Origin of the sequence: Planosporangium flavigriseum (assembly GCF_011947225.1) — a bacterium.
Lineage (GTDB): Bacteria > Actinomycetota > Actinomycetes > Mycobacteriales > Micromonosporaceae > Planosporangium > Planosporangium flavigriseum.
This window is the reverse complement of the sequence record NZ_JAATVW010000016.1, coordinates 56898-114568: the sequence shown is the minus strand read 5'-3', so window position 1 is coordinate 114568 and position 57671 is coordinate 56898. Positions and strand designations below refer to the sequence as shown.

Here is a 57671-nt window from a genome sequence, read left to right as displayed (position 1 = left end):
GAATGGCGGTTGGACCCCTTGAGCGACGCGCGGATTCCCGAGGCGACAGACCACGACCTGGAGGTTGTGGTCGTCTGCCGGCAGGGGTACAGCTCAAGCCTTGCCGCGGCGAGCCTGCGCGCCATCGGGCTGTGGCGCGCGACCGACATGATCGGCGGCATAGAGGCCTGGCAGGAGGCCGGGCTGCCGCTGAACTCAGGCCCGGCCGACGTGCGTCGCTGAGCCCGGTGTCCCCACCTCACCCCGCGAGCTGCGTCGGACGCCTGGGCGGGCCGCCCGGCAGCGCCCGGTACGCCGGAACTCCAATTGCGACGGCGAGCATGCAGGCCGCCTTGGTGCCGAACACCGCCGACACCTCCTCGTCGGAGAAGGTCAGCCCGGTGCCGCCATGGTCGAGGGCGAACGCCGCCAACTGCAGGCGCTCCGCGGCCACGCCGGCCTCGAACTGGGCGACGCGGTACCCGCGGTCGCCGTAGCCGCCGACCACCAGATCCAGGTCCGCGCAGGCGAAATCGGTGTACGCGGAGTCCGCCGCGAGCTCCTGGTCCAGGCACATCCGCTGGCTCAGCTGCCGTACGACGTCCTCCGATCCAGACCGGTACGGCGCCGGCACGCCGTTCACCCAGTGGTACAGCCCGGGTGCCAGGCCTCGCACGCAGTGCACCGCGAGTTCGTGGGCGAGCAGGGACGTCCCGGCCGCAATGGCGTCGGCGGGCACGTGTCGGGTGGCCACGGCCATCCCCCAGGTCAGCAACTCGGTGGGCACGACGCCGTGCCGCATCCGGCGGGTCGAGCCGCGCCGCAGGATCACCGCCTCGATCGGTTCGGGCCGGCTGCCGGACGGTGGCTCCACCACGTCCGCGGCGGTGGGCAGCCCGGGGCGCTCCGCCTCGCGCCAGGTCGCCACCTCATAGGCATTGGCCAGGTTGCCCGCCTGTTGAGCCTGGACGATCAGCGGGAAGTTGATCGGCATCGGGGACAGCGGAGTCGGGGCGAGGCCGGCCGACTGGCACTCAACGGGCGTCAGCACGTCGCGGGGCGTACCGACGGTGACCACCGCGACCGGGAACTCCTCCACGCCGTCGATCCCCAGCTGTTGGCTCAGTACGGTGTCAACGAACCCGAGCAGGACGCGCGCCGGTATCCCGTAGCCTTCCGCGACCGCCAAGAGGTTGGCCAGCACCGCGCCCGCGTCCCAGTACACGTGGCGCAGTCCGCGCTCACCGTACTTCCACGCGGTCCGCCAGGGGATGCCGGTGAGGACGAGGGCGAACGGGCTGACCTCGACCTGGGGCGCCGCCGCTGCGTCGGCCAGGGCCGGCCGGCACTCCCCACGCGCAAGCTCCTCCAGCCCGAACACGTCCGGCGCGAAGTGGTACAGGCCCGGGTCCAGCCCGGGCATGGCGCCGGCGACCACGTACACCTCCAGCGGGTGGAGGTTCCCCGCCGAAGGTGCGGCCCGGAACCAGGTGGGCTGCTCCGGCGGGCCGGCGAAGCGCGTGACGCCGGCGGAGAAGTACAGCAGCCGGGCCAGCATCTCGATGTCCAGTTCCGGCTCGGTGAGCGACACGCCGCCCGACAGCGCATCGGTTGCCGGTGCTCCCCGCGGGGGCAGGAATTCCGGGAGGTCGTGCAGCCTCGCCTGCGGATAGCGCTTGAACGGCCGGGGCTGATTGCGCGGATCCATCGGGACGAACTCGGGGACACCGGGCCGCGGCCACCGCTGCGGGCCGAAGCTGGTGTCGCGGTGGTACTGCAGAGCAACCGCGCCGCCGCCCATGCATCGCCCCTACCCCGAGTCGCCGGCTCAAACGACGTGGCGGCACTCAGCCGATAAGGCATCGGAACGGTCAACCGTTCGGCTTCCCCACTACCTCAACTTCGACAGTGCGTACGCGTTACGTGTGCAGAGCGTCACATCCACACTGGATAGCTGCCGGCGCAACAATCTGTGATGCCAAGGTGACAGCGTGCTTGAGTTCACCGTTCTGGACGCGACATGGGTCGACGACTCGTCGCCGGCCGTGTTCGGATCGCCGCTGACCGAAGTAGCCGCTCCGGAGGATGGCGTTACTCGAGTCAGCCAGCCAGGAAAGACCCGGACAGCGCAGACCCGGACAGCGCGGCACGAGACGGTGCGCACGGTCGCCGAACTCGCCTCCGAACTCGACGCGATCGAGGTACTGGGATCGCAGCAGCTTGAGGGCGCCTTCGATCGCGCCGTACGGCTCGAAGAGGAGGCCCTCGCCGCGTCGGCCGTGGATCTCCAACTGCGGGCCCGGCTCATCCAGGCGGCGGTGCGCGGGCGCCGCGGTGAGACCGCGGAGAGCGGCCGCATCCTCCACGACGTGCACCGGTGGGCCGCCGAGCACAACCACCGATACCTGCTCGCCCGCAGCCACCGACTGCTGGCGACCTTCTTCCGCCAAGTGGGTGACCCGCACGCCGCGTTGGAGCACGCCGTTCGCAGCGTCGAGTTCCTCGACGACACCGCGCCCGCGCTGGTTCGGGCGTACCACCTCGCCACCCTTGCCGGCGCGCTGGCCCACACCGCGTCGTACGACGAGGCCCGGCAGCGCTACGCCGAGGCCGAGCGCATCGGCGTAGCCGTCGGGGATATACCGCTGCAGTTGCTGGTACTCAGCAACCTGGCGTACATGGAGCACGAGGCCGGCGAGCCGGTGCGGGCGCTCGCGACCGCCGAACGGATGGCGACCCTGGCCGCAGCAGCCGGGATCGCCCTGGACTCGCTCAGCCTCGACACGCTGGCCCGCGCCCAGATGCGACTGGGCCACTACGCCGAGGCCGAACAGACGCTGCGGGTGGCGATATCCGCGCGCGAGGTACTGGCGGCCACCGAGGTCGACGGGTACGCGGAGTGCCTGCTCACCCTGGCCGAGGTCCAGCGCCTGCGGGGCGCTACCGACCGCGCCCGGGCGACGCTCGACGAGTGCCTGCGGCTGTGCGACCGGTCCGACCTGCACGGGATCAGGATGCGCACGTGGGGCGAACGGGCCGAACTGTACGCGGCGCTCGGCTGCTTCGAGGACGCGTACGCGCAGTACAAGGTCTTCCACGCCGAGGCGATCGCGGTGTTCAGCGCGGAGCGCGACGCCCGGGCGCGGATCCTGCAGGCGGTGTTCGAGGCTGACGAAGCGCGCCGCTCCAGCCGGCACTACCGCAACCTCGCGCTGCGGGACCCGCTGACCGGCCTGTACAACCGGCGGTTCGTCGACGGGCAACTGCCCGTGCTGCTGCGAAAGGCGGCGGACGCGGGGACGCCGCTGTCGGTTGCCCTGATCGACATCGACCATTTCAAACGGATCAACGACACCTGCTCGCACGATGCCGGGGACCAGGTGCTGAGGCAGTTCACCGACCTGCTCACGGCCAGCGTGGACGAGCTGTTCAGCCCCGGCGAGGCCGGTGCGAGCGACGCGTTCGCCGCCCGACTGGGGGGCGAGGAGTTTCTCCTGGTGCTTCCCGGCATCGACGGTATGGAGGCGGTCGCGCGGCTGGAGAAGCTGCGGGTGGCGATCCGCTCGCACGCCTGGTTCCCGGTGACCGGAGACCTTCCGGTGACCGTCAGCATCGGCGTCACAACGGTCCCGACCACGGGCTCCAGCCAGTCCGCTCTGCTCCGGCGGGCTGACCACAACCTCTACACAGCAAAACGCGCCGGTCGTGACCGCACGATCGGCGACGGCTGAGAATCCGTACGCCACAGGATCTCGAATGCGAGCCGATCCGGGCGCTGCTGTCGATCAGTCCACCCCCGGTGGACACAGGCGCGGAATGGCACGAAGGCAGTCCTGACCACACAGTGGGGCCGCCTCCGTAAGAAGGCGGCCCCACCAACCCCCCGAGCCAATAAGCTCTGCCGATCGGAGCTTCCCCGGCGCCCCGCCTGGGAGGAGGAACGGGCGGGGCACCGGGTGTCCTATCCCCCCTGGTGCTGCGTTTCCCTTGTCGGTTCCCTCATCGCAGTGCGCGGTTGAAGCTGTCGGCGATCGCGAAGAAGCCAGGCAGTGCGGCCGGGTTAATGCAGCTCAGCAGCGGTATCGCCGGCAGCGCGAGCAGTTGGCCGACGACCCCGCCGAGGCAGGCCTGGCCGGTGTTGAGGGGAACGAGACCGATCAACCCCAGCTCCTTCGACTGGGCGAAGTCGGCCAGCCTACCCACGAGATCGGCCAGCTGTGACGACTTGGTGGCCAGGTCGTCGGTGCCGATGGCCGGGATGATGCCGAGGCTCCGCCAGGCCGTCGCGGCGTTCACCCCCTGGATCTTCATGAGCTGGTCGTGAACCCCGGTAGCCGCAGTGAGCAGGTCGTCGACCATCCCGGCGCTCCCGACGCGGCCGAGAAGGGGCTTCAGCACGTCGAGCGGCGCGGTGACGTCGACCGGCAGGACGTTGACCCGATCGATGACAGCACCAGCGCGCCTCGCCGCCACCAGCGGCCCGGTTACCGACTCCGCACGGATGGGCGAGCCGCCGGACCCGGCCGCGGGCAGACTGTACGAGATGCGAAGCCCCGGGTACCGCGCCTTGAGCCCGACGACCGCCTGGGCGAGCCTGGTGTTGACCGCTCCGTCGGCCAGCGATGCGCTTCCGATGGTGAAGTCGACCGACCGTACGCCGAGGTCGAGAAGCTTCTGGACCTGCGACTCGAGGGCGGCGACGCTGCCGCAGGCGCGGGCGAGGTCCAGCCCGTTCGCGGCGCCGATCGAGGCGATCAGCGCGATACCGGAGTTCGTCGCTTCGGCGATCTCTTTGGCGTACGCCTGCGGTTCGACCGCGCCGCCCCACTTCAGGTCACAGCGGCCGCCGGTAGACGGAAGGGCAGAGACCATGGTGAGCGTCCGCGCGCCGCTGACGTCGGCGATCGCCGACAGGGACGGCCGGTCGGGGTTGGTCACGTTGACCGACGGCGCGAAGGTCGTCGTACGCGGCGGGGCCGCCTGGACCGTGGCGTGGCGCGTACCCGAACGTCCGGGCGCGTTCGCCGCCGGTCCCGGCACGCCCGGCGCGCCCGGTGACGCGACGCCGAACCCCTCGGTCGCGCCGACCCGTGCGGGAGCCAACGCGGCCGCTGTGGCGACGAACTTGCAGGGCTTGCCGTTGATGGCGCAGTTGCGGGGCAGAACGGGACGTCCGGCGACCGCGGTGAGGCCGACCGTGATCGAGCGGTGCGCCCCGACGGTCCTGGTCGAAGCGATGGGCTTGATGACGTACGTGGCCTTGGACGCGTACAGCTCACCGTTCCATACGCCCGCGAACGTGGCGTCGCGGGGGAAGTCGAACGAGATGGTCCAGTCCGAGGCGCCCCGGTTCGACGGATTGCTGATGGTGAAGGTCCCGATGAACCCGCTTTCCCAGATCGCCGTCTGCGCGTACTCGGCCGTGAAGACCGGAGCCCGGTCCGCCGACAGGAGCCGGACGGCGACGCCGCTGGCGGCAAGGAGCGCCGCGGCACCCACGATGGCCAGGACGACTCTGGACTTCATGCGAAAGAAGTTATGGGCACCAATATTGAATTCAAGATCATTTAAGGTCTGTTTAGGAATCGTCGGAGGTTGATTTAATGTGCACCTCGATGCGGGCGCCCCCGTACCGGCCCCGTGCCACCACGACATGACCGCCGCACGTCGTGGCCAACCTCCGGACGATGTCCAGCCCCAGCCCCGTCGACCCGCCCGAACTGGCCCCCCGCTGCAACGCCCGATCCGGGTCGTCGATGCCCGGGCCGTCGTCCTCCACGACAAGGGTCGAGCCGATCACCCCCGCGCGGAAGGCCGTGCCCTCCGGCGTGTGATGGAAGACGTTGCCGATCAACGCGTCGACCGCCGCCTCCGCCTCGTCCCTCGGCACCGGTACCCACAGCGGCGTCGCGTCGCCGAGCACGGTCCACGCGCGGCCGTGGTCCTCGGCGAGCACCGACCAGAACGCCAACCGGTCAGCGAGCACCTCGGTCAGGTCACACCGTTCGGCGGCACGCTCCGACAGCGGCTCCAGCGCCGTCCGGATGATGCCGTCGACCTCATCGGAGAGCATCTCCACCACCTGGCGCAACCGCTGCACGTCCGGCCGCTCGCCACCCGTCTCCAACTCCAGCCGCAGCGCGGTCAACGGCGTCCGGAGCCGGTGCGACAGGTCCGCCGCGAGTTCCCGCTCGGCGCGCAGCAGGCCGACCATCCGGTCCGCCATCGCGTTGAACGACCGCCCCACCTCGGCCAGCTCCGGCGGGCCGTCCGGGCTGACCCGTACCGCGAGGTCATCCCGGCCCAGCCGGCGGGTCGCGACGGCGAGATTCCGGGTGGCGGCGACGATCCGCGCGCCGAGCCGATCCGCGACCAGCACTGAACCGGCAACCAGGCCCAGTGCCACCGCGCTGAGCGCCAGCCACGCATTGTGGACGCCCCGGCGAAGAGCGGCCTGCGGAAGGAAGACCTCGATCACGGCGATGCGACCCTCGTGGACCGCGACGGGCTGCAGGTACGCGACGCCGCCCGGGACATCCCGGACCGTCGCGTGCCGGCCCTGGGCCACCATGGCCACGTCACCCGGGCTCGCGTGGGCCGTCCCCACCGGCGAGCCCTCCGACGGGTGCAGTGCCAGCCGGCCGGCGGCGCCGGCTTCGGTACTCGCCGCGGCCTCCGCCAACTCGACCCGGTCATCGGTGACCGTCAGCGCAGCCACCATGGCGGATGCCTGCTGCCGGGCGTCGGCGAGGGCGCGCTCCGGAGCTATCTGGTCGACCAGCATCCACAGCGGTACGAGAAACGCCAGGGAGACCATGGAGGTCGTGGCCAGCGCCACCCGGATGAGCGCCCATCTCATGTGGGATCCACCAGCATGATCCCCACGCCCCGGAGCACGCGCAGGAAACGGGGCTTGGCGGCGGTCTCCCCGAGCTTGCGGCGCAGCCACGAGATGTGGACGTCGACCGTCTGCTCCGATCCCCGGTACGGCTGCCGCCAGACCTCCTCAACCAGCTCCTGGCGCGTGACCAGTTGGTCCCGCCGTGCGGCCAGGTAGGCCAGCAGGTCGAATTCCTTGCGGTTGAGGTCGAGCGGCTTCCCGTCCAGGACCGCCGCGCGGCGGGTCAGGTCGATCCGGAGCGGACCGACCTCGATCGCGGCGGGCGCGCCCACAAGACTGCCCCGCCGGCGCAGCACCGCCGAGATCCGGGCCAGTAGATGCTCGCCGGAGAACGGCTTGGTGAGGTAGTCGTCGGCACCGGCGTTCAGCAGCCGGATGATGTTGTTCTCGCCGGTCCGCGCGGTCGCGACGATGATGGGCACGTCGCTGTCGCCGCGCATCATCCGCAGCGCTGAGGCACCGTCCACGTCCGGCAACCCCAGGTCGAGTACGACCACGTCCGGGGGGCGTACCGCTACCTCACGCAGCGCATCCATGGCGGTACCAACCGCGCTGACCACATGGCCCGCGTTCGCGAGCGCCTTGACCAGCGCGCTGCGGATCATGCTGTCGTCCTCGACCAGTAACACCGTGGGCATGCACGGCACCGTACCGAGATGCGAGGATGGCGGCCATGCGCGGCCGGACCAAAACAGCGAAAGCCGTCGCTACGTGGGTCGTGGCGACCGGCGTGGGGATCGGCGTGACGTGGTACGGCGTACGCCCGGTTCTGGACGCGGCCGTTCCGGAGCGCCTGGTCGCGTTCCCCGCCGCCGGGTCGAAGACGCCCCGCCAGACCCCGGCCCTCCGACTGCCCGCGAGCCCCGCGCCGAGTACGCGGAGCGCCGGACCGAGCCCCGGCACGCCCGCTTCCCGGTCACCCCGCCCGGCTACGCGACCAGCCCCGCCCAGTTCGGCCGCCTCGCCGCCCGTACCCGTACCGGAGGGGTGGACAATGACCGGCAGCGGGCAGTACGTGCGCACGTTCCGGCTGACCGGCGGGGACGCGACCATCCGGGCCGCTCACGGCACCGTGGAACTGGTTTCCGCGGCCCCGCGCCCCGGGTACGTCATGAACGTGACCCCCGCCGGCAGCGATCCGCTCGGCGTCAGCTTCAGCATGATCAACCGAGCCTCCAAGGTGGAGGTGTCGTGGGTGGACAACGCGCCGGCATCCAAGGTCACCGAGATTCCGTAACCACGACTCCGGAGTCAGGAGGGTACAGCCGCTTTCGACGCCGCCTGCAGCAGTTCGGTGATGTTCTCGGCGGCCATGGGACGGCCGAAGTGGTACCCCTGCGCGAAGCGGTACCCGAGGCGGTGCAGGTGCTCTGCCTGGTCCGCGGTCTCCACACCCTCTGCCGTGGCCTGGAGGTGCAGGCCGCTGGCTATCTGGATCAGCGCCGCGGCGATGACGTCCTGATCGCCCGCGGTGACCTCGTCGACGAAGCTCTTGTCGACCTTCAGGATGTCCGCCGGGCAGGTGCGGAGCAGCCCCAGGGAGGAGTGTCCGGTACCGAAGTCGTCCAGTGCGATCGAGACGCCGAGCCGGTGCAGAGCCCACACCGAGTCCAGGGCCGCCCCTCCGTCGAAGACCGCCGTCTCGGTCACCTCCACGACGAGCCGGTGCGGCTCCAACCCGGTTTCGTGCAGGATCCCCGCGACGGTGGCGGCGAAGTCCGGTTCCCGCAACTGGCGGGCGGAGACGTTGACCGAAATCTTGCGCAGGCTGCGCGTGCCCGGGAGGTCCCGCCAGCGGGCCGCCTGCCGGCACGCCTCGCGCAGGATCCACTCGCCGAGGGGGACGATGAGGCCGTTGCGCTCGGCGACCGGCACGAAAAGACCCGGCGACACGACACCGTGCTGGGGATGCTGCCATCGGACCAGCGCCTCGACGCCGACGATGCGGCCGTGGGGAAGCTCCACGATCGGCTGGTAGACGAGGCGCATCTCGCCGGCGTCGATGGCGTGCCGCAACTGCGCACCGAGGCGGGCCTCCTCGATCGAGTGGAGGTCCATGTCGGGCTCGTACCGCGCCATGCACTGCTTGCCCCGGTCCTTCGCGGCGTACATCGCCACGTCGGCCCGCCGGAGCAGTTCGCGAGGCTCCTGCGCGCCGGTCGCGTCGGTGAGGCCGATGCTGGCTCGCATCAACAGCTCGTGCTCGCCGGCCGGCAGCGGTAGCCGCAGCCGCTCCGCCACCCGCCGCACCGCGGCGTCCGCCTCTGCCGTCGACGCCGGCGCGAACAGCATCGCGAACTCGTCACCGCCGAGGCGTACCAGGAGGGTGCCGGGTTCGGCGCTCTCGGTGAGCCGAGCCGCCACGGAGGTGAGCAGGTAGTCACCGATGTGGTATCCGAGCCGGTCGTTGACCTTTTTGAAGTCGTCGAGGTCGATGAGCGCCAGGTGCACGGTCTCCGGGGCGAAGCGGCACAGCGCCTCCGTCATGTGCCGGTCCAGCAGCCGCCGGTTACCGAGCCGGGTCAGCTCGTCGCGGGTGGCCTGATCCTGGACCTGCGACACGAGCCCGGCCATGCGGGCCAACACGAGGAGGAACAGGATCACGGCGCCGAGGCCGATCGCGGCCCAGTCGATCCGGGCCGGATCGCGCAGGCCCTGAGTGAACAGCAGCGCGGGGGCGAGCAGCGAGGTGGCGGCGAGCATCGTGAGCCGGCCACGGGTCAGCCTGGCAGCGTGATCCGGAGCCGGTTCCGAGAGCGTGCGCATGGACGGGTGCAGCGCGGTGGCGCCCCACATGATGTAGGCCAGCAGCCAGCCGCCCTCGACCGGCCCACCGGTGTAGCTGGAGAACGCGGTGAGCACCGCCACGGTGATGTCGGAGCCGGTCAGCACCAGCACCGCGGCCATCAGGAACCGGTAGCTCGGGGTACGCGCGCCCGGTCCGAACAACAGCCTCGCGATCATGGCGAGCATCACGAGATCGAGGGCCGGGTAGGCGAGCGAGACGATCCGCGCGAGTACGGGCAGCGAGGCGTCCTGGACGATCGGCCGCATCAGGAAGGACCAGGACAGCAGGCCCAGTCCGGTGGCGATGATCCAGGAGTCGATCATTCCGGCGCGGTCACGCCCGGAGGTGCGGCCTCGGAGCAGCGCGACAAGCCCGGTCAGCAGCACCGGATACCCGGCGAGGTACAGGATGTCCCCTGGCGACGGAACCAGATCGCGGTTGAGCACATAGCGGTAGACCGCGAACGTGACGTCGCCGAGCACCCAGATCACCTGGCCTGCGGCCAGGCAGTACCAGATGCGCTGCCGGGACGGACGGTAGCGGCGGACGCCGACCATGATCGCGGCGGCGGACGCCAGCCCGACGCCGTAGTACACGATGCCGGCGGACCAATGGTGGGTGGGCAAGAGGAAGTAACCTCCGACCGCCAACAGCCCGGCCACAAGCCACGCCTGCCACAGTCGTCCGGTCACCTTGCTCACTGGCTCAGAATTGTGGGTTTTGCACGTGAATTCCGGTGCCGACCGGTTTCCGCTGGGTTGCAACGCCCTCCGGGCGGACGACGGTCACACTGGGAGATCACCTCACTCCTTTGCGTGATCTTCACCGGCATGTTCGGCACCCTGGCGGGCATGCGCGTTGAATGCCGGAGCAGCCGGCCCGCACGGCCTACCGAGTCGCGCTCGTCATCATCACGATCGGTACGGTGATGGCGTCGACGTTCGTCGCCTCCTACACCATCGCGCTCGGCCGGCCGGAGCCCCGCCGCGTACCGACCGGGCTCGTCGGTGAGCCGGCGGCGCACCCCGCGCTCATCGAGACGCTCCAGGAAGCGACGGGCGGCGGGCTCGCCTTCCACCCCTACCCGTCCGCGCCGGCCGCCGCGGCCGCGATCGGACGGCAGCAGATCTCCGCCGCGCTCGTGCTGGGCCCCGGCCGCCCGCAACTGCTCATCGCCAGCGCCTCCGGCGCCTCGCTCGCTCTGGTCCTGGAGCGGGCGGCCGAGCGGGTCAACGAGCAGCTAGCACCGGAATCGGCACCTCCCCTGCGCATCGTCGACGTACGCCCGCTGCCGCCCAACGACCCACTCGGGCTGAACTCCTTCTACGTGGCCATCGCGGCGACGGTTCTGGGGTTCGTCACGATGTTCCAGCTACGCCAGCACGCGCCGGGGCTGTCGCTGCGCGCCTGGCTCGCGTCCATCGGCGTGCTCGCAGCCGGCGGCGGACTGGCGCTCGCCCTGGTCACGGGCCCCCTCCTGCACGCCCTGCCCGCGCCGCTCCCCGCGATCTGGGCCGGGATCGCCACCCAGATCACCGTGGCCGCACTGTTCAACTCGACCATGCTCGTTCTGTTCGGACGCTGGGCGATCATCCCGACCTGGCTGATGTTCATCGCCTTCGGCAACGCGTGGTCGGGAGGCGCGGTCGCCCCACCCCTGCTGCCGAGGATCTACGCCTTCGTCGGCCGCTTCATGCCGTCCGGCGCGGCGGTCGCCATCCTCCACAATCTCGCGTACTTCCGCGGCGCCCCGCAGGTCGAGCCGTTCGTGGTCCAGGCCTGCTGGCTGGTCGGCCTCCTCGTGGCGCTGGTGATCTCCGTACGGGTGAAGCGCCGGCGGCCGACCGGCCGCCCGGTCGACTAGCTCAATCCTCCCGGCAACGGCCCCGCCACAAGCAGCGCGACCAGATCCAGCAGAGCCCTGCGCAGCCGGTCGTCGTCGACCTCGGCGTTGAGCCCGATACGGACGCCGTGCGCCGACGTGGCGCGGCTGACCGCGTAGTCGTCACCCGGCGAGATCAGTACCCCGACCTGGCGGGCCGCGGCGACCACCTGCCCCGCGGTCCACGGCTCGGGCAGCGGGAGCCAGAGGTGCGGCGCCTGCGGTGCGGCCACGATCTCGTACGTGGAGAGCAGGTCCGCGGCGAGCGCTCGACGCTCGATGGCGGCGGCCGCCCGGGCGGCGACGATCCGCGCCGCCGTGCCCTCGTCGACCCAGCGCGCGAACACCTCGCCCAGCAACGGGGCCGCAAGCCAGGCGGTGGCGCGGACCGCGGCGACCAGTCGCGCGCGAGCCGCCGGTGGGGTGGTGAGCAGCCCGACGCGCAGCCCCAGACTGAGCACCTTCGCCGCGCTGGCCACATGACAGGTGCGCTCCGGCAGCAGCGCCGCCACGGGATCGGGACGATCGGCGACCAGCGCGCCGAGCGGGTCGTCCTCGATCACCCACACTCCGGCGCGGGCACACACCTCGGCCAGCGCCGCCCGGCGCGCCGCGGGCACGACGCGGCCGGTCGGGTTGTCCAGTGTGGACTGCAGATGTACGACGGAGACGGCGCCGCCGGCACAGGCGTCGGCCAGGGCGTCCGGGGTCATCCCGGCGCCGTCGGCCGCGACCGCGACGACCGGTAGCCGCAACTGGCGGGCCGCAGCGAGCAGCCCCGGATTGGTCAGGGCGGTCGTGGCGACGGCCGTGCCGGGCGCGACGAGCGCGCTGAGCGCGGCGACGAGCGCATGCTGACCACCGGCCGTGAGCGTCAGTTGGTCGGCGTCCGGCCGGAACGCTCCGTGCGCCAGCCAGTCCGCTGCCGCCTGCCGGTGCGCTGGCGCGTCGTTACCGCGCTCGGTGTCGATGACGGTCCGCAGAGCGGACGGGTCGGCAGCGACAGCATTGAGCGTCTCCGACAGCAGCGCAATGGTGTCAATTTTTCCCGCCGGGGGGTGCAGGCTCGCGAGGTCGACCAACTCGTCGCCCGCCGTGGGGCTGACCCCGAAGCCGGAGCGGATGAACGTACCCCGGCCGACCTCGCCGCCGACCAGCCCGCGTCGCTCGGCCTCGGCGTAGCCGCGCGCGACGGTGCCGACGGTGACGCCCAGCGTACGAGCGAGCGCGCGGTGGGTCGGCAGCCGGTCGCCGGGGCCGAGTCGGCCGTGGGCGATGTCGGCGGCGATGGCGTCGGCGAGCGCCTGGTACGTGGGGCGGTCCCCCGAAAGCGGGCGCGGACGCCAAGCGCCCGCAGCCGGAGCACCCGCCTGCTCCGTACTCGATTCTTTACGCGACCGCGCCATGGCGACGATCATCTCACGTTTATTGAACCCGTTCAAGTTCTAATTGACACCATGTAATTGTCCATCTACGGTGTCAATGTTGCGCCGACGGCGGCGTCACAGGCGGCAGGAGGGGTCGTGCAGGATCCACAGATTCCAGCCGAGAGCCGGCACGTGCGCCGGTTGTGGGGATCGGTCGGGGTGAGCCTGCTCGGCACCCAGGTCACGATGCTCGCCCTGCCGCTGACCGCACTCACCGTGCTGCACGCGTCGCCGGCGCAGGTCGCGGCGCTCGCGGCGGCCGGCACCGCACCGTTCCTGCTGCTGGGCCTGCCGGCCGGGGCCATCGTCGACCGCTGCCGGCCACGCCGGCTCATGGTCGTCGCCGACCTGGCCCGCGCGGCCCTGCTGATCAGCGTCCCGCTGGCCTTCGCCGCGGGCGCCCTCACGCTCGCCCACCTGTTCGTGGTGGCCGCCGGCATCGGAGCGCTCAGCGTGCCGTTCGACGTGGCGTCACTGTCGGTACTGCCGGCGCTGGTCCGGCCGGCGCACATCGCCGCCGCCAACGTCAAGCTGGAGTCCACCCGCGCGGTGGCGGAGACCGGTGGCCCGGCTCTCGGCGGCGCGCTGGTCCAGGCCGTCACCGCGCCGATCGCGCTGATCGTCGACGCGGCCAGCTACCTGCTGTCGGCGCTGCTGCTGCGCGGGCTGCCGGCCCTGCCGGCAGCGGCTCCCACCGGCACCCGGGAACCGCTGCTGGCCCAGATTCGCGCCGGCATCCGGTTCTGCCTCACCCACCGCTACATCCGTCCACTCGCGATCGCGGCGGGGTGGATGAACTTCTGGACGCAGGCGCTGATGGCCGCGTTCATCACGTACGCGGTGCGCCAACTACACCTGCCCGCATCGGCCGTGGGCGTCGTCCTGGGCGTGGCGAACCTCGGTTACCTGGGCGGATCCCTGCTCGTACCCTGGCTCAACCGGCGGATCGGGCTCGGGCCGACGATCGCGCTGGGCGCACTCCTGCACGGGGCGTACCTGCTGGCCGCAGCCGCACCGCACGCCCGCCCGCTGCCGTGGCTGATCGCCGGGTTCATGCTGGCGGCCGCCGGGCAGGGCATCTGGAACGTCGACGCGGTGAGCCTGCGCCAGACGACCACCCCCGGGCCCATGCTGGCCCGGATGAACGCCACCAACCGGTTCCTCATCTGGGGGACCATGCCGCTGGGCGCCGCCGCCGGCGGGCTCCTCGCCAGCGCGACCGACCTGCACACCACCGTCACCGTCGCGGCCGTCGCGATCCCGTTCGCCACCGTCGCCGTCCTGCTCTCGGCCGTACGCCGGCTGCGGACCATGCCCGCCTCACCGACGACGGCCCCCGCGCCGAATGAGAACGCGCCGGATGAAGACCTGGCGCTCACCCCGGCGACGTGACCTCAAAGTCGCGCGACAACGTCGTACCCGTGGGGCATCGTGTCAGAGGTGAACGCCGCCCCCAGTCCTGACCGCACGCACCTCCGGTCGTGGCTTCCCGGATACCTGCTGCTCGCGTTGATCTGGGGCGCCAGCTTCCTGTTCATCAAGGTCGGCATCCGCGAACTGCACCCGCTCTACGTCACCCTCGGCCGGGTCGTGGCCGGGGCGGTCACGGTACTCGCGCTGATACTCGTCACCCGGGTCCGGCTGCCGCGTGACCCGCGCGTGTGGGGCCACCTCGCGGTGGTGGGCATGGTCGGCGTGGCGATCCCGTTCACCCTCTTCGGATACGGCGAGCAGCGGGTCTCCTCGGTCCTCGCCGGCATCTGGAACGCCACCACGCCGCTGGTCGCGCTGCCGGTGGCGACGCTGGTCTTCCGTACCGAACGCATGACCGCACGCCGGCTCACCGGCATCCTCGTCGGGTTCGCGGGGGTCCTCGTCGTCCTCGGGGTCTGGCGCGGCGTCGGCGGCGTGCAGCTCACCGGGCAGCTCATGTGCATGGCCGCGGCGGCCTGCTACGGGATCGCGATCCCCTACCAGCGGCGCTTCCTCGGCGGGCTCGGCGGTTCCGGGCTGGTCGTGCCGGCCGGCCAGCTCATCACGGCCACGGTCGCGCTGTTGGTCTTCGCCCCGCTGGTCGCCGGGGCGCCACCCGCGCCGACCGCGCTGTCCGGGGACGTCATCGCCAGTGTGCTGGCACTGGGAGCGCTCGGCACCGGTCTCGCGTTCGTGCTGAACTTCCGGGTCATCCGCTTCGCGGGCGCCACCACCTCGGCCTCGGTCACCTACCTGATTCCGATCGTCGCCACCGTCATCGGCGTGGTGAATTTGCACGAGCACCTCAGCTGGTACCAGCCGGTCGGCGCGCTCGTCATCCTCGTCGGGGTCTCGGTGTCCCAGGGAATCCTGCGGCTACCGGCAGCTGCCCGGAAGAGCGCGGTGCAGCAGGGCGCAGTCGCCGCACATACCGCCGCCGTCGAGCCGGTAGTACAGGCAGCAGCTACGCCGCACGAAGCTCAGCCGTCCCCGATCGTCGGTGAGGTCGCCGCTGCCGCGCAAGGGACCGTACGCGAGTAGGGACAGCCCCGCAGGCGTCACGTTCCCCGGCGCCGCGGCTCGCAGCGCCCCCGCCAGCCCCGAGGCGACGTTCCCCCACAGCAGCCCGGCCGCCACGGGCACCACCTCGCGGACCGCGTCAACCAGCGGCCGCAGGTGGTCGTCGACGACGATCCTGCACCAGGCTGCGTGCAGCGCGGCGGGTTCACCGCGCGATGCGGCTGCCCGTACGAGATCCAGGGTGAACCCTGACCGTGGGTCGTAGCGGAACCGGACGTTCTCCGGCCGCAGGTCGAGCACCATGCCCTCGCGCAGGAGCACCGAGACGGCCGGGCCGACCAGCCGCGCGGAGTAGCCGAGGACCACCATCGAGGCGGCGACGCGACGCTCGCAGCCACCGAAGCGGGCGGCGACGCGGTCGACCAGGTCGGCGGCGGTGCCGTTGGGCGCGCAGAGTCGATCGGCCGGAGTTCCGGCCCGGGCGTCGACGCCCATTCGCAGAAACGGGTTGTCGCCACCCGCCCGCACAACGGCCGCCACCACGTCCGCACCGGCGACCGGCGTCAGCACCGGCCAGCCATCAACCGCCATCATGCTCCCCCGGCCGCGACCGCGGCATCGACCGGCTCCCGGTAGACATCCGACCTCCCCTGATCCGGCCGACGCTCAGGCTAGCCCCGCCACCGCCGATCAGTGTCCGCAGGTCGCACGCACCCGATAGACGGAGCCGACCGTAGGCGTTAATACCTTCGACGTTCCTACATACAGGTTTATCTGTGCCCAATGCGGAGATCGGGTCGCTACACGGCGGAGGGGCGAGACCCGGGCACGAGGCCAGGTCGGTCATGACCGAGCGGCGCGGGGATCGTAACGCCAGGAACACCTGAACGACTCGGCGTAGTCATCTGGCTACGTTTCCGTGGGGTGATCCGATCGAAGGACGCAATCAGCAGCACCACCTGTTGGGCAACCCGGGCGGAAGACCTGAAGGACGACGCGCGATGAGACAGGCCACCAATGGATCGTGAACGACTGAGCGCTCTCGACACCGCCTTCCTGTGTCTGGAGTCCCCGCAAGCGCCGATGCACCTGGGCGCGCTCGCGGTGTTCCAGTCGCAGCAGCGGGTCCAGTCAGCGCGCCTCCTCGCGGTGCTCGGCGACCGCATCGCGCGGCTGCCGCACCTCCGTCAGCGGGTACGGCCCACGCTTTTGCCCTTGGGCGCCGCGGCGTGGGCAGAGGACAGGTCGTTCGACATCGCGCACCACCTGTACCTGCACAAGCTCAACCGGGGCGGCCGGGCAGGCCTCGCCGCCCTGGCCGAGGAGTTGATGGCCGAACCCCTCGACCTCAACCGGCCCTTGTGGCAGCTTCACCTGATCACGGGCCTGCGCGACGGCCGCTTCGCCGTCCTGGTCAAGCTCCACCATGCGATGGCGGACGGCCTGCGGGCGGTGGAGTTGAGCGTGGGCCTTCTCGACGGGTACAGCGACGCGCTGCCGACGGCCCCCGCCTCGGTGGACAAAGGCGCGACCGGCCCGTGGTCGGCGCTGGTGGGAATGACCCGATCGGCCGCCGGAGCGGCGCTTCGCCCCGACCGACTGCTGACCGGCCTCGCCCACAATGCCGCCGGCCTACCCGGCGCGGTTGCCCAGATGGTGGGTACCGTGGGCATCGCGTCGTCCATAGTTGCCTGTGCCCGGCTCGGCGCCCTCCTGTCACCGGTCCTGAGCACGTCACCGAATGGCAGCTCAGCACCGGACGGCGGCGCGACACCCCACGGTGGCTCGCACCCTGCGTCCTTCGCGCACCCCCCCACCGGAAGGCTGCCGGCGACCAGAATCGCACCCATGGTCGCCCGGACGTCGTCGGCCAACCGCCGGCTGGCCCTGCTCCAACTCGATGTCGGCGCAGTGCGCCAGGTGCGCAAACGCCACGGCGGCACCGACAACGACGTACTGCTGGCGGTGGTCACCGGCGCGCTACGCGCCTGGCTCGCCGAGCAGGGCCACTGCGCCGAGAGCCTCAACGTACGGGCCTTCGTCCCGGTCAGCCGGCGCAGCCGCGCCAACGATCCGCGCCGCGGCAACGTGCTCTCCGGGTACCTGTTCGACCTTCCCGTACAGGAGAGGGACCCGCTCGACAGGCTGCGGCAGATCCGGGTCACGATGGATCGTCACAAGGCCGCTGGGTTCGCCCGCGGCCCCGGCGCGATTCCCGTGCTCGCCGACCGCGTACCGGCCGCGGTACACCGGGTCGCCGGACCCCTGGCGCGCCACGGAGCGCCGCTGCTGTTCGACACCATGATCACGAACGTGCCCATCCCCGGGCGACCCCTCACCCTGGCCGGGGCGCGGCTGCGGGAGGTTTACCCGATCGCACCGCTGGCCCGAGGCCAGGCACTCGGGATCGCCCTGTCGGCCTATCAGGGCCGGGTCCACGTCGGGCTGCACGCCGACCGGCAGACGCTACCCGACCTGCCCCGACTTGCCGCGGCGGTCCCCGCCGCCCTGGCCGCCCTGGCCAGCGCCGACGGCAGCGGTACGGGATGACGACGGCTTGATCCTCAATTGGACGGGCTAGCCTGGAACCATGACCACCCTCGGTATCGACATCGGCGGATCGGGGATCAAGGGCGCGCCGGTCGACCTGGACGCTGGAGATCTGGCCGACAAGCGATACCGGGTGGAGACGCCACAGCCCGCCACCGTCGATCGGGTCGTGGAGACGGTAGCGGAGGTGGCGCGCCAGTTCGCCGACGTGGACACCGTGGGCATCACGTTCCCGGGTGTCGTGGTCGGCGGCGTAACCAGAACGGCCGCGAACGTGGACAAGGCGTGGATCGACGCGCCGGCCGCCGAACTGTTCGCCCGCGCGATCGGCCGTCCGGTCACGGTCCTCAACGACGCCGACGCGGCGGGTATCGCCGAGATGACCTACGGTGCCGGCCGCAACCAGCACGGCACGACCGTCATGCTGACCTTCGGTACCGGGATCGGCAGCGCCCTGTTCCGCGACGGCCAGCTCGTACCCAACACCGAGTTCGGGCATCTCGAACTGGACGGGGTGGACGCCGAGGTGCGCGCGTCCGATCGCGCCCGCGACATCGACGATCTGAGCTGGCCCCAGTGGGCTCAGCGCGTGCAGCGGTACCTCAGACACGTGGAGCAGCTACTTCAACCGGACCTCATGATCATCGGCGGCGGGGTGAGCAAGAAGGCGGAGAAGTTCCTCCCGTTGATCGAGGTCCGCACGCCCCTCGTACCGGCGGTCCTGCAGAACAACGCCGGCATCATCGGCGCGGCCCTGGCCGCCGATCAGGGCACCAAGGTCCGGGCATAGGTGACGGCCCGCGTCTCGACCGCGAACCCCACGCGTCCATAGACGCCGACCGCACCGGTGGGGCTGTCCGCGTCCGCCTCGAGCGCCGCGGTGTCCATACCCGCTGCCCGGGCCGCGCGGAGGACCTGGCTGAGCAGCGCACCGGCCAGACCACGACGCCGCCACGGCCGCCGAACCCCGACATGACCGACGTAGAGGCGGGTCGGATCGGCATCCTTGTACCCCAACACGTACCCGGCGATCTCGTCGCCGGCAAAGGCGATCGAGGACAGTCCGGGGAGGAAGTTCTCGGAGTGGGGGACCATGGTCGCCCACTCCTCGAAGCTCCTGCGCTGGGACCCCCAGTGGTCGGCGAACGCCTCCACGTGGGCTTCGTAAAGATCTTTCTCGTACGCGCTCCGGTAGGGGGTGCTCCGCAAGCCCTCCGGCAGCGCGACCACCGGCACGGTCGCGGTGGACGCCGCCATGTTGAACCAGCACCGGACCGGGGTCAGACCGAAGCGCCGGTACAGAATGACCGCCGTCTGGTCCTCGCCCGGCGCCACAAGGTGGACCTCCCAGGAGGCGTCCGGAGCGCTTGCCCGGTGGATCTCGGCGGCTCGATTCAGCTCCCACCCCAGCAGCCCGCGCCCGATGCCGCGACCACGCCACCCGGGGTGCACGCCGCCCATCACGTCGAGCCGGAAGCCCCCGTCCGGCGGGGTCGCCAGGAGTCCGGCCGCCACGAGAACACCGTCCGGCGTGAACAGCAGCCGGGAGTCGGATGCCGGGTCGCGCACGATGCTACGGACGCGCGCGCCGATGAAGTCGGGGGTGAGACCGGCATGGGCGCCGCCCGCATTCTCGATCGCGTTGATCAGCTCACTCAAAGCAGGCGCGTCAGACTCTCGGTACTCCCGCGGCGTCAGCTCCAGCACGCGGCGACTCTACCGGCGGCACGGTGACGGTGGTACCGAATTAGGCGATCATCGGGTCCGGCGGCCGGGCCCTCCCAACGCCTCCACGGTGAGCTCGTCGAGTCCGTTGACGACCCGGTCGGCGAGGGCGATCGCATCGGGCTGCGGCGGGTAGGCGGCGTGCGGCACCGCGACGACGCGCATCCCGGCGGCGTGGGCGGCCCGCAGACCGTTGCTGGAGTCCTCGATCGCCACGCAGGTCCCGGGCGCGACGCCCAGCTTCCCGGCCACGGCGAGGTAGACGTCGGGCGCGGGCTTGCCGCGCGGAACCTCCTCGGTCGACATGGTCACCGCGAACCGATGCGCGAGGCCGGTTTCCTCCAACACGGACGCGATCAGCCGGGCCGGCGACGAACTGGCCAGCCCCAACGGCCACCGGTCAGCCAACCGGCGGACGGCCTCGACCGCTCCGGGCAGCAGCGGCAACTCCTGTTCGTAGCGGCGCGCCATCCGGTCGATGACCTCGGTCGCCACGACCTCCGGGGCGCGTCCGACCCCGAGGTCAACGCTGAGATACCGGGCCCACTCGGCGGTGCTCATCCCCATCAGCCGCTGCTGGCTGTCGGGCAGCCACCGGCCACCGGTCTCCGCGACGTACGCGCGCCGCACCTGCTCCCACACCGGCTCGGAGTCGATCAGTACACCATCGAGGTCGAAGACCACCGCGTCCGTCACGGCCCCATCCTTTCACCGGCAGCCAGCCGTCACCCGGCCACCTGACGCGCTTTCCATTCGTGATCAAGAATGGCGTACCCGGCCTCGTCGGTCCACTCGTTCTTGTCTCTCACTTCGCCGACCTCGGATATTTACCGGGAATCCGGGCAGGGCGCACCAGGCACCGACCGGAGGGGGGCGGGTTGAGCCAGGTACAGACCGCCACCGTCCGCACGAACGTACCCGCACGCCTGGACCGCCTGCCCTGGTCGCGGTTCCACTGGATGGTCGTCATAGGCCTGGGTACGGTCTGGATCCTTGACGGCCTCGAGGTGACGATCGTCGGCAATCTCTCCGGCCAGCTCGCGCAGCCGGACAGCGGCCTGCGCATCACCCAGAGTCAGGTCACCGGGCTCGCCGCCGCGCTGTACGTGGCGGGCGCCTGCCTCGGGGCGCTGGTCTTCGGCTGGATGACCGACCGGTTCGGACGCAAGAAACTTTTCATCATCACGCTGGGCGTGTACCTGACGGCCACGGCGCTCACCGCGTTCTCGTTCAGCGCGTGGTGGTTCTTCCTGTGCCGGTTCTTCACCGGCTTCGGCATCGGCGGGGAGTACGCGGCGATCAACTCCGCGATCGACGAGCTGATCCCGGCACGACACCGTGGCCGTATCGACATCATGATCAACGGTACGTTCTGGCTCGGCGCCCTGCTCGGCTCGCTGCTCACAATCCCGCTGCTGACCCGGTTCCCGCCGAACCTCGGTTGGCGCCTGGCGTTCGGCCTCGGTGTCGTACTCGGCGTGGTGATCCTGCTGGTGCGCCGGAACGTGCCGGAGAGTCCCCGCTGGCTGTTCATCCACGGCCGCGACCGTGCGGCAGAGGCGCTGGTCAGCGGGATCGAACGCGACGTCGAGCGGGAGATCGACCGGAACCTGCCCAGCCCGGACACGTACATCACGATCCGCCAGCGCGCGACGATCGGCTTCATCACGATCGCCCGGACGCTGTTCCGGCGCTACCCCAGGCGGGCGGTCCTGGGCTTCGCGCTCTTCATCGGCCAGGCGTTCCTCTACAACGCGATCACCTTCGGGTACGCCCAGGTCCTCGGCACGTTCTTCCACGTGCCGCCGGGGCGCACCGGCTACTACTACGCCGCCATCGCGATCGGCAATCTCGTCGGACCGCTGACGCTGGCGCCGCTGTTCGACATCATCGGGCGCAAACCGATGATCGCTGGCACGTACCTGCTGTCGGGAGCGCTGCTGCTCGTCACGGCCCTGCTCTTCAGCCAGGGCAGGCTGACCGCGACCAGCATGACGCTGTGCTGGTGCGTGGTGCTGTTCTTCGCCTCGGCCGGCGCCAGTTCCGCGTACCTGACCGTCAGCGAGGTCTTCCCGATGGAGACCCGCGCGATGGCCATCGCGTTCTTCTACGCGACCGGCACCGCAGTGGGCGGCATCACCGGCCCCCTGATCTTCGCCAAGCTCGTCGGCACCGGTCGGGTCGGGGACGCGGCGCTGGCGTTCGCCATCGGCGGGTTGGTCATGATGCTCGGCGGAGTCATCGAGGCGTTCCTCGGAGTCAGCGCCGAACGGCGCAGCCTTGAAGAGATCGCCCGCCCGCTCACCGCGCAGCCGGCGTGACGAGCACTGGTGGGACGATCAGTCCCGCAGCACCGAATCCCGCATCGCCGACCACTGCAGCGAGTGCCGGATGCCGTCGGCCACCGACAGCGTGGCGTGCCAGTCGAGCAGCTCGCCGGCCCGCTCGGTACGGGCGTAGCAGCCCGCCGAGTCGCCCGGGCGGCACTCGGCCTCAGCGGTCCGCAGCGGCCGGCCCAGCGCCTCCTCGAACGCGTTGAGCAGTTCGCGCACGGTGACGCCGTTGCCGGTGCCCACGTTGATCGCCTCGTAGCGCTTCGCCCCGTCGGCCGGCAGCACCTTCTCGAAGCGCCGCAGCGCCTGTACGTGGGCCAGTGCCAGGTCCCAGACGTGGATGTAGTCGCGGATGCCGGAGCCGTCGCGGGTCGGCCAATCGGTGCCCGTCACCGTGAACACGTCGTCGCTCTCGGCCGCCGTGATCATCTTGCCGAGCACGTGGGTGGGCTGGCGCAACTGCAGCCCGGTCCGCATCGCCGGATCGGCGCCGATCGGGTTGAAGTAGCGCAGCGAGATGACCCGCAGGTCGTGCGCGTTCGCCGTGTCCTCGAGGATCGCCTCGTTGATCGCCTTGGTCTGCGCGTACGGGCTGAGCGGCGCGAACGGCGAGTTCTCGTCGACCGAGAAGTCCTCACCGGGCCGGTAGATCGAGGCCGAGGAGCTGAACAGCACCTTGCCGCAGCCGTTGCGGAGCAGGTGGTCCACGAAGTCGATCGACTTGGCGACGTTCTCGCGGTAGTACCGCAGCGGCTGCTCGACCGACTCGGGAACAACGATCAGAGCGGCGGCGAGCACGGCCGCCTCGATGTCAGGGTGCTCCGCGAAGATCCGGTCGATCAGCGCGCCGTCCGCGATGTCGCCCTGGTAGAAGATCCGGTCCCGGGTGAACTCGGCGCGGCCGGTGCTCAGGTTGTCGAGGATCACCGGCGTCAGGCCGTTGTCCAGGCAGGCGGACGCGACCGTACTGCCGATGAAACCGGCCCCGCCCGCGATCAGGACCTTCATGTTGTGCTCCTCCCGCACGCGTACCGCCTATTGACAGCGGTCGTGCCGAGTGGCCTGACATTGCGGGCGCCACGCTACCACCTCAGGCCCACTCCCAATGAAAGCCGACCACCGCCTGCTCGATGGGGCCGAACCGGCAATGCACGGCCAGATCGTCGTCCAGCTCCACGACCTGACGATCAACGATACGCGCGTGGTCGATGCCGTCCCACCGGGCCAGCCACACCCGGGCCGGCACCCGGCGCTGATGGAACTTGACCCAGATGGTCACGTCATCGGTCCGGCGCACCACCCCGCGGCGGAACTCGGGGGCGGGCGGCGTCTTGTAGAAGAAGGTCGTTCGCACCTGGGTGAGGGTGGTCTCCCCCGCTTCGAGCGGCCGGGTCAGCAGGATGTCTACGGCGTACAGGCTCTCGTTGATCCGGTAGATCCGGTCTCCGACCCGCCCGCCCCGGATCACCTCGACGGCCAGCTCGTCGGTGTCGAACCGGTACGGGTACCCGGCCAGACCGTTCACGTTCGCCTGGATGACCTGGATGGTCTGGTGCTCGGCGGGCGTCCCGTCCGGCCCCAGCACGTGCAGTTCGTGCAGCGCGAGGGTCTGGTGGCGCGGCGGCCCGTCCCGCAGGTGCTCCTCCGACAGCGACTGCGCCTCGCCGGTGATGACCCGCACCGAGTCGGAGCCCCGCAGCAGGTCGTACAGCCGGATCGCGTCCCGCCCGTCGAACGCGAACGCGTCCACGAACAGCCGGAGGGCCTCGGCGTCGAGCACACCGCCGTCCAGCGCCTGCCGCACGGTCGCGACGAGGTCGGTGGCGGTGTCACCGCTCGCGTCCTCGGCGAGCACCCGAGCGACGGCGGCAATGTCGATCTCGCCCGGCTGCGGCTGGGACGCGTGCCGCTCCCACCTGCGCCGGTACTCCCCTGGGCGCAGCAACAGCATCCGGAGATAGGCGGACGTCTGTGCCACTCCACCGTCGGCCACGTCCGCCCACCTCCTTGAGCGAGTACGCATGAGTAACCGTCAGCCTAGCGACTACCATGCCATCTCCGCTGCGCAGGCGATCGTCGGCGATCAGTGCCAGCTGATGCTTGCCGTTTTAGTTAACTTTATTTATTGTCTCTGCTCAAATCGATGGTAGTCCATCGGTCATGCGCCTACACCTCGGGAGAGGCCATGAACAGAAAGCGGGCAAGCTTCATCGCCGCCGGCACGGCGGCCCTACTCGCCACCGGGGCGATCGCCGTCGTCGCCTCCGCAGCCAACGCCGCAGGCTCGGTCACCGCCTCGTTCACCACGAACAGTTGGGAGACCGGTCAAACCGCGACGTACACGATCACCAACGGCACCTCCAACGCGATCACGTCCTGGACCGTGGAGTTCGACCTCCCGGCCGGCACGGCGCTCGGCGCCTACTGGGACGCCCTGATGACCCAGTCGGGCACCCACGTTGTCGCCAAGAACCGCGAGTACAACGGCGCCGTGGCCGCCGGCGGCACGACGTCCTTCGGCTTCAACACGACGGGCGCGGGCGCGCCGACCAACTGCACGGTCAACGGCGCGCCCTGCGCCGGAGGCACCCAGCCCCCACCGCCGACCACAGCGCCCCCGACCACCACGCCTCCGACCACCACGCCCCCGACCACCAACCCGCCACCTCCGCCACCCGGCGGTGGCGGCAACCAGATCGTCGGATACTTCGCCGAGTGGGGCGTCTACGGGCGCAACTACCACGTCAAGAACATTCACACGAGCGGCTCGGCGGCGAAGCTGACCCACCTGCTGTACGCGTTCGGCAACACCACCGGCGGCCGGTGCGCCATCGGGGACAGCTACGCGGACTACGACAAGGCGTACTCCGCGGCGGACAGCGTCGACGGCGTCGCGGACACGTGGGACGCCGGCGCCCTGCGCGGCAGCTTCAATCAACTCCGCAAGCTCAAGAAGATGTACCCGCACCTGAAGGTGATCTGGTCCTTCGGCGGCTGGACCTGGTCCGGCGGCTTCACCCAGGCGGCGGCGAACCCAGCCGCGTTCGCCGAGTCCTGCTACAGCCTCGTGGAGGACCCGCGCTGGGCCGACGTCTTCGACGGCATCGACGTCGACTGGGAGTACCCGAACGCGTGCGGCCTGCAGTGTGACACCAGCGGGCCGAACGCCTTCACGAACGTGGTCTCCGCGCTGCGGTCCCGGTTCGGCCCGAGTGCGCTGGTCACCGCCGCCATCACGGCGGACGGCAGCAACGGCGGCAAGATCGACGCTACCGACTACGCCGGCGCGGCGCCGCACCTCAACTGGCTCATGCCGATGACGTACGACTACTTCGGCGCGTTCAACGCCCAGGGCCCGACTGCACCGCACTCGCCGCTGACCTCATACCCGGGTATCCCGCAGCAGGGCTTCAACTCGGACGCCGCGATCCAGAAACTCAAGAGCAAGGGCATCCCGGCGAACAAGCTGCTACTCGGCATCGGCTTCTACGGACGGGGCTGGACCGGCGTCACGCAGGAAGCCCCGGGCGGCACGGCGACCGGGGCCGCGCCGGGCACCTACGAGGCGGGAATCGAGGACTACAAGGTCCTCAAGAACACCTGCCCGGCCAACCGCACGATCGCCGGCACCGCGTACGCCAAGTGCGGCAGCAACTGGTGGAGCTACGACACGCCGGCCACCATCGGCGGCAAGATGACGTACGCGAAGAGCCAGGGACTCGGCGGCGCGTTCTTCTGGGAGCTCAGCGGCGACACCCCCGACGGTGAGCTGATCGGGGCCATGCGCAACGGTCTCGGCTAGTTTTTGGCGATCTTGGACACTTGGGCCGCCGATAGCGGTCCAAGTGTCCAAGATCCGCGAATTACGAGTGCGCGGCGTCGAGCCCCAGATGCGCGGCCACCCCGGCGATCCGCAGCATGGCGAGCACCCGCGGCTGTGGGTCGGCGACGGTGAGCTGGCAGTTGTGCCGCTGCGCGATCCGCCAGCCGTACAGGAGGGCGCCGCGCCCGGTGCTGTCGAGGAACGACACCCCCGACAGGTCGACAACGAGTTCACGGGGGTCGAACTCGGCCAGCGCCCACCACAGTCGCGCCTTGAGCCGCGGAGACGTTATGCAGTCGACCTCGCCGATGACGGCGAGCTGGACGCTGTCCGCCCCCGTCGGGACGACAACGACCTGCAAGTCCCCTTCGGAACGCCGGTGTCGATCCACCGCGGCTCCACCCTCCGTACCCACCCATCCGAGTTAATTCAGCCTATGCCCCGCGTGCCGCTCGCGCCTGCTGAGAAGAAGGCCGATCCTTTGGTACGTTTTTGCCACAAATTAGGAGTTCTATAAAGACGTGTAGACCAACGTTGATAGGGGCATCTCCAAGGCATGGGAGCCGTACGTCTGCTAGCTGATCGGTACCGCCTGGTCGACCGCTTGGGCGCAGGCGGGATGTCCGTGGTTTGGCGGGCCTATGACGAGGTACTCGGCCGCCACGTGGCCGTAAAGATGCTCAGCGGCCGATACGTTGGCGACGAAGCCTCCCGGGACCTCATCCGGGCCGAGGCGCAGTCGGCCGGCCGCCTGTCCCATCCGCACGTGACGAGCGTGTACGACTACGGCGAAGTGGTCGAGCAGGACGGCAGCCGCGTGCCGTTCGTCGTGATGGAACTCGTCGAGGGCAGCACGCTGGACGCCCGGCTCGCACAGGGGCCGCTGCCGTGGGCCGTCTCGGTACGGGTGGCGGCCGAGGTCGCCGCAGCCCTGGCCGCGGCGCACGCGCGGGGCCTGGTGCACCGCGACATCAAGCCGGCCAATGTGATGCTCACGCCCGCCGGGGTGAAAGTAGTCGACTTCGGAATCGCGGCGGTCGTCGGCGCGAACGCCGACAGTTCACCGACCGTACTCGGCACCCCGGCCTACCTGGCGCCCGAGCGGCTGGGCGGCAGCGCGGTGACCACCGCCAGCGACGTCTACGCCCTCGGCCTGCTGCTGTTCCGCATGCTCACCGGCCAGCTGCCATGGCAGGCGGAGACGGTCACTCAGATGATCACGGCGCACCGGTACACCGACCCTGGCCCCCTGCCGACGATCGCCGGACTGCCCGCAGCCGTCGCCGGCGTCTGCACGCGCAGCCTCGCCAAGGCGCCTGCGGACCGCCCCACGGCCGAGGAGGTCGCGAGTACGCTCGCCGCTGCCGCCGGCATCCGGGTACCCCTTCCGCGCGACGACGCGCTCACCTGGAACGTGCCGGTGTCGACGGATGGGGCGACGGAGCCCATCAACGACCGCGTGCCGGCCTCCCTCGCCGCGAAGCGGGACGAGCGCCGCCGGCGCCCCCGGGTCGCCGCGATGGCGGCGGGCGCGGCCGCGATCGTCACCGTCACCGGGGTCGCGACCTGGTCGACGATGGACGGGAAGTCGACCGCGACGGCGGCCGCCATGTCGGAGATCCCGGCACAGCAGAACACGACCCCACCGGCCACCTGCGAAGTGCGCTACCAGACCAAGAAGGACGAGGGCGGGGCGTTCGCCGTCGATGTCTCCGTCGCCAATGTGGGCAGCAAGCCGGTTTCCGACTGGACCCTGCGCTTCGACTTCCCGGCCGATCAGAAGGTGACCGGTGGCACCGGGGCGGCATGGACACAGTCCGGGCCTTCGGTCACTGCCCGCGGCACCGGGACCCTCGCTCCCGCCGCGACCGCGACGGTGAGCTTGACCGGCGGATACCAGGGATCGAACCCGATCCCCACGGACTTCACCCTCAACGACGCCGCCTGCCGCGCGACGGTCACCGGCGCCGTGGCCGTTCCGGTGGTCCTGCCCGGCACCAAGCCCGCGGATGCGAAGGCCGCCGGGACCGGCGCCGGGACCGGATCGGCGGCGAAACCCGCAGCCGCGCCTACCACCTCCGTCACCGCGAAGAGCGAGGTCGACGCTGCCAAGCGGCGCCTTGAGGAGTGGCTCAAGCAGCAGCGCGCCCGGACCGGCAACGGCAACGGCAAGGGCGGCAACGGCAAGGGCGACGGCTGAACCACCCTGTTCACTGACTGTAAGGAAGGGCGCAAACCGTGCCCGACTGTGCCAGCAGGCCTGCTGACCCTTTATGCTTCGCGGGGCTAGGAGGGCAGGTACTCGATGCAGAACAACAGCGGGCTGTTCGCCGACGCCTCCAACTTCGAGATGCGGTACGTCAAGAGCTACGACCAGATCTCGGAGATTGTGCAGGCGCTGCGCGTACTTGGGCTCAAGGTCGTCCTGACCAGCGGCTCGTTCGACATCCTGCACGAGGGCCACTCCATGTACCTCGAGGCCGCCCGCGGCTTCGGTGACTTCCTCATCGTCGGCCTGGACAGCGACGAGAAACTGCGCAGGCGCAAGGGACCCGGTCGCCCGGCCGTGCCCGAACTGGAGCGACTGCGTATGGTGACCCACCAGCGCGGCGTTGGCCTGGTCACGCTCAAGCACGTCGACGAGCCGAAATGGGCCCTGATCCAGGCGGTACGCCCGGACGTGCTGGTCGCGACCGCCGAGACGTACACGCCTTCGCAGATCGCCGAGCTCGAGGAGAAGTACTGCGGGCGGGTCGAGGTCCTGGAGCGGATGGCCACGGTCAGTACCTCTGCCCGGCTGCGCCGCCTGCAGATGGGGCTGGCCGAGGTCATGTCCCAGAAGCTGTCCGAGCGGCTGCCCGAGCTGATCCAGGACGTGATCGACGAGACCGGGGGCAAGTCCTGAAGCAACTGCTGCTGTACCTGCCGGTGCTCCACGCCGGGTACGAGGCGCTCCTGGAGCGGCATCGGGACGCTGCGGACGTACTGCTGCTGGGTCGCGGCTTCGGCGAGGAGTTCCGGGCGCTGCGCAAGGACATCCGGGCCCTGGCGCCCGAGCGGGCGGCTGCTTACCTACGCGCGACCGGGGTCCCGGCGGCGATCGTCGAGCCCGACGACCTGCGGCAGGCTGTCACCGCGGACACCCTGGTCGTTCCCGACGAAGAGATCATGCGAGAGCTGGTCGCCAACCGGAACCTCGCCCACGGCCGCGAAGTGATCTTCGAGCGGACCTTCCTGCGCTGGGCCCGGCCCTGGAGCCTGGCCGAGAAGCCGGCCGACTACGACGGTACGGTCACCGCCGACGAGGTCTCCCGCGAGCTGACCCGCCTGGCGGTCGTCGAGGCGCAGCACAGCTCCGACTGGTGGCGCCAGGTGGGCGCGGTCGCGGTACGCGACGGCAAGATCCTGAGTACGGCGTACAACCGCCACCACCCGACCGAGTACGCGCCCTACCTCGACGGCGACCCGCGCAACGAGTTCCACCGGGGCCTGCGCCCCGACCTGTCGACCGCGCAGCACGCCGAGGCGGCGATCGTGGCCCGCGCCGCCCGCGACGGGGTGAGCCTCGATGGCGCCACCCTGTACGTGTCGACCTTCCCCTGCCCGGCCTGCGCCCGGCTGGTCGCCGAGGCCGGCTTCACGCGCTGCTACTTCGCCGGCCCGTACGCGATGCTCGACGGCGACGCCATCCTGCGCGCCGCCGGGGTAGAACTGATCTGGGTGGATATCAGCTCTCAGGCCGGTGGCTCATCTTGAACCGCACCCCGTCGTGCTCGGGGTCGTCCACGTCACCGACGACAACGTGCACGTGGACGTGCGCGATCGAGCTACCGGTATAGCGGAAGTCGCCGTTGCGCGAGCCGATGCTGTAGAACATCAACCCGTACGTGTCCCTGATCCACTCCAGCACGGACCAGTACTCGTTGCGGGCCGCCGGCTCGAGGTCCAGCAGATCCTCCACGTGCGCCCGGGGTACCAGCAGCAGGTGCAGGCGGGTGTTCACGTACGGGTACTTGTTGTTCGTGACGACCCAGTGCTCGGTCTCGTGCAGCACCGGATGCTTTTCGTCAGCGGTGAGGTGCTCGGGGCAGAAGATGCAGATCCCGTCCCGTTCGAGCGCCTGCATGTCGGCGAGCTGTTCGGGTACCCGGAAGTTTTCCAACTGGTAGAGCGCCATGCGAGACCTATCCGCGCTCGTAGCGCTCGAACGTGTAGGGCAGTTCCTCACCGGCCGGGCCGGGCTCGCTCTCGACCAGCTTGAACCCGTCGAGCCAGCCGGCCGGCATCCGCACGTCGCCCTCGACCTCGGCGTGCACCCTGGTCAGGTAGATGATGTCGGCCTCGGGCAGCGCCTCGGTGTAGATCTGGGCCCCGCCGATGACGAAGACCTCGTCCTTACCGGCGAACTCCTCGATCGCCCGGGCCACCGACAGGGCCGCGGTGACCGACGGCTGGTAGATGACCGGCCCCTCGCCGGGTCGTACCTGACGCGTCGTGACGACCGTGATCCGACCGGGCAGCGGCCGCCCCAGCCGGTTCACGATCGACTCGTGGTTCCGCCGCCCGCACACCAGGACGTGTCCGCTCGTGAGCGACTTGAACCGCCGCAGGTCTGCGGGCAGGTGCCAGGGCAGATCGTTGTCCCGGCCGATGACGTCGTTCTCGCTGGCCGCGAGGAAAAGAGATGTCCTCACGGCGCGACCGGGATCCGGCCGACCGCCGGGTGCGGGTGGTAATCGGACAGCTCGAAGTGCTCGGCCCGGAAGTCGTGGATGTCGGTTATCTTCTTGCCCGCCTCGGTGAGGTGGACGGTGGGCAGCCGGCGCGGCTCCCGGTCGAGCAGTGGGAGCACCTTGTCGATCTGATCCTCGTACACGTGCGCGTCGGAGATCGTGTGGTAGTAGACGCCGGCGGTGAAGCCGGTCAACTGCTCCAACATCAGAGTCAGGGCCGCGTACTGCACCATGTTCGACGGAACGCCGACCGGCACGTCGCCGGAGCGCTGGAACATGTGCAGGTGGATCCGCTCGTTGATGACGCGTACGTGCACCCAGCCGTGGCACGGCGAGATCGTGGTCTTGGGCTGCTTACCCTCGCCCCGGATCTGGTACTGCGGGATCCACGGGCTCACGAAATGCGTGCGGTCGGCCGGGAACTCCGTCATCTGCTCGACCAAGTGCTTGAACTGGTCAAACGGCTGGCCCTCGATCGTGGGGAAGTCGTGGAACGCCCCGCCGTACGATCCCGGCCCGATGTCACCCGCCGGGAGCCCGCGCTTGGCCGTCTTCTCCGGGGTGGCCCAGGGCCCCCACCAGTCGCAGCCGAAGTCGGCGAACTCATCCAGGGTGGTCGCGCCGTTGATGAACGCGCACAGTTCCCCGATCGGCTTCTGCCAGAACGACGCGATGCTGCGGTCGGTGATCACCGGGAAGCCGTTGGCCAACTCGAAGCGCATCGTCTGCTGCATGAGCGTGCGGGCGGCCGGCCCCTGCCGGGTCGGCGAGGTCTCGCCGTGCTTCACGATCCGGGCCAGGACATCCCGGTACTGAGAGTCGGGCTCACGCTGCTCAAACGGAACGTATTGCACGTCGGGACTCTACAGGGCGCCGCCCGCGAACCCGGTGTAGGGAATCACTCATCGAGCCCGCGGCGCTGGCGCTTGGTCCGCGACCGTCGCCGCTTGGCGTCGAGCCGGGCCTGTACCGCGCCTCGGGACGGGCGGGTCGGCCGCCGGGTACGCGCGGGCGGCGCGATCCCGTTGACCAACAACGCGACCAGCCGGGCTTCAGCCGCCCGCCGGTTGGCAAGCTGAGACCGGTGTTCGGAGGCGGTCACGACGAGCGCCCCGTCAACCAGGCGGGACCGGAGCCGGTCGAGCGCCCGGTTCTTCAGGTGCTCGGGCAGCGCCTCCGTCTCGGCCAGATTGAAGCGCAGCTCGGCGCGCGAGTCCGCGGTGTTGACTGACTGGCCGCCGGGCCCGCTGGAGCGGCTGAACCGCCACACCAGCTCGGATCGCGGCACCGCGATCGAGCCTGTCACCTGCAGATACGCGTCCATTACCGCTCCCCTGGCTCCATGATCCAGGAGGAGGCGGCGGCGGCGCAACCGAGTTCCGCCGGTTATGCGGCGTTTCGTCACGTTTACGCTATATTGCAATGGCAGCCAGCTCGGCTGGGTGGGACAGCCGGGGGAGCCAACGTCGCCTCCCCCGGCTGGCGACACCCATCCCGCCGAACATCGTCAACGCCGGCGCGGCCACCTTGACCCCGAAAGAATGACCAGGTCGTCGGCCGAGGTCAGGCCGCGATTACTGTCCATCCATCATGCTGTCGCTCTTATTCGCCCTCACCACCGCCATCGTCTGGGGCACCGCCGACTTCTGCGGCGGAAAGGCCAGCCAGCGCGCAGCCGCGCTCGCGGTGGCAGTGCTGTCGCGGCTCGCCGGCCTGCCGGTGCTCGCGCTCGGCCTTATCTTCCTCGGCGGCGCACCGACAACGGCGGCCCTCGGATGGGGTGCGGTGGCCGGCCTGTTCGGCATGTCCGGCGTGACCCTGCTCTACCGAGCACTCGCGGCCGGGTCGATGACGGTCGTCGCGCCGGTTACCGCGGTCACGTCGGCGCTCGTACCCTTCCTCATCGGCATCGCCCTCGACGGCGCGCCGGGCACGGCGGCGATGGTGGGCGCCGCCTGCGCGATCGGCGCGATCGCGCTCGTGAGCGCCGGCCCCGGCGACGGACACAAACCCATCGGCCCAGCCGTTGTCGGCCTGGCGCTCGCCGCCGGCGCGAGCTTCGGCCTGTTCATGACGTTGCTGTCGCGCGCCGGCGACGGCGTCGGCCTCTGGCCACTGGCGGCGTCCCAGCTCACCGGCCTCGGCGTCGGCTGGCTGCTGCTGTGGCGCACCCGTACCGCCGCGCGGCTCACCGGCACGGCTCTGCGGTGGGCCGTGCCCGCGGGCGCCCTCGACTTCGCCGCCAATATCGCGTACCTGCTGGCCGCCCGCGACGGCGTGCTGAGCGTCGTCGCCCCGATCGCGTCGCTGTACCCCGCGACCACCATCCTGCTCGCGCTGGCCATCGACCGGGAGCGGATCCGGCCACTCCAGTTGGCCGGCCTCGTCCTCGCGGCGACCGCGCTGGTTCTCGTCGTCGTGTGATCAGCCCATGCGGGCGCTGTGGCCATTCAGCCTGATCCATCGGTACATGGAGGGGAAACCTTATAGACAAATTCCTTTCTCTCGCTCACCGGCCCGGTACAGGATCGGCGCAGCGTAGGTGAAGTTGTGACCTTCGACAGTCGTGTCGAGGACACAAGTTTCCCGACGTTGTGCCGATCTTGTATGCATGAATCAACCGGACCCGGCCACGTACCCCTGCCCGGCCTGTAATTCCCCGGCCAACCTGGCCACCGGCTGCCCCGGCTGCGGCCGGGGACCGGACCCCGAGGCCGCCGAGGTGATGCGGCTGGGCGGCGCGATCGAGCGGCTCGCGGGAGAGGTCGAGCGCGCCCGCCAGGGGTACGCCGAGGCGGTGGAGCGGCTGCGGGACGCCCAGCTGCGACGCAACGAACTGGCCGCACGGGTACGCGCCAGCGTCACGGTCCAGCAGACGCCAGCGCCCGTACCTGCTGCCCCCATGCCCGCACCGGAACCGGCGCCCACGCCTTCAGCCCGGCCGGAGGCCTCGACCCGCACGACGCAGAACGTCCTGTTCATCCTGGGCGGCCTCCTGCTCGCCAGCGCGGCGATCGTGTTCACCGCCGTGGCGTGGGCCAGGTTCGGCGTGGTGGGTCGGGCCTCGATCCTCGGCGTGGTGACTGCGCTCACGCTGGCCGCGCCGCCGGTCGCGCTGCTGCGCCGGCTCTCCGGCACCGCCGAGACGTTCGCCGCGCTGGGCCTGCTGCTGGTGCTGCTCGACGGGTACGCGGCCTGGTACGTCAACCTCGCCGGCGTCCACGCGATGCGCCCCGCGACGTACGCCGGGGTCGTCTGCGCGACCACCGCCTGCGTGGCGCTGGGCTACGGCGTGGTGACGCGCCTGACCGGTCCCCGTTTCCTGGCCCTCGTCGTGGCCCAACCGGTCCTGCCGCTGTTCGTGCTACACGCGGGCTTCGGCATGGCGGGGTGGGCCGGGGTCCTCACCGTGCTCGCCGCCGCCAACCTCGCCGTCGCACGGTGGGCCAACCGGGCACGGGCGCTGTCGATCGTCGCGTGGACGCTGACCGGCGTCGCCCTTGTCAGCGCCGCCGGGCCCCTGCTCGGGGCCCTGATATCCGGGGATGCGTACGGGCCGGCGATCCGGACCGGCCTCGTCCTCATCCTCGCCGCTGCCGTGGTCGTGGCCGCCGCCATGGCCGGGCCAGTGCCGGTCCTGAGGCACGTCGCGGCCGGTGCAGCGGCGCTCGCGGTGGTGATCGCCGGGGCGCGGGTCGCCCTGGTCGGCCGCCCAGCCTGGGGACTCGCGCTGGTCGCTGCCGAGATCGCTGCCCTCGCCGTCGTGGTCCGGGCTCTTCCGGTACGGGTACGCACGGGGCCGCGGGCCGGCATCCTCGCCGCGGCCGGGCTGCCCGGCCTGGGCGTGGTCGCCTGGGCGTTGCTCCTCGGGTTGGACGCGGCCGAGGCCGCGCTACCGGTCTGGCACGCGGAACTCCAGCCACCCGCCGCGTCGAACTGGTGGGTGCCGCCGGCGATCGTCCTTCTCGGCGTCGCGATCGCGGTGCTGCTGCCCCGTGGCGCGACCGCGGAAGCGGCGGTGGGCACGGGTGCGGTACTCGCGCTGGCCCTGCCCGGGGTGATCGGTCTGCCCTGGTGGGCGGCGTCGCTGGTGGCCGGAATGGTGGCGCTGCCGCTGGCACTGGCCTCGGTGACCGCCCGTTCGGTACGCCGGACGCTGGTGTACGGCGTACCGGCCGGCCTGCTGGCCGCGCACTCGGTGGCGGCCGGGCTGGCCCGGCCGGCGAGCACGGCCGGCGTACTGGCGGCGCTGGTCGCCGTCGGGACCGGCGTCGCCGTCCTGGGCCGGAACCGGCAGCGGATCGTCGGCGCCGTGGGCGCCGGCGTCGCCCTGCTCGCGCTGCCGTTCCTGCTGGCCGCGATCGCGGCGACGGCCGGTGCCACGCCCGCTACGGTCCGGGCGTTCACCGCCGCCGGCCTGGCGCTGGCGGTCGTCGCGGTGGTCATCCCGCGCGGCCGGTTGCCGGAGTACGCCGTATCCGGCGCGCTCGCCGTGCTCCTGGGAGGCGCGGGGCTCACCCTCTCGGCGGTGGCCGCGACGCCCCTGCCGTACGGGGTCTACGCAGGCGTGGCGGTACTCTGCGACGCCGTCGCGGTCCTCGCAGTCCTACCGATCCTGCGTGACCGCCCGTGGACCGGGCCGGCGGCCGCCGTGGCGGTGACCGTCCCCGCCGGGCCGGCCCTCGCCTCGGTCGTACCGGCCACGTGGGCGGTGCTGGCCGGCCCGTACGCCTGGGTCCACAAGGTCTGGTCGGGTACGCCCACCGGGATCGGCCTGGGGGTGGACGCGCCGGTCGCCCCGTACGCGTTCGGACCGGCCGCGGCGACCCTGGCCCTGTTCGCGCTCGCGCTGCTCGTCGCGTCCCGCGCGGGGCGGCCGGCGCTGACCTGGGCGGTCGTTCCGGCGACCCCGGCGATCCTGGCCACTGCGGCGGCACTACAAGCGCCGTGGCCGACGGTCGCGGCGCTCAGCCTCGCCATCGGGGCCGGCGCGGCCCTGGTCGGCGCGCTGCGGCGGTCGTCGCCCGCGCTGGGTGCCGTCGCGCTGATCGCCACCGGCGCCGGCCTGGCGGGGGCGCTGCCCACCCGGGCGGCAACACTGACCGCGCTGGCGGTGGTGCTGGTCGCGTCCGCGCTGTGCGGCCTGGCCGGTCGCGTTCGGATCGCCCGGGAGGCCGGGTGGCTGGTCGCCGCCGCGAGCGCCGCCGGTCTCGCCCTCGCCGCCGCGCTCACCGCAGACGTCGCCGTTCGCTGGGCCGCCCTGTGGGTACTGGGCGCCGCCGCCGTGACCCTGGCGGTGAGCGCGCTGCTGACTTGCTCCGGGCGTGTCGAGGGCCGACTCGTGGAGGGCGCCGCCCACGCGACCGCGTTCGTCGCGCTGCTGCTCACGATCCCGGCGATCCGGCACTCGGCCGGGGTGTGCACGCTGTGGGGCGTCGCACTCGGGCTGCGCGCGCTGCTGCCGGGCGAGGCGGCGGCCGGCCGTCGGGTACGCGTCGCCGCGGCAGCCACCATCGAACTGGTCGCGTACTGGCTGCTGCTGGTGGCGAGCGCGGTGGCGACGCTGGAGGCGTACACGCTGCCGGCGGCCGGGGTGGCGCTGCTCGCCGGCTGGCTCGCCGCGCGTACCCGACCGGGGCTGCACAGTTGGTCGGCGTACGGACCGGCGCTGCTGGCTGGGTTCGCCCCGAGCGCCGCGACGCTGCTCGGCGGCGCCGGCGAGCCCGCGCGCCGCTTCGCGCTCGGCGCCGCCGCCGTCATCGTCGTGGTTGTCGGATCGTTGCGCCGCAGGCAGGCGCCCGTCGTGGTGGGCGGCACGGTACTGGCCCTGGTCGCCGTACACGAGGTCGTGCGGTTCTGGGACCTGGTGCCGCGGTGGATCCCGCTCGCGGTCGCCGGCCTGCTCCTGGTCGGGCTCGCCACCACGTACGAGCGGCGCCGCCGCGACATGGCCCGACTCCGGGAGGCGGTCGGCCGGATGCGGTGACCCGGCTTCGGCACGCTAGGGCCGGTTCGGGCGCAGCGTCCAGAGCACCCGCATCTCGCCGGTGACCGTGCCGTCCAGCGTCGCGATCTCCACGGACACCTCGAACTCGGGGCGCCGGCCGGCGTCCAGTTCGGCGACGACGTCCGCGACCGGGCGGGCCAGCCGCGCGGTCGCGCGCACCTCGCCCAGGGCCAGTTTGCGGTACGCGATGTCGGCGCGGACGGCGAGCGGCGTGGCGCGCTCGAGCTGCGCGCCGAACGCGGCCATCACGACCGCGCCGGACGCGGTCTCCCCGAGGGTGAACATGGCGCCCGCGTGCGGGCCGCCGACGTGGTTGTGGAACTCGGCGACGTCGGGGAGCGCCACGACCACGCGGACGCCTCCGGCGTCGTCGGGCTCGACCTCCAGGTACCGGATCCCGAGGGTACGGGCGAACGGGACCGCCGCGGTCATGGTCGCCGCGAGCGTCTCCAGGTCAGGAAGAGCAGCCATGCCCGGATGCTACTTGCGAGTAGCATTACTTGCCAGTAGCTTCTCAGCGCCAGCCGACGTCGATCCGCTTCCCGCGCTCGTCGAAGAAGTGCAGCGCCTCCAGGCGCACCCGGACCGACAACGGCGCGCCATGGCTGAGCGCCGGATAGGGCGCCAACCGGACCGCCAGCTCAGCCGGGCGGCGATGGTGGCGACCGCCGTCGCCGAACACCCGCGAATCGCGCGGACCACCTCGGCGCGAGGTGACGTGGGTCGCCACGTCATCGTCGGAGCCGCCCCCGCCACCCCGGCCGGTGAAGCGGTTGACCAGGCGGCGCAGCCCTTGCTGCATGGTCGAGACCGGCGTCACCTGACCCGCCATCTCGTCCACGATCACCGCCGTGGCGCCGATGTCGAGGAACGCCAGCGTCTCGTGCCCGTGGTGCTCCAGGTAGCGAACGCGACCCTGGAGCACGTCGCCGGCGCCCGCGCTGGCCACCGGAATCAGGGCTTCGGCCCGGACCCCCACGATGATGCGCTCGCCGTGGAAGTGCGCCACATGGCGGGCCCGGACGTCGTTCCACGGCAGGTAGAGCGCCTGGTCGCCGAGGTGCAGGGCAACGTGGCGGTCGAGATTGACGTAGACCTCCGCCTCGAGCAGGTTCATCCGAGGGCTGCCGAGGAACGCGGCCACGTACAGCGTCGCCGGGCGGCCGTAGACCTGGGTGGGCGTGCCGACGTCCTGCAGTACCCCGCGCCGCAGGATCGCCACCCGGTCGGCCATGGTCAGCGCCTCGGCCTGGTCGTGGGTGACGTAGACGCAGGTGACACCCAACTCGCGAACCAGGCCGGAGATCTCGGCGCGCAGTTCGGCGCGCAGGCCACTGTCGAGGTTGGATAACGGCTCGTCCATGAGGAACAGGCCGGGTCTTCGCACGATCGCCCGCCCCATCGCCACCCGCTGGCGCTGCCCACCGGACAACTGGGCCGGCTTGCGCTCAAGGACATCGCCGATGCCGAGCGCGCTGGCTACCTGGGCGACCTGCTCCGAACGAGCGGCGGGCTCGACACCGGACAGGCGCAGCGGAAAGCCGATGTTGTCGGCGACGGTCATGTGCGGGTACAGCGCGAAGTCCTGGAAGACCATGGCAACCCCGCGCTCCCGGGGCGACATCTCGTTGGCGACCTCGCCGTCCAACAGGATGGCGCCGCTGGTGGCACCCTCCAAGCCGGCGATCATCCGGAGCAGGGTCGACTTTCCGCAGCCCGACGGTCCAAGCAGCACCATGAACTCGCCGGGCGAAACGTCGAAATTGACGTTGTCAACCGCGACTGTGCCGTCCGGGAAGACCTTCGTTACATCCTTGAGCGCGACGGCAGTCACCGTCACCCCTCCGCCCCACGGTCGCGTCGAACAGGGTTACTCCACGAACTTGGGTACTGACTGTGACCAATTAGTTCGCCCCCGCCTATCGGCTAAACGTCCCATGTGCAAGTGGTGACGGAAGGGCTACCGGATGATGACAATTAATATTGACGTCAGACCGAATATAGACCGACGACAATAAAAAGACACGCCCCGCGACAGCGCCTACGGCGCTGCGTAATTGATCTTTATCGAGGTGTACCCGAGCGACCGCAGCATCCCCTCCAGCATCCGGCGCGTGTTGTCCTCGGCCCGCTGCTGCAGCTCACTGCTTTTCGCGGCCTCCGCGATCTTCTGCTCCCCCAGCTGGTAGAGGCGCTGCAACCGGTTCGGGTCGCTCGCGAACACCTCGCCGAGGCGGTTGAGCATTCCTCGCTGCTGCGCGAAGACGTAACTTTTGTCGTGGTTGATGCTTGGCTTGTTCAGCTGGGGCGCCGGCAGCTTGATCTCGACGGTCTTGTGGTCGGGCGACTCGGTGATCGCACCCGCACCGATCGCGCTCAAATCGACGTACGCGTCGACCGTTCCCGCAGCCACGAACAGCGTCCGATCATTGAGCAGAAAGTCCGGGACGTACTTTTGGTCGTTCTGCACATCGACGATCACCTGGAAGTTCCCCTCGGCGGCGACGAACCGGTTCATGTCCTGAATGGACTTGAGCAGAGCCGGCTGGCTGCGGTCCGTACTCCGGCCACCGAACGGGTTTTTCAGGTGCGGCAGGATCCCGGCGGCGGTCATGCCCAGGACGATCGCGACGACCAGAGCCGCCGTCGCGGTCAGGAAGAACAGCCCACGAAGGACCCCGCCGCCGGTGCGTACGACGATGGGCCCCTGGGCTGGCGCGGCAGCCGGCGAGCCGGCGTCATCGACATCCGGATCCGGTCGCCCCGGCCAGCCGGTACCGGATTCATGGGAGGAGTATTCAGCGGTCGGGTGCGGATCGCCGGGTGACGCCGAGGCGGGCGCCCGGCCCGGCTCGAAGCGCGTGGTTTCGTCGTTCTGGCCCATGGATGCGCTCCCTCGTCCGTGAGACTGCCCATCGTGGAGATACCCAGAGTGAATGATCCCTACAACTACGGGCGTATCGACGCCCGACAGTTCACGAGGCGAACGCGGACAAACCGGTGAGCTGCTGACCCACGACAAGCTGGTGGATCTCCGAGGTCCCCTCGTACGTCAGCACCGTCTCCAGGTTGGCGGCGTGCCGCATCACCGGGTACTCCGCGCTGATGCCGTTGGCGCCCAGGATCGTCCGGCACTGCCGGGCGATGGCGAGCGCCTCCCGGACGTTGTTGAGCTTGCCCACGCTGACCTGTTCGGGCCGCAGGGTGCCCGCGTCCGCGCGGCGGCCCAGGTGCAGCGCCAGCAGGTACCCCTTCTGCAGCTCAAGGGCTGCGTCCGCCAACTTGGCCTGGGTGAGTTGGAACCCGGCGATCGGCCGGCCGAACTGGACCCGGGTCGTGGCGTACTCGATGGCCGTCTGGAGGCAGTCGCGGGCAGCACCCAGCGCACCCCAGACGATCCCGTACCTGGCCTCGGTCAGGCAGGACAGCGGCGCCTTGAGCCCACGCGCCTCCGGCAGCAGCGCGTCGGCGGGCAGGCGCACCCCGTCAAGGACGATCTCCCCGGTCACCGAGGCGCGCAGCGACAGCTTGTGCTTGATCGTGTTCGCGGTGACTCCGGGCTCGTTCATCGGTACGAGGAAGCCGTTGATCCCGTCATCTGTCCGCGCCCAAACGACGGCGACGTCGGCGACCGGCGCGTTCGTGATCCACATTTTGACGCCGGTGAGGATCCAGTCGTCGCCGTCGCGCCGGGCCCGGGTCTTCATCGAGGCCGGGTCGGAGCCGTGGTCGGGCTCGGTCAGCCCGAAGCATCCGATCGCGTCGCCACTTGCCATCGCCGGCAGCCACCGCTGCTTCTGATCCTCGGAGCCGTAGCGCCAGATCGCGTACATCGCCAGCGACCCCTGCACGCTGACCAGGCTACGTAGGCCGGAGTCGGCGGCCTCCAACTCCAGGCAGGCCAGCCCGTAGGCGACCGCGCTCGCCCCGGCGCAGCCGTACCCGGACAGGTGCATGCCGAGCAGGCCGACCGCCCCGAACTCCTTGGCCAGCTCCCGGACGGGGACCTCGCCCCGCTCGTACCAGTCGGCGACGTTCGGCCGGAGCTTGTCCGCGACCAGGCGGCGCACCACCTGACGGAACTGCAACTCCTCCTCGGAGTGCAGCGCGTCGACGTCGATCAGGTCCAGCGGGGATACACGATCGGCCATGCAGATCAACCTAGTGCTAGAGGATCAGAACGCGGACGTGGATCGAGGTACGTTGCTGCAGTGCGGCGCGCAGCGCACGGTGCAGGCCGTCTTCCAGGTACAGACCGCCCTGCCACTGCACCACGTGGGGGAACAGGTCGCCGTAGAACGTCGAGTCCTCGGCGAGCAGGCGGTCGAGGGCGAGCTCCCGCTTGGTCGTGATGAGCTGGTCGAGCCGGACCGGCCGCGGTGGGATCTCGGACCATTCCTTCATGGTCCTACCGTGGTCCGGGTACGGCCGCCCGTCCCGCACCGCTTTGAAGATCACGGCGGCTTACACCCCTTCCCCGCCTAGAGGACGCTGCAAGCCTACCGACAAGGCGCGACAGTTGAATTTAGCGTATATAGCGAAACAAATGTCTGATTCATGCGTGCCTATTTTCATAACCGACACCCCACCTGCCCCGGTGCGTTACCTGCGCCATCTCACGCCGACCGCGCCGCAGTGACGGAGAACGGCGATCCGCGGCGCCGTATCCGATCGTGATCGCACCGATCGGCGTATAGGCGTCCGGTACGTCGAACGCCTTCCGATAGCCGGGGATGCTCTCCGGCGGGATACCGAAAAAGCAGGCCCCGAGGCCCTCGTCGACCGCACCGAGCAGCATCAGCAGGCTCGCGAACCCGGCGTCGACGTGCCAGTACGGCACCGGCCAGCGCGACTCGCGCCGGTCGGTCCAACCCTTGTCCGGTTCGGCGTAGCGCTCCAGGTACACGTCCCGGTTGGAGTGCGGCACCACGATCAGCGGCGCCCGGCGCATCCCCTGCGACCAACCGCTCTCCGCCATACCCGCGGGCGTCGTCGCGGCCCAGAACGCCTGCCGGTCATCCGGCTCCTCCAGGACCAGGAAGCCCCACCCCTGGGAGAAGCCGGCCGAGGGCGCGTGCACCGCGTACCCGAGCAGGCGCCTCACCACCTCGGCCGGCACCGGCCGGTCGGGGTCGTAGTTGCGCACCATCCGCCGCTTGCGGACGACGTCGCCGTACTCCACGATCACGCTCCCCTCACGCCTCTGGTCGCCGAACCAGCCTTATTACTACTAAACCGCGCGCATACCCCAGCTACCCCGCCAGGTCTCACCCGGCTGGATCACGATGAGGTCCCTCCCGGAGCGGAACGCGTCGGGCGGGCAGGTCATCGGCTCGACCGCGACGGCCCGCCGGTACCGGGCCGCGGCGAGCGTGTCGCCGGTGAACACCTGCCACCAGTTGAAGGCGGAGTCGGCCCAGACCCGTACGCCCCTGCCATCGGGCGCCGTCAGGGTCACGGTCGAGCGGCCGTCGGCGTCCCGGATCAGATCGCCGTACGCGGTGTCCAGCGCGAGTCCGCCGATCGCGCGCGGCTCGGTGAAGTCGTACTCGCCGGCGACCTTCGCCGCCCCGATCGGCAACATCCGGCTGTCCACCAGGAGGCGGAGCCGCCCGGGCACCCCCAGCAGCAGCTCGTCGGCCTTCAGGCCGGGCACCTGGACGTACGGGTGGGTGGCCAGCCCGAAGGGGCAGGGCTCGGTGCCGGTGTTCGTGGCGCTGTGCTCGGCGGTCAGCCCGTCCGCATTGAGCGACCAGGTCGTCCGCAGCGCCAGCGGCCACCGGTACCCCGGCTGCGGCACCACCTCGTACTCCACGGTAATCGAGGAGTCATCGCCGCTCACCCGGCTCCAGCGCACCCAGTTGACCAGTCCGTGGATGGCGTTGTGCCGGCTCGGCTCGGTCAGCGCGAGCTGGTGTACGTCGCCGGCGAAGGAGTACCGCCCGTCCCGGATCCGGTTGGGCCACGGCGCGAGCACCTTCCCCGCGCTCGCCGGGCAGACCTCGTCCACCTCGTAGCCGAACAGCACGTCAACGCCGTTGACCTCGTACTTTCGCAGCCCCCCGCCAACTTCGACGACGACCGCCCGCTGGCCGGCCGCCTCGATCGTCCACTGTGTACCGGAAGGAGCGTGCGTCAGCGTGTCCATGACGAGACGATATCGCCCGGTTACCGAACGGTGTAGCGGCGCAGGGCGGGAAATGCGACCCCCAGGGCGATCGCGACCACAGCGGCGGCGATCCCGCCCCCCACCCAGGAGAACGTGAGCCCGAACGCGGGCGCCATCAGCCCGGCGCGCAGGTCGCCCAGGCGCGGGCCACCGGCGACCACGGCGGTGAAGACGCCCTGCATCCGGCCGCGCAGTTCATCCGGGGCGTACGTCTGCAGCATGGTCTGCCGGTACACCGCGCTGACCAGGTCGGCCGCACCGCCCAGCGCGAGCAGGAGCACGGCCAGCCACAGCGAGTGCGCAAGGCCCGCGGCCGCCACCGCCAACCCCCACACGACCACGGCCGCGATGAGGGCGACGCCCTGCCGGCGCACCCGCCCGATCCAGCCTGAGGTGAGCCCCGCGACCACGGAGCCGATGGCGATCGCCGAGAACAGCCAGCCGACCGCGCCGATACCTCCGAACCGATCGGAGGCGACCTGCGGGAACAGGGCACGCGGCAGCGCGAGGACCATCGCGGCGATGTCGATGGCGAACGACAGCAGCAGCACCGGCGTCGTGGCCAGGTAGCGCAGCCCGAACATGACGTCGCGGAGCCCGCCCGTGGTTCGCTTGGTCGTCTCCGGGCTCAGCCGGGGCAGGCGCAGGGCGGCCCAGAGAACCACCGCGAACAGCGCCGCGTCGATGCCGTACGCGGCCGCGATCGGGAAGTGGGCGAGCACCAGTCCGGCGCCGAGCGGCCCGGCCACGGTGGCGACGTTCGACATCGTGTAGTTCAGCGTGTTGCCCGCGGCGACCTCGTCGTCCGGCAGGAGCCTCGGCACGATCGCCGAGCGGGTCGGCGCGCTCACCGCGAACGCCACCGACTGCACCGCGACCAGCACCAGCAGCAGCGCCGGGCTGCGCGCCCCGAGTACGCCCTGCGCCAGCAGGCCCAGCGTGCTCACCCACATCAGCAGCGAGCTGGCCAGCAGCACGAGCCGGCGGTCGAAGGCGTCCGCGACCGCTCCACCCCAGAGCGCGAAGATTAACAACGGTACGAGGCCCGCGATGCCGAGGTACCCCACCCAGGCCGACGAGTGCGTCAGGGCGAACATCTGCACGGGTACGGCCACCGCGGTGAACTGGTAGCCGAAGAACGAGACGGCCGAACCGATGAACAGCCGCCGGTACGCGGGGTGCCGCAGCGGCCGGACGTCGATCGCGTGCCGGCTCAGCCAGCCGCCCCGCTCGCCGGATTTCTCAACGCCTCTTTGTACGCCCGCCTCGCCGGCCACAGCTTCGGGCAGCGGCTCGCCACCGCCCGCCCCGTCCACCGCCGCGGTAGGCGCGAATCGTTCCTCGCTCAGTTGTCTGCCTTTCCTCGCTGCTGCGTTCCCCCATCGTTGAGGAGGGCGCCCCGGTAGGGGTATAGGCCGGAACAGGGGCCCCTCCCCACAAATGGGGGAAGATTACGGGGCGAGTCGCTCGACCACCCAGGTGCCGTCCGTACACCGGTAGCGCAGCCGGTCGTGCAACCGGCCCTGCCGCCCCTGCCAGAACTCCACGGTTTCGGGCACCACCCGCAAGCCGCCCCAGCGGTCGGGTGGTGGGATGTCCGCATCGTCGGGCCAGCGCTGGTCCATCTCGGCCCAGGCGTCGTCGAGTACCTGGCGGGACTCGATCACCTGCGACTGGGGGCTGGCCCAGGCGCCGAGCCGGGCACCCCGGGGGCGCAGCGCGAAGTACGCCTCGGTGTCGGCCCGGTCGACCCGCTCGACCGAGCCGCACACGACGACCTGCCGGTGGATGGCGAACCAGGGGAAGACCAGGCTCGCGTACGGATTCGAGAGCGCCTCCCGACCCTTTCGCGAGTCATAGTTGGTGTACAGCGTGAAGCCCCGGGCGTCGTACGCCTTGAGCAGGACCGTCCGCGCGCTCGGCCGACCTTTTTCGTCAGCGGTGGCGAGGACCATGGCGTTGGGCTCGGGCAGCCCGGCGGTGACCGCGTCCGCCAGCCACCGCCCGAACTGAGTCAACCAGTCAGGTGCGAGATCCGCCTCGTCCAACCCCCCGCTGGCGAGGTACTCCCGCCGCATTCGCGCCAGGTCGGCTTCATTGGCAGGTGTGCTTGGAGTCACGCCACCAACCTTCCGCTATCGACCTGAAATACGTGAAGATGTGTCACGCGAAACACAACCGTGTGGACAGTTTTCCTCGCCTGACCGTTGGCGGGGCACGAAAATAAACCTGAGGGCTACCGCCCAGTAACGTCAGTGCAGACGTAGGAGAGAGACATGTCCGATTTCAAGCCTGGCCTAGAGGGCGTGATCGCCTTCGAGTCCAAGATCGCCGAGCCTGACAAGGCCGGCGGTTCGCTGCGCTACCGCGGGGTCGACATCGAGGACCTCATCGGCCAGGTCTCCTTCGGAAATGTCTGGGCGCTGCTGGTCGACGGCAAGTTCGGCCCCGGCCTGCCGCCCGCCGAGCCGTTCCCGCTGCCGGTGCACTCCGGCGACATCCGGGTGGACGTGCAGTCCGCGGTCGCGATGCTCGCTCCCTACTGGGGCCTCGGCCAGCTGCTCGACATCAGCGACGAGCGGGCCCGCGAGGACCTCGCCCGGGTCAGCGTCACGGCACTGTCGTTCGTGGCGCAGGCCGCGCGCGGTCTCGGCCTGCCGGCCGTGCCGCAGAAAGAGATCGACAAGGCCCAGACCATCGTCGAGCGCTTCATGAAGCGCTGGCGCGGTGAGCCCGACCCCCGCCACATCAAGGCGGTCGACGCGTACTTCATCTCCGCGGCCGAGCACGGCATGAACGCCTCCACGTTCACCACCCGCGTGGTCGCCTCCACCGGCGCCGACGCCGCGGCCTGCATCTCGTCAGGCATCGGCGCGCTGTCCGGCCCACTGCACGGCGGCGCGCCGTCGCGCGTGCTGAGCATGCTCGAGGAGGTCGAGCGCACCGGCGACGCCGTCGGGTACGTCAAGGGCGTGCTCGACCGCGGCGAGCGGCTGATGGGCTTCGGCCACCGGGTCTACCGGGCCGAGGACCCCCGAGCCCGCGTTCTGCGGCGCACCGCCCGCGAGCTCGGCGCGCCGCGCTTCGAGGTGGCCGAGGCCCTGGAGAAGGCGGCGCTGGAGGAGCTGCACAACCGCCGCCCGGATCGGGTCCTCGCGACCAACGTGGAGTTCTGGTCGGCCGTGGTGCTCGACTTCGCCGAGGTACCCGCACACATGTTCACCTCTATGTTCACGTGCGCCCGGGTCGCGGGCTGGAGCGCCCACGTGCTGGAACAGAAGAAGCTCAGCCGCCTGGTGCGCCCGTCGGCGAACTACGTCGGCCCCGGCCCCCGCAAGCCGCAGGACGTCGAGGGCTGGAACGAGATTCCGCACGGCGTCTGACGCCCCCGTACGCTCCAATCGTGGCCCACGACGACCCGGCGGCCGACGAGGAGCGAGGTAGCTGGCACCTGCGTAGTGCGGGTTCCTGGACCTTCGCGCTCCTGCTGTGGCTCGCCGGCCTGGGCGGCGCCGTCCTGTTCTCGCAGGACGGCGCCGAGGTCGCCTGGGCCCGCCTGAACGGCGTACCCGGCACCGTGAAGATCGAGAAGTGTGCCCATAGCAGCAGCTACGCGCTCTGCTATGGGCCCTTCGACGCTGCCGACGGCTCGGTGCGCGGGCGGCGGCTCGAACTGCGTACGCTCCATCACGACCGCCCCGGCACGACTGCGCGGACCTGGCTACCCAGCCGAACGGCTACGCACGCCTGGGCCAGTGACGTCAACCCGCTGCGCCAGTTCCTGCCCGCCGCGCCGCTCGCGCTGCTGGCCCTGATCCAGACGGTGTGGATCACGTTGAGCTGGCGGGCGTGGCGACAGCGCCGGCGGCGGCGCATCGAGGCGGCGCGGCCCCGCCCGATCGGGGTCGCCAAGGTCGCACCCGGACCTGTGACCACGCAGTTGGCCCCACCATTGATCACGTCTGGTCACCGGGGGCTTCCGCAGAGTGGGACGGGTGGGGAGGATCGACGACCGGAGAGGTGGCAGGATCTGCGGGGTACAGCAGCGTCGTCGGGCCCGTCCGTCCCGCAACAGCGGGCTCGCCGCCAACCATGGGAGACACCGGGACATGGCTGACATACGAATCCCCGACAACCTCAAACCGGCCGACGGCCGGTTTGGCTGCGGACCGAGCAAGGTCCGCGCGGAGGCGGTCGACGCGCTTGCCGCCCTCTCCCGCACGTACCTCGGCACCTCGCACCGCCAGCAGACGGTGCGTGACCAGGTCGCGCGGCTCCGTCGGGGGTTCGCCGAGCTGTTCCGCCTGCCCGAGGGGTACGAGGTGGTACTGGGCAACGGAGGCAGCACCGCGTTCTGGGAGGTCGCGACGTTTTCCCTGATCCGGGAGAAAGCCCAGTTCGCGGAGTTCGGCGAATTCGGGGCAAAGTTCGCTAAATCGGTTAAGGACGCTCCGTTCCTGGGGGAGCCGACCGTGATCAGGTCGGAAGCCGGCTCCGCACCGGCGCTCCGCGCCGAGGCCGGCGTCGACGCGTACTGCACGCCGCAGAACGAGACCTCTACCGGTGTGGCCGTACCGGTGAAGCGGGTCCCGGGCGCCGACGCGGGCGCGTTGATGCTGCACGACGCCACGTCGGCCGCCGGCGGCCTCGAGGTCGACCTCGCCGAGACCGACGTGTACTACTTCGCCCCGCAGAAGAACTTCGGCTCCGACGGCGGGCTGTGGATCGCGCTGATGTCGCCGGCCGCGCTCGCCCGCGCGACCGAGATCAAGGAGTCGGGGCGCTACATCCCCGCCTTCTTCGACCTCGTCACCGCGATCGAGAACTCCCGGCTGGAGCAGACCCTCAACACCCCCGCTCTCGCCACCGTCTTCCTCGCCGCCGAGCAGGTGGACTGGATGCTGGCCAACGGCGGGCTGTCCTGGGCGGCCAAGCGCAGCGCCGAGAGCGCGGCGATCCTGTACGGCTGGGCCGAGCGCTCCGACGTCGCCAGCCCCTTCGTGCTCGACCCGGGGCTGCGCTCCAACGTCGTCGGCACGATCGACTTCGTCGACGAGGTCGACGCGGCGGCGATCGCCAAGGCGCTGCGGGCGAACGGCATCGTCGACACCGAGCCGTACCGCAAGCTCGGGCGCAACCAGTTGCGGGTGGCCATGTTCCCGACGATCGACCCGGCCGACGTGGAGGCGCTGACCCGCTGCGTCGACTACCTGGTCGAACGGCTCTGAACGGGGTCCAACGCGCGCTGGAGCGGATGGCGGAGGCCGGGTACGGACCCGGTCTCTTCGCGCGCGTCACGCAGGACGGCGCCGAGGTGTGCACGGCTGCGGCCGGAGTGCGCGACTTCACCGACCCCAGGCCGATCGGCGTAGACGACCGGTTCCGCATCGGCAGCATCACCAAGACGTTCGTCGCGACGGTGGTGCTGCAACTGGTCGGTGAGGGGCGCATCGCGGTCGAGGATCCGGTCGGCGGCTGGCTCCCGGAGTATCCGCTGCACCCGAACCTGACCCTGGGGCACCTACTGGGGATGCGGTCGGGACTGCCCTGCTACGCCAGGGAAATGGTCGGCGACCCGCCCGACTGGAGCGTCTACGACCGCTACCACGCTCCCGAGGATCTGGTCCGCCTCGCGCTCACGCTCGACGGCCAGACCGCGCCGGGCCTCGTCCGCCGCCACTCCAGTACCGACTACCTGCTGCTCGGACTGGTCGTGGAGTGGGTCACCGGACAGCGCCTCGACGCGCAGGTCTGGCAGCGGGTCATCGCACCGCTCCGGCTCGGCGACACTTACTTCCCCACTGTCGACCCCACCCTGCGCGGCCGGCACGCCACCGGGTACGTCCGGTGGGGCGGCCCCTACGTCCCCTGCGCCGAGGTCACCCCGTCGCAGTCCTGGGCTTCTGGCGCCATGGTCTCGACGCCGGCGGACCTGGCCCGGTTCTACGATGCTCTGCTCGGCGGCGACCTGCTGCCCGCCGCCCAGTTGGCGGCGATGCGCGACGCGGTCGCGATCGACGAGCACCACGGGTACGGCTACGGTCTGTACCGGTTCCAGCTCGACGACGGCAGAACGGGTTTCGGCCATCGCGGCGCGGCTCCGGGATACAGCTCTCTGATAGTACGTATCGACGATGGTAGAACTGTCGTGCTATATCGGAACAGTTTCGACAAGGTCCTGCCATTGCCCTGGAACAACCGGGTTGTGGCGGCCGCACTGCGCTGACCTTGCATCTTTTCGAGTTACTCGGCGCGGCTAACATCTAGCGGTTAGTGTGGCGCGTACTGTTTCCTCAAACGAGCACTGCTGATTGCTGCTCACGGGTGGACGGAGGGATGGGATGCGACCGGTTCGGTTCGTCGCCCTCTCCGAGGACGGTAACGCGCTCGTACTCACCGACGAGGTCGGGCGCCTGCTGGCGCTGCCCGTCGATGACCGCCTCGCCGGGGCGCTCCGCGTGGAACGTCCGATGGGAGCGCAGGCGCCGACGAGGGTGGTCAACGACGCCGCCGTCACTTCGCCACTGTCCCCACGCGACATTCAGGCCCGCATCCGCGCCGGCGAGTCCGCCGAGGACGTGGCGCGGGTGGCCGGGGTGCCGGTCGACCGGGTGCTGCGCTACGCCGGCCCGGTGCTGCAGGAGCGGGCGATGCTCGCCCAGCATGCGCGCCGCACGAAGCTGAGGAGCTCCGACAAGGGCGCCTCGCTCGCCGACGTGGTCGACGCCCGGCTGGCGCAGCACGGCATCGACAGCGAGAAAATCTCCTGGGACGCGTACCGTCGCGACGACGGCACCTGGCGCATCCTCGCGACCTGGCCCAGCGGCAAGGCGACCGCCCAGGCGATGTGGGAGCTGGACAAACTGCGCCAGCTCGTCACCCCGCACGACGACATGGCACAGTACCTGTGCGCTGAGCGCCCCACCCAGATCCTGGGTCAGGACCCGCCGGCGCCGCAGCACGTCCCGGGCGAGCTGACCCGGGGCGGGCACGAGCCGATGCGCCCCGCCGCCGACACCGCCCGTCGCGAGTCACGCCCCGGCCGAGGCCTCGGCGGGGACCCCATCCGCACCGGTCGGGACGCGCTGCTCGCCTCGCTCGACCGGCCGCTGGAAGGTCAGAGCGGTGGCACCCGGCTCAACCCGGCCACCGCACCCGCCGCCAACGCCGGTCGCGGCCCCGCCCGCAGCGGCGCCGCAGCGCTGATCGGCTCGCCGGGCTCGGCCTTTGACGAGGAGCCCGACACGGCGCAGGCCATTCCGGAGGTGCCCTCGCTGGCCGTGCTCCGGCCGAAGCGCACCACCGCCCCGGCCGTCGGTGGCACCGAGGCGGGCGGCGACAAGCCGCGCAAGCGGCTCCCCAGCTGGGACGACGTGCTCTTCGGCGGCGCCCCCGCCCGCGAGACCTCCTGACCCACCATCCGCCCGCTTAGGGTGGGGTGATGGAGTACACGAATCTGGGGCGCACCGGACTTCTGGTGAGTCGCCTCTGTCTGGGCACCATGAACTTCGGGCCGAAGACCTCCGAGGAAGACAGCTACGCGATCATGGATCGCGCGCTCGAACGCGGGATCAACTTCTTCGACACCGCCAACGTGTACGGCTGGAAGACCGGCGAGGGCGTCACCGAGCAGATCATCGGGCGCTGGCTGGCGCAGGGCGGCGGCCGGCGCGACAAGGTCGTCCTCGCCACGAAGGTGTACGGCAAGATGGGCGACTGGCCCAACGAGCAGGGCCTGTCCGCGCGCCACATCATCCGCGCCTGCGACGAGTCGCTGCGCCGGCTGCAGACCGACTGGATCGACCTGTACCAGATGCACCACGTCTCGCGGAGCACGCCGTGGGAGGAGATCTGGCAGGCGATGGAGATCCTCGTGGCGCAGGGCAAGGTGCGCTACGTCGGCTCCTCGAACTTCGCCGGCTGGCACCTGGTCGCGGCGCAGGAGTCGGCCGCCAAGCGGCACTTCCTCGGCCTGGTGAGCGAGCAGTGCATCTACAACCTGCTCACCCGTTACGTCGAACTGGAGGTCGTGCCCGCCGCGATCGAGTACGGCATCGGCATCGTCCCCTGGTCGCCGCTGCACGGCGGGCTGCTGTCCGGCGCGCTCCGCAAGCGGCGGGAGGGCACGGGGTCGCGGTCGACCGAGGGCCGGTCGAGCCAGGACCTCGAGGCCAACCGCGAGGCCATCGAGGCGTACGAGAAGCTCGCCGCCGAACTGGGCCACGAGCCGGCCGACGTGGCGCTGGCGTGGCTGCTGTCCCGGCCGGGCGTGACCGCCCCGATCGTCGGCCCCCGTACGGTCGAGCAGTTGGACAACTCCCTGCGCGCGCTGGAGATCACGCTCGATGAGAAGACCCTCGCCCGGCTCGACGAGCTGTTCCCGCCGGTGGGCAAGGGCGGCCCGGGCCCCGAGGCCTGGGCCTGGTAGGACCTTTCCGCGATCTTGGACACTCAGGCCGCCCATAGCCGGTCCAAGTGTCCAAGATCGTTAGGTTAACGCGACCTCGTGCATCGACTCGTACGCCGGCCGCGGGCCGAGCTGGCTACGCATGAGGCGGATGTTGTCGACCGTCCACGGCGGGCTCTCGTACGCGTCCAGCGCGGCCAGGTCGGCGGTCAGCTCGTCCGGAGTGATCCGGTCACCGGGACGGGCGATCGTCACGTGCGCACGGAAGGGCTTGTTGTCGTACGGCAACCGCGCCGCGCGCAGCTCCCGGCGCAGCGCGTCGGCGACGTCACCGAGCTCGTCGACGTCGCCGCTCAGCCCCGCCCAGAGCGTGGTGAACCGGTTGCGACCGAACCTGCCGCCGCCGGCGATCCGGACAGCCGGGGCGTCGCCCGAGTCGGATTCCCGACCGGCGCGCCAGCGCTCGACTGCCCGGTCCACCACCAGCCGGACGTCGTCGACCTTCTCGTCCGGCACGTCGCCGAGGAACGCGAGCGTGACGTGCCAGTTCTCGGGCGAAGCGAGCCGCACCGACTGCCCTTGCTCGCGGGGCTGGCCGACGACGAGGTCACGTACCACGTCCTCGAAGTCGCCACGCACATCCGCCGGTGGGTACGCGGCGACGAACAGCCTCACGGTAGCTCCTGCGGCCGTCGCGGGCCGGTTTGCCGGAGAGTGCACAACCGCGCCACACCCCGAGGCTATGCCCGGTCGGACGTGACCTGCCAGTGCGGTCAGCGCGCCGCTGGCCGGATGGCGGGCATGCGGAAGTCGATGACACGGCCGTCGGCGGCGGGCTCCCGGACGTAGACGTGCGGGCGTGGCCGCATGTGCACGCCGATCTCCGCGTCCGCGCGGCGTAGCTGGACGACGCCCATCACGATGGCGGCCAGTACCGACGCGAGCCCGCCCAGCCACATGCCGGACCTGGGCCCGAACTGCTCGGCCGCCCAGCCGATGAGCATGGCGCCGAACGGCGTCGTACCGAGGAAGACGAGCATGTAGAGCGCCACGACCCGGCCCCGGAACTCGGGATCGGCGCCGAGCTGAATCCGCTGGTTGACCGCCTGCGCAAAATAGATCATGAAGAAGCCGGTGGGGACCAGCAGGATGATCGCCGCCAGGTAGGTGGGGGCGAACCCGACCAGCGTCTCCAACACGCCGAACACCAGGGCGGCGGTGAGCACGATGTAGATCGACGGGCGGCTGCGCCGTCCGCTGCCCGCCAGGGCGCCGCCGAGGGCGCCGAGGGCGAGCGCGGTGGAGAGCAGCCCGAACGACTGCGGACCGGCGTGGAAGACCGTGGTGGCGGTCACCGCGAGCGTGACCGGGAAGTTGAAGCCGAACAGCCCGACGATCATCACCAGCAGCATCGGGATGACGAGGTCCGGACGGTGCCAGGTGTAGCGCAGCCCGTCGATGACACGGGCATCCCGCGACGCGACCTGTCCGGGCTCCCGGCGGTACAGCTCCGCGGGGCGCATCCGGATCGAGGAGACCAGCGGGCCGACGCACATCACCGCGTTGGCTAGGAACACCGGACCGATACCGATCCAGCCGATCGCCACGCCCGCGACGGCGGGCCCGATGATGCGGGCGGAGTTGAAGGTGGCCGCCGACAGGGCGAGTGCGTTGGGCAGCAGCTCCCGGCCGACCAGCTCGGAGACGAACGACTGGCGGACGGGCCCTTCGATGGCATTGATCGTTCCGCTGACGGCGGCAACCGCGAAGACATGCCACAGCTGTACGTCGCCGGTCGCGACCAGTACGCCCAGCACGGCGGCGACCGCGGCGAACGCGGCGTTGACGACGATGAGCAACTTGCGCTTGTCGTACCGGTCGGCCATCTTGCCGCCGTAGAGCGTGAGAATCAGTACGGGTAGGAACTGCAGCGCGGTCACCGTGCCGAGCGCGGTCGGGCGGTGGTGGGACAGCTGCAGGACCAGCCAGTCCTGCGCCGTGAACTGCATCCAGACGCCGGTCAGCTTGACGAGCTGACCGGTGGCGAAGAGCCGGTAGTTCCTGACCCGTAGTGATCGAAATGTGTTGCTCAGCCGTAACCGCACGCTGGTGAGCGCCTCCTTAAGTACTCGTCCCTCGGGGCCGGCCAACTGAAACGTGTCGGTCAGGCCCTGCTTATCCGGTCGACAATGTGCGCCGCCCGCCGGAGCGTCTCCTGCTCCTCCGCGCTCAGCGTCGCGACCTGACCGCCGAGCCAGGCTTCGCGGGCCCGCCGATTCGCGGCGAGCACCGATCTACCCGACTCGGTCGTCGAGAGGACCACCTGCCGGCGGTCGGTGGGGTGCGGGAGGCGCTGAACCAACCCGCGCTCCTCCAACCTGTTGACGATCCTCGTCATGGTCGGCGGCTGCACCCGTTCGGCCTCGGCAAGCTCACGCGGTGTGAGCGCACCGGCCAGGTCCAGGCTCGTGAGCGCGGAGAACTGGCTCTGGGTCAGTTCCCCGACGGGCCTGGTCTGGCGCAGCCGGCGGGTGAGCCGATTGATCGCGTCCCGCAGCAGGGCTGCGGTCTGCTCATTCGACGCCATGCGTACCGGCACAATCGTTAGCTTAACTAATGAGCTTAGCTAAACAGTTGTATTTGTGAGGGCAGTCACGTGATCGCGCAGCTCACACCGCGTACCCTGACGCCGTGCCGACCACCGATAAGCCGCAGCCGACCGACGGCGCCCAGCCAGCGCCGCCCTCCCGGCTCGCCGCGCTCGACCCGCCGATGGTGCCGTTCGCGATCGGCGGCATGACGATATGGGCAATCGCCGGCCTCGCGCTGTTGCCGTTCCGCGACACCTTGGCGACCCACGGCCACGGTGACTGGCTGGCGATCTGCCTCGCCGGCTTTCTGTGGGGCTTCCCCGGCCTGGCCGTCATGATCAAACACGACGCCAACCGGCGGCGCCGGCACGGCGAGTAGCGGCAAACTTCCCCGGTACGTGAGGAGGGCGCCCCTCTACGGCCATAGACCGCAAGAGGGGCGCCCTCCCCCAAAAAGACGCCCGATCAGTGGACCTCTTCGACCTCACTGTCGTCGTAGACCGTTGGCAGTTCGTCCACCGGCGCATTGTTCTGCTCGGTGAGCACCTCGGAGTGGGCGCCGCACCCGTGGTCGACGCTGACGACCCGGCCGTCGTCGGCCGCGTACATGTTGGCGCAGACCCCGAAGGCCTGCCGCATCGAACCCGCGAGGGGCAGGTAGAAGCCGCAGCCACCGCAGCGGGCCGTCCGCGGCGCGGCGACCGAGATCGGCGCGTCCGGACCGTGATCGCTCTCGTACCACCGCTGCGCGGTGTCCAGCCGGCCCTCGCGCGACATCACCCGCGGCCGGCCCAGGCCGAGCTCCCAGGACACCTCCTCGACCGCCCAGTCGTCGGACTGCAGGTAACCGGGGACCAGCCGCTCGTCATCGGCGTCGGTCGGCAGGATGTCGCCGACCCCGAGATCACCCGGGCGCAGCCGCTCCTGCCACGGCACCCACTCGGGTGCGAGGAGCGCGTCCGGACCGGGCAGCAGCGCGGTTTCGGAGATCGTCACGTGCCGGCTGCGGGGAGCCCGGGTCACAGTGACGGCCCAGCGCCAGCCCCGGTAGCCGGGCAGCAGGCAATTGAAGAGGTGGGTCACCACCCGATCGCCCTCGGCGAGCGCCGACAGGTGCTCGCCGACGTGGTCGGGGTCCACCTCCGACAACGCGGAACGGGCCACGCCCACCGCGTCAGCACACGTCTGATCCAGCTTCGCCGCCCGTGCGGCACCCCTGCCAACTGCCCTTGTCACTCGAATATTCTGCCTCAACTTTCTCCACATCACGGCATCGAGCGGAAGTCGTTCATGCCATCGACGCAATCTGCCACCGGTGACATCGACGCAGAACGTAGCCTACGGGGGCCTGCGGGCGGCAGCGATGGGTCAGGATGGTGGGCATGTCGGTAGTGCGTACCCTCGGCCGCACCGCGCTGCTGGCCGCGCTCGCGACCCGGGGCCTGGCCGGGGCAGGCGCACGCACGGCGCGGTTCGTGAGCCGCAATGTGCTGGTGGCCCGGCAGCGCGGCGGCGCCGGCGAGGCGGGGATGATCCGCCTTCTCGACCTGCACGCCGCCTCCTGTGCCGGTGACACCCTCGTCGCGATCGGGCTGGCCGGCACGATCTTCTTCAGCGTGCCGGTCGGCGAGGCGCGCGGCCGGGTGGCGCTCTACCTGCTGGTCACGATGCTGCCGTTCGCGCTGCTGGCGCCAGTCGTCGGCCCGGTGCTCGACCGGTTCCGGCACGGCCGGCGATACGCGCTGGCGCTGACCATGCTCGGCCGCGCCTTCCTCGCGTACATGATCTCCGAGCACATCGGGGGGTACACGCTCTACCCGGCCGCCTTCGGCATGCTCGTGCTGTCCCGGACGTACGGGGTGGCCCGCAGCGCGGCCGTGCCCCGCGTCCTCCCGGCAGGGCTCGGCCTGTCCGCGGCCGGCGCGCGGGCCTCGGTCTTCGGCACCGTCGCCGGTGCCGTCGTCGCGCCGATCGGCCTCGCGTCGGCCGCCCTGTTCGGCCCCGCCCTGCCACTGCGCCTGTCGCTGATCGTCTTCGTGTTCGGCATGGTGGTCGCGCTCCGCCTGCCCCCGCGCGCCGACTCCCAGCCGCCCGAGGTCGTCCCCCGGGCCTTCCAACTCCCCGGCCGCAAGGGCGCCAAGGTGCTCTCCGGCCGCCTGGTCATCGCGAGCCTCGCCGGCAGCGCCACGCTCCGGGCGGCGTACGGCTTCCTGACCCTGTTCCTCGCCTTCGCGATCCGCTCACGGGACCTACCGGCCCCGTCGCTGAACCCAACCACCGCGATGGCCGTCGTCGCCGGGGCGCTCGGGCTGGGCTCGTTCCTGGCCACGGCGGTGGGCACCACCCTGCGCATCCGCCGTCCTGCGCTCCTGCAGGCCGGCGCGGTCGCCGCCGGCACGGTCGCCGCCATCGCCGCCGTCGCCGTGTACGACCTGGTCGTCGTCGCCGCGCTCTGCCTGGTCACCGCGGTTGGGAGCGGGCTGGCCAAGCTCACCGTCGACGCGGTGATCCAGGAGCGGGTCCCCGAACGGGTACGCGCGAGCGCCTTCGCCCACTCCGAGACGCTGCTGATGTTCGCCTGGGTGGCCGGGGGCGCGCTGGGGCTGATCCCGTTCCACGGCCGGCTCGGCCTGGGGATCCTCGCGGCCCTGCTGGTGCTCGCGCTGGCCCGGGCGGTGCTGGCCGCCGGGCGGCTGCGCAAGGACCGCCTGAACGGTTCACCGGCGCCGGAAGAGTCGCCCACGGCACCCGTGCCGGCCACTCCCGCAGCGCCGCCCGCGCCGGCAGCGGAGCGGACGGTACGGGCGGATCCGACGACCACCCGCACGGGCGGTCCCGAGCCCGAAACGAGCCCGACGCGCGTTCTCGTAGAGTCCGAGGCGGACCCGCCGGCCGGATACCACCTCTACCGGCCGTCCGGTACCGATCCGACCTTCGACCTCAAGGACGACTCGTGAACTTTCTCGGCCACCGTCGGGTCCTCGTCGTCACCGCGGTCGAGCCCGAGCGGCAGGCGGTGCTGCGAGGGCTCAGCGGGGCCGGCGTCGCGGCGGAGAGCGCCGTCATGGTCGAGGCCGGCGGCGTCGGTTCGGCTGCGGCTGCTGCCGCAACCGCACGGGTACTCGCACTGGGGCGCTTCGACGCGGTGCTGTCGGCCGGTATCGGCGGCGGCATCGGTGTCCCGATCGGTGGCACGACCGTCGCGACCGCCAGCATCGCGGCGGATCTCGGCGCGGACTCGCCGGACGGGTTCATCGGCCTCGACGAACTCGGCTTCGGCACGGCCACCCTCGCCACCGACCCGGAGCTGGTCGCTGCCGTCACCGCAGCCGTACCGCACGTGGCCACCGGGCCGGTGCTGACCGTCTCGACGGTCACGGGCACCCTCGCCGGTACCCGCGACTTGACTGCCCGGTATCCGGACGCGGTGGCCGAGGCGATGGAGGGCTTCGGCGTCGCGACGGCAGCGGCGCAGGCAGGCGTGCCATTCGTCGAGCTACGGACGATATCGAACCCGGTCGGTCCGCGTGATCGCGACGCCTGGCGGATCGGCGACGCCCTGGAGGGGTTAAGTGAAGCATTCACCTGCCTGGCAAAGTTGACGCCGTGACGCTCTCTCTCGCGATCTCCCCCTGCCCGAATGACACGTTCGTCTTCCACGCGCTCGTGCACGGTCTGGTACCGGACGCGCCACCGATGGACGTGACGTACGCGGACGTCGACGTCACCAACACGTCCGCGGCGAAGGGCAAGTACGACCTGGTGAAGGTGAGCTACGCCGCGCTGCCGTGGCTGCTGGACAAGTACGCCCTGCTGCCCTGCGGTGGGGCGCTCGGGCGCGGCTGCGGCCCGCTGGTCGTGGT

The 57671-nt window shown here is 70.8% G+C and carries 53 protein-coding genes and 1 pseudogene (2 of these 54 cut by a window edge); 25 read left to right on the top strand and 29 right to left on the bottom strand.

Annotated elements, in window-relative coordinates:
* A protein-coding gene (locus HC028_RS20640; RefSeq protein ID WP_168079024.1) for a rhodanese-like domain-containing protein crosses the window boundary here: on the top strand, positions 1-222 show its 3' portion. The gene continues 183 nt to the left of window position 1, outside the view; the window shows 222 of its 405 coding nt (coding positions 184-405); its start codon lies beyond the left edge, outside the window; it ends in the stop codon at positions 220-222.
* A 16-nt stretch (positions 223-238) separates the two neighbouring features.
* Here HC028_RS20640 and HC028_RS20635 read toward each other — a convergent pair whose 3' ends face one another.
* Complete coding sequence (locus HC028_RS20635) at positions 239-1780, bottom strand: SagB family peptide dehydrogenase (protein ID WP_168079023.1); 1542 nt, start codon at positions 1778-1780, stop codon at positions 239-241.
* 190 nt (positions 1781-1970) lie between these two features.
* Here HC028_RS20635 and HC028_RS28555 point away from each other — a divergent pair, with 190 nt between their 5' ends.
* Positions 1971-3710, top strand: coding sequence for a tetratricopeptide repeat-containing diguanylate cyclase (locus tag HC028_RS28555; RefSeq protein ID WP_168079022.1), 1740 nt, complete (start codon positions 1971-1973; stop codon positions 3708-3710).
* A gap of 268 nt (positions 3711-3978) precedes the next feature.
* Here the strand turns inward: HC028_RS28555 and HC028_RS20625 are convergent, their stop codons facing one another.
* From HC028_RS20625 to HC028_RS20615, 3 genes are read right to left on the bottom strand one after another with little or no spacing between them, the layout of a single operon-like run.
* Positions 3979-5505 carry a cellulose binding domain-containing protein gene (locus HC028_RS20625; RefSeq protein WP_168079021.1) on the bottom strand — a complete coding sequence of 509 codons (1527 nt, stop codon included), beginning with the start codon at positions 5503-5505 and terminating at the stop codon, positions 3979-3981.
* Between the two features lie 52 nt (positions 5506-5557).
* Positions 5558-6838, bottom strand: a complete 1281-nt coding sequence (locus HC028_RS20620; protein ID WP_168079020.1) for a sensor histidine kinase — start codon at positions 6836-6838, stop codon at positions 5558-5560.
* Entirely contained in the window at positions 6835-7518 is a 684-nt protein-coding gene (locus tag HC028_RS20615) for a response regulator transcription factor (protein WP_168079019.1), read from the bottom strand. Before HC028_RS20615 ends, HC028_RS20620 begins: the two co-directional genes overlap by 4 nt.
* A gap of 35 nt (positions 7519-7553) precedes the next feature.
* On the opposite strand from HC028_RS20615, the gene HC028_RS20610 reads away from it, so the two are divergent.
* The gene (locus tag HC028_RS20610; protein WP_168079018.1) at positions 7554-8117 is read left to right on the top strand and encodes a hypothetical protein; all 564 of its coding nucleotides are present in this window, start codon (positions 7554-7556) and stop codon (positions 8115-8117) included.
* 14 nt (positions 8118-8131) lie between these two features.
* Here HC028_RS20610 and HC028_RS20605 read toward each other — a convergent pair whose 3' ends face one another.
* Positions 8132-10369 carry a putative bifunctional diguanylate cyclase/phosphodiesterase gene (locus tag HC028_RS20605; protein ID WP_239075508.1) on the bottom strand — a complete coding sequence of 746 codons (2238 nt, stop codon included), beginning with the start codon at positions 10367-10369 and terminating at the stop codon, positions 8132-8134.
* 161 nt (positions 10370-10530) lie between these two features.
* Here HC028_RS20605 and HC028_RS20600 point away from each other — a divergent pair, with 161 nt between their 5' ends.
* The gene (locus tag HC028_RS20600; protein WP_168079017.1) at positions 10531-11532 is read left to right on the top strand and encodes a DUF3533 domain-containing protein; all 1002 of its coding nucleotides are present in this window, start codon (positions 10531-10533) and stop codon (positions 11530-11532) included.
* On the opposite strand, the gene HC028_RS20595 is transcribed toward HC028_RS20600, so the two are convergent.
* A complete protein-coding gene (locus HC028_RS20595) occupies positions 11529-12956 on the bottom strand; it encodes an aminotransferase-like domain-containing protein (protein ID WP_168079016.1) in 1428 nt (475 codons plus the stop codon). The two genes, HC028_RS20600 and HC028_RS20595, sit on opposite strands and share 4 nt — an antisense overlap.
* A 117-nt stretch (positions 12957-13073) precedes the next feature.
* Between HC028_RS20595 and HC028_RS20590 the strand changes: the two genes are divergently transcribed.
* Positions 13074-14369 carry an MFS transporter gene (locus HC028_RS20590; protein ID WP_168079015.1) on the top strand — a complete coding sequence of 432 codons (1296 nt, stop codon included), beginning with the start codon at positions 13074-13076 and terminating at the stop codon, positions 14367-14369.
* A 48-nt stretch (positions 14370-14417) separates the two neighbouring features.
* Positions 14418-15491: a DMT family transporter gene (locus HC028_RS20585; RefSeq protein ID WP_168079014.1), complete on the top strand. Its 1074-nt coding sequence runs from the start codon at positions 14418-14420 to the stop codon at positions 15489-15491.
* On the opposite strand, the pseudogene HC028_RS27820 reads toward HC028_RS20585, so the two are convergent.
* Positions 15387-15839: pseudogene (locus tag HC028_RS27820) on the bottom strand (IucA/IucC family C-terminal-domain containing protein); the annotation flags it as partial. The gene HC028_RS20585 and the pseudogene HC028_RS27820 overlap by 105 nt on opposite strands.
* Before the next feature lie 648 nt (positions 15840-16487).
* Between HC028_RS27820 and HC028_RS20580 the strand changes: the two are divergent.
* Together HC028_RS20580 and ppgK are read left to right on the top strand one after the other, a co-directional pair.
* On the top strand, positions 16488-18020 hold the full coding sequence (locus HC028_RS20580; protein ID WP_168079013.1) for a wax ester/triacylglycerol synthase domain-containing protein: 1533 nt from the start codon (positions 16488-16490) through the stop codon (positions 18018-18020).
* Positions 18021-18060: 40 nt separating this feature from the next.
* Positions 18061-18810, top strand: a complete 750-nt coding sequence (ppgK, locus tag HC028_RS20575; protein ID WP_168079012.1) for a polyphosphate--glucose phosphotransferase — start codon at positions 18061-18063, stop codon at positions 18808-18810.
* Here the strand turns inward: ppgK and HC028_RS20570 are convergent.
* Together HC028_RS20570 and HC028_RS20565 are read right to left on the bottom strand one after the other, a co-directional pair.
* The gene (locus HC028_RS20570; protein WP_168079011.1) at positions 18786-19727 is read right to left on the bottom strand and encodes a GNAT family N-acetyltransferase; all 942 of its coding nucleotides are present in this window, start codon (positions 19725-19727) and stop codon (positions 18786-18788) included. The two genes, ppgK and HC028_RS20570, sit on opposite strands and share 25 nt — an antisense overlap.
* A gap of 48 nt (positions 19728-19775) precedes the next feature.
* On the bottom strand, positions 19776-20441 hold the full coding sequence (locus HC028_RS20565; RefSeq protein ID WP_168079010.1) for an HAD family hydrolase: 666 nt from the start codon (positions 20439-20441) through the stop codon (positions 19776-19778).
* A gap of 182 nt (positions 20442-20623) precedes the next feature.
* Here HC028_RS20565 and HC028_RS20560 point away from each other — a divergent pair, with 182 nt between their 5' ends.
* Positions 20624-22066 (top strand): MFS transporter, encoded by a 1443-nt coding sequence (locus tag HC028_RS20560; RefSeq protein WP_239075509.1) that lies wholly within the window; start codon positions 20624-20626, stop codon positions 22064-22066.
* 18 nt (positions 22067-22084) lie between these two features.
* On the opposite strand, the gene galE is transcribed toward HC028_RS20560, so the two are convergent.
* Positions 22085-23086 (bottom strand): UDP-glucose 4-epimerase GalE, encoded by a 1002-nt coding sequence (gene galE / locus HC028_RS20555; protein ID WP_168079009.1) that lies wholly within the window; start codon positions 23084-23086, stop codon positions 22085-22087.
* Between the two features lie 82 nt (positions 23087-23168).
* Complete coding sequence (locus tag HC028_RS20550; RefSeq protein WP_168079008.1) at positions 23169-24071, bottom strand: hypothetical protein; 903 nt, start codon at positions 24069-24071, stop codon at positions 23169-23171.
* A gap of 192 nt (positions 24072-24263) precedes the next feature.
* Here HC028_RS20550 and HC028_RS20545 point away from each other — a divergent pair, with 192 nt between their 5' ends.
* A complete protein-coding gene (locus tag HC028_RS20545) occupies positions 24264-25880 on the top strand; it encodes a glycosyl hydrolase family 18 protein (protein WP_168079007.1) in 1617 nt (538 codons plus the stop codon).
* 61 nt (positions 25881-25941) lie between these two features.
* On the opposite strand, the gene HC028_RS20540 is transcribed toward HC028_RS20545, so the two are convergent.
* Positions 25942-26292, bottom strand: coding sequence for an STAS domain-containing protein (locus tag HC028_RS20540; RefSeq protein WP_168079006.1), 351 nt, complete (start codon positions 26290-26292; stop codon positions 25942-25944).
* 165 nt (positions 26293-26457) lie between these two features.
* Between HC028_RS20540 and HC028_RS20535 the strand changes: the two genes are divergently transcribed.
* The 3 genes from HC028_RS20535 (at position 26458) to HC028_RS20525 (ending at position 29657) form a co-directional block, all read left to right on the top strand.
* Positions 26458-28101, top strand: a complete 1644-nt coding sequence (locus HC028_RS20535) for a serine/threonine-protein kinase (protein WP_275408257.1) — start codon at positions 26458-26460, stop codon at positions 28099-28101.
* A 105-nt stretch (positions 28102-28206) separates the two neighbouring features.
* Complete coding sequence (locus HC028_RS20530) at positions 28207-28806, top strand: adenylyltransferase/cytidyltransferase family protein (RefSeq protein WP_168079004.1); 600 nt, start codon at positions 28207-28209, stop codon at positions 28804-28806.
* A gap of 23 nt (positions 28807-28829) precedes the next feature.
* A complete protein-coding gene (locus HC028_RS20525) occupies positions 28830-29657 on the top strand; it encodes a deoxycytidylate deaminase (protein WP_203981352.1) in 828 nt (275 codons plus the stop codon).
* Here the strand turns inward: HC028_RS20525 and HC028_RS20520 are convergent.
* From HC028_RS20520 to arfB, 4 genes are read right to left on the bottom strand one after another with little or no spacing between them, the layout of a single operon-like run.
* Positions 29629-30078 (bottom strand): HIT family protein, encoded by a 450-nt coding sequence (locus HC028_RS20520; protein WP_168079003.1) that lies wholly within the window; start codon positions 30076-30078, stop codon positions 29629-29631. The genes HC028_RS20525 and HC028_RS20520 overlap by 29 nt on opposite strands.
* A 7-nt stretch (positions 30079-30085) precedes the next feature.
* Positions 30086-30595, bottom strand: coding sequence for a dihydrofolate reductase (locus tag HC028_RS20515; protein WP_168079002.1), 510 nt, complete (start codon positions 30593-30595; stop codon positions 30086-30088).
* Positions 30592-31488: a thymidylate synthase gene (gene thyA / locus HC028_RS20510; RefSeq protein ID WP_168079001.1), complete on the bottom strand. Its 897-nt coding sequence runs from the start codon at positions 31486-31488 to the stop codon at positions 30592-30594. The genes HC028_RS20515 and thyA overlap by 4 nt, the downstream gene beginning before the upstream one ends.
* Before the next feature lie 44 nt (positions 31489-31532).
* Entirely contained in the window at positions 31533-31958 is a 426-nt protein-coding gene (gene arfB, locus HC028_RS20505) for an alternative ribosome rescue aminoacyl-tRNA hydrolase ArfB (RefSeq protein ID WP_168079000.1), read from the bottom strand.
* A gap of 266 nt (positions 31959-32224) precedes the next feature.
* On the opposite strand from arfB, the gene HC028_RS20500 reads away from it, so the two are divergent.
* Both HC028_RS20500 and HC028_RS20495 read left to right on the top strand, forming a co-directional pair.
* Positions 32225-33058, top strand: a complete 834-nt coding sequence (locus HC028_RS20500; RefSeq protein ID WP_168078999.1) for a DMT family transporter — start codon at positions 32225-32227, stop codon at positions 33056-33058.
* A gap of 187 nt (positions 33059-33245) precedes the next feature.
* Positions 33246-36620 carry an SCO7613 C-terminal domain-containing membrane protein gene (locus HC028_RS20495; RefSeq protein ID WP_168078998.1) on the top strand — a complete coding sequence of 1125 codons (3375 nt, stop codon included), beginning with the start codon at positions 33246-33248 and terminating at the stop codon, positions 36618-36620.
* 15 nt (positions 36621-36635) lie between these two features.
* Here HC028_RS20495 and HC028_RS20490 read toward each other — a convergent pair whose 3' ends face one another.
* From HC028_RS20490 to pdxH, 9 genes are all read right to left on the bottom strand, one after another.
* Positions 36636-37112 (bottom strand): DUF4442 domain-containing protein, encoded by a 477-nt coding sequence (locus tag HC028_RS20490; protein WP_168078997.1) that lies wholly within the window; start codon positions 37110-37112, stop codon positions 36636-36638.
* Between the two features lie 43 nt (positions 37113-37155).
* A complete protein-coding gene (locus HC028_RS20485; RefSeq protein ID WP_168078996.1) occupies positions 37156-38475 on the bottom strand; it encodes an ABC transporter ATP-binding protein in 1320 nt (439 codons plus the stop codon).
* 207 nt (positions 38476-38682) lie between these two features.
* Complete coding sequence (locus HC028_RS20480; protein WP_168078995.1) at positions 38683-39525, bottom strand: DUF4230 domain-containing protein; 843 nt, start codon at positions 39523-39525, stop codon at positions 38683-38685.
* A 91-nt stretch (positions 39526-39616) separates the two neighbouring features.
* Entirely contained in the window at positions 39617-40792 is a 1176-nt protein-coding gene (locus HC028_RS20475; RefSeq protein WP_168078994.1) for an acyl-CoA dehydrogenase family protein, read from the bottom strand.
* Positions 40793-40808: 16 nt separating this feature from the next.
* Positions 40809-41099 (bottom strand): type II toxin-antitoxin system VapB family antitoxin, encoded by a 291-nt coding sequence (locus HC028_RS20470; RefSeq protein ID WP_168078993.1) that lies wholly within the window; start codon positions 41097-41099, stop codon positions 40809-40811.
* A gap of 97 nt (positions 41100-41196) precedes the next feature.
* Positions 41197-41823, bottom strand: a complete 627-nt coding sequence (locus tag HC028_RS20465) for a nitroreductase family protein (RefSeq protein ID WP_168078992.1) — start codon at positions 41821-41823, stop codon at positions 41197-41199.
* Between the two features lie 48 nt (positions 41824-41871).
* The gene (locus HC028_RS20460; RefSeq protein WP_168078991.1) at positions 41872-42789 is read right to left on the bottom strand and encodes an aldose 1-epimerase family protein; all 918 of its coding nucleotides are present in this window, start codon (positions 42787-42789) and stop codon (positions 41872-41874) included.
* Positions 42790-42809: 20 nt separating this feature from the next.
* Positions 42810-44027 (bottom strand): MFS transporter, encoded by a 1218-nt coding sequence (locus HC028_RS20455; RefSeq protein WP_203981356.1) that lies wholly within the window; start codon positions 44025-44027, stop codon positions 42810-42812.
* A 234-nt stretch (positions 44028-44261) separates the two neighbouring features.
* Positions 44262-44930, bottom strand: a complete 669-nt coding sequence (gene pdxH / locus HC028_RS20450) for a pyridoxamine 5'-phosphate oxidase (RefSeq protein WP_275408258.1) — start codon at positions 44928-44930, stop codon at positions 44262-44264.
* A gap of 156 nt (positions 44931-45086) precedes the next feature.
* Between pdxH and HC028_RS20445 the strand changes: the two genes are divergently transcribed.
* From HC028_RS20445 to HC028_RS20420, 6 genes are all read left to right on the top strand, one after another.
* Positions 45087-46193: a citrate synthase 2 gene (locus HC028_RS20445; RefSeq protein ID WP_168078990.1), complete on the top strand. Its 1107-nt coding sequence runs from the start codon at positions 45087-45089 to the stop codon at positions 46191-46193.
* A gap of 20 nt (positions 46194-46213) precedes the next feature.
* Positions 46214-46927 carry a hypothetical protein gene (locus HC028_RS20440; RefSeq protein WP_168078989.1) on the top strand — a complete coding sequence of 238 codons (714 nt, stop codon included), beginning with the start codon at positions 46214-46216 and terminating at the stop codon, positions 46925-46927.
* Positions 46920-48038 carry a phosphoserine transaminase gene (serC, locus tag HC028_RS20435; protein WP_168078988.1) on the top strand — a complete coding sequence of 373 codons (1119 nt, stop codon included), beginning with the start codon at positions 46920-46922 and terminating at the stop codon, positions 48036-48038. Before HC028_RS20440 ends, serC begins: the two co-directional genes overlap by 8 nt.
* A 26-nt stretch (positions 48039-48064) precedes the next feature.
* Complete coding sequence (locus tag HC028_RS20430; protein ID WP_168078987.1) at positions 48065-49036, top strand: serine hydrolase domain-containing protein; 972 nt, start codon at positions 48065-48067, stop codon at positions 49034-49036.
* 115 nt (positions 49037-49151) lie between these two features.
* A complete protein-coding gene (gene sepH, locus HC028_RS20425; RefSeq protein ID WP_168078986.1) occupies positions 49152-50222 on the top strand; it encodes a septation protein SepH in 1071 nt (356 codons plus the stop codon).
* A gap of 29 nt (positions 50223-50251) precedes the next feature.
* Complete coding sequence (locus HC028_RS20420; RefSeq protein ID WP_168078985.1) at positions 50252-51238, top strand: aldo/keto reductase; 987 nt, start codon at positions 50252-50254, stop codon at positions 51236-51238.
* A 60-nt stretch (positions 51239-51298) separates the two neighbouring features.
* Here the strand turns inward: HC028_RS20420 and thpR are convergent, their stop codons facing one another.
* The 3 genes from thpR to HC028_RS20405 all read right to left on the bottom strand — a co-directional run bounded on the left by thpR (position 51299) and on the right by HC028_RS20405 (position 53804).
* Positions 51299-51892: an RNA 2',3'-cyclic phosphodiesterase gene (thpR, locus tag HC028_RS20415; RefSeq protein ID WP_168078984.1), complete on the bottom strand. Its 594-nt coding sequence runs from the start codon at positions 51890-51892 to the stop codon at positions 51299-51301.
* A gap of 98 nt (positions 51893-51990) precedes the next feature.
* Complete coding sequence (locus HC028_RS20410) at positions 51991-53322, bottom strand: MFS transporter (RefSeq protein ID WP_168078983.1); 1332 nt, start codon at positions 53320-53322, stop codon at positions 51991-51993.
* 59 nt (positions 53323-53381) lie between these two features.
* Positions 53382-53804 carry a MarR family transcriptional regulator gene (locus tag HC028_RS20405; protein WP_168078982.1) on the bottom strand — a complete coding sequence of 141 codons (423 nt, stop codon included), beginning with the start codon at positions 53802-53804 and terminating at the stop codon, positions 53382-53384.
* Positions 53805-53989: 185 nt separating this feature from the next.
* Here HC028_RS20405 and HC028_RS20400 point away from each other — a divergent pair, with 185 nt between their 5' ends.
* Positions 53990-54187, top strand: coding sequence for a DUF2530 domain-containing protein (locus tag HC028_RS20400; RefSeq protein WP_168079050.1), 198 nt, complete (start codon positions 53990-53992; stop codon positions 54185-54187).
* An 86-nt stretch (positions 54188-54273) separates the two neighbouring features.
* On the opposite strand, the gene HC028_RS20395 is transcribed toward HC028_RS20400, so the two are convergent.
* On the bottom strand, positions 54274-55062 hold the full coding sequence (locus tag HC028_RS20395) for a DUF3027 domain-containing protein (protein WP_239075510.1): 789 nt from the start codon (positions 55060-55062) through the stop codon (positions 54274-54276).
* Between the two features lie 119 nt (positions 55063-55181).
* On the opposite strand from HC028_RS20395, the gene HC028_RS20390 reads away from it, so the two are divergent.
* The 3 genes in view from HC028_RS20390 to HC028_RS20380 are tightly spaced (each overlapping or abutting the next) and all read left to right on the top strand, a layout consistent with a single transcriptional unit that may run on beyond the window.
* Positions 55182-56765, top strand: a complete 1584-nt coding sequence (locus HC028_RS20390; protein ID WP_168078980.1) for an MFS transporter — start codon at positions 55182-55184, stop codon at positions 56763-56765.
* Positions 56762-57418 carry a futalosine hydrolase gene (locus tag HC028_RS20385; RefSeq protein ID WP_168078979.1) on the top strand — a complete coding sequence of 219 codons (657 nt, stop codon included), beginning with the start codon at positions 56762-56764 and terminating at the stop codon, positions 57416-57418. Before HC028_RS20390 ends, HC028_RS20385 begins: the two co-directional genes overlap by 4 nt.
* Positions 57415-57671: the beginning of a 1,4-dihydroxy-6-naphtoate synthase gene (locus HC028_RS20380; RefSeq protein ID WP_168078978.1), read on the top strand. The gene runs 565 nt beyond the window's last position; 257 of the gene's 822 nt are visible here — the first part of the coding sequence; its start codon is at positions 57415-57417; the stop codon falls past the right edge of the window. The genes HC028_RS20385 and HC028_RS20380 overlap by 4 nt, the downstream gene beginning before the upstream one ends.

Coding starts and splice junctions, on each gene's coding strand:
- HC028_RS20635 (WP_168079023.1), bottom strand. CDS start 1,780: ATGGGCGGCGGCGCGGTTGCTCTGCAGTACCACCGCGACACCAGCTTC.
- HC028_RS20625 (WP_168079021.1), bottom strand. CDS start 5,505: ATGAAGTCCAGAGTCGTCCTGGCCATCGTGGGTGCCGCGGCGCTCCTT.
- HC028_RS20620 (WP_168079020.1), bottom strand. CDS start 6,838: ATGAGATGGGCGCTCATCCGGGTGGCGCTGGCCACGACCTCCATGGTC.
- HC028_RS20615 (WP_168079019.1), bottom strand. CDS start 7,518: ATGCCCACGGTGTTACTGGTCGAGGACGACAGCATGATCCGCAGCGCG.
- HC028_RS20610 (WP_168079018.1), top strand. CDS start 7,554: ATGCGCGGCCGGACCAAAACAGCGAAAGCCGTCGCTACGTGGGTCGTG.
- HC028_RS20600 (WP_168079017.1), top strand. CDS start 10,531: ATGCCGGAGCAGCCGGCCCGCACGGCCTACCGAGTCGCGCTCGTCATC.
- HC028_RS20595 (WP_168079016.1), bottom strand. CDS start 12,956: ATGGCGCGGTCGCGTAAAGAATCGAGTACGGAGCAGGCGGGTGCTCCG.
- HC028_RS20580 (WP_168079013.1), top strand. CDS start 16,488: ATGGATCGTGAACGACTGAGCGCTCTCGACACCGCCTTCCTGTGTCTG.
- ppgK (WP_168079012.1), top strand. CDS start 18,061: ATGACCACCCTCGGTATCGACATCGGCGGATCGGGGATCAAGGGCGCG.
- galE (WP_168079009.1), bottom strand. CDS start 23,086: ATGAAGGTCCTGATCGCGGGCGGGGCCGGTTTCATCGGCAGTACGGTC.
- HC028_RS20545 (WP_168079007.1), top strand. CDS start 24,264: ATGAACAGAAAGCGGGCAAGCTTCATCGCCGCCGGCACGGCGGCCCTA.
- HC028_RS20535 (WP_275408257.1), top strand. CDS start 26,458: ATGGGAGCCGTACGTCTGCTAGCTGATCGGTACCGCCTGGTCGACCGC.
- HC028_RS20530 (WP_168079004.1), top strand. CDS start 28,207: ATGCAGAACAACAGCGGGCTGTTCGCCGACGCCTCCAACTTCGAGATG.
- HC028_RS20520 (WP_168079003.1), bottom strand. CDS start 30,078: ATGGCGCTCTACCAGTTGGAAAACTTCCGGGTACCCGAACAGCTCGCC.
- arfB (WP_168079000.1), bottom strand. CDS start 31,958: ATGGACGCGTATCTGCAGGTGACAGGCTCGATCGCGGTGCCGCGATCC.
- HC028_RS20500 (WP_168078999.1), top strand. CDS start 32,225: ATGCTGTCGCTCTTATTCGCCCTCACCACCGCCATCGTCTGGGGCACC.
- HC028_RS20495 (WP_168078998.1), top strand. CDS start 33,246: ATGAATCAACCGGACCCGGCCACGTACCCCTGCCCGGCCTGTAATTCC.
- HC028_RS20490 (WP_168078997.1), bottom strand. CDS start 37,112: ATGGCTGCTCTTCCTGACCTGGAGACGCTCGCGGCGACCATGACCGCG.
- HC028_RS20480 (WP_168078995.1), bottom strand. CDS start 39,525: ATGGGCCAGAACGACGAAACCACGCGCTTCGAGCCGGGCCGGGCGCCC.
- HC028_RS20475 (WP_168078994.1), bottom strand. CDS start 40,792: ATGGCCGATCGTGTATCCCCGCTGGACCTGATCGACGTCGACGCGCTG.
- HC028_RS20460 (WP_168078991.1), bottom strand. CDS start 42,789: ATGGACACGCTGACGCACGCTCCTTCCGGTACACAGTGGACGATCGAG.
- HC028_RS20445 (WP_168078990.1), top strand. CDS start 45,087: ATGTCCGATTTCAAGCCTGGCCTAGAGGGCGTGATCGCCTTCGAGTCC.
- serC (WP_168078988.1), top strand. CDS start 46,920: ATGGCTGACATACGAATCCCCGACAACCTCAAACCGGCCGACGGCCGG.
- HC028_RS20430 (WP_168078987.1), top strand. CDS start 48,065: ATGGCGGAGGCCGGGTACGGACCCGGTCTCTTCGCGCGCGTCACGCAG.
- sepH (WP_168078986.1), top strand. CDS start 49,152: ATGCGACCGGTTCGGTTCGTCGCCCTCTCCGAGGACGGTAACGCGCTC.
- HC028_RS20420 (WP_168078985.1), top strand. CDS start 50,252: ATGGAGTACACGAATCTGGGGCGCACCGGACTTCTGGTGAGTCGCCTC.
- HC028_RS20405 (WP_168078982.1), bottom strand. CDS start 53,804: ATGGCGTCGAATGAGCAGACCGCAGCCCTGCTGCGGGACGCGATCAAT.
- HC028_RS20400 (WP_168079050.1), top strand. CDS start 53,990: ATGGTGCCGTTCGCGATCGGCGGCATGACGATATGGGCAATCGCCGGC.
- HC028_RS20390 (WP_168078980.1), top strand. CDS start 55,182: ATGGTGGGCATGTCGGTAGTGCGTACCCTCGGCCGCACCGCGCTGCTG.